Annotated in this window: 53 protein-coding genes and 1 riboswitch (1 of these 54 running past the window's edge); of the genes, 40 read left to right on the top strand and 13 right to left on the bottom strand. The window is 71.1% G+C overall.

The window, feature by feature from the left end:
- The first annotated feature begins 93 nt into the window (after positions 1-93).
- The gene (locus tag IF64_RS0105555) at positions 94-894 is read left to right on the top strand and encodes a serine protease (RefSeq protein ID WP_030530923.1); all 801 of its coding nucleotides are present in this window, start codon (positions 94-96) and stop codon (positions 892-894) included.
- A gap of 87 nt (positions 895-981) precedes the next feature.
- Here the strand turns inward: IF64_RS0105555 and IF64_RS0105550 are convergent, their stop codons facing one another.
- Positions 982-2,244 (bottom strand): glycosyltransferase family 4 protein, encoded by a 1,263-nt coding sequence (locus IF64_RS0105550; protein WP_030530922.1) that lies wholly within the window; start codon positions 2,242-2,244, stop codon positions 982-984.
- A 148-nt stretch (positions 2,245-2,392) separates the two neighbouring features.
- Between IF64_RS0105550 and IF64_RS0105545 the strand changes: the two genes are divergently transcribed.
- On the top strand, positions 2,393-4,171 hold the full coding sequence (locus IF64_RS0105545) for a glycoside hydrolase family 2 protein (protein WP_051757501.1): 1,779 nt from the start codon (positions 2,393-2,395) through the stop codon (positions 4,169-4,171).
- A gap of 40 nt (positions 4,172-4,211) precedes the next feature.
- Here the strand turns inward: IF64_RS0105545 and IF64_RS0105540 are convergent, their stop codons facing one another.
- Together IF64_RS0105540 and IF64_RS27620 are read right to left on the bottom strand one after the other, a co-directional pair.
- On the bottom strand, positions 4,212-4,451 hold the full coding sequence (locus IF64_RS0105540) for a hypothetical protein (RefSeq protein WP_030530920.1): 240 nt from the start codon (positions 4,449-4,451) through the stop codon (positions 4,212-4,214).
- Positions 4,448-5,428: a TrbL/VirB6 family protein gene (locus IF64_RS27620; protein WP_211252533.1), complete on the bottom strand. Its 981-nt coding sequence runs from the start codon at positions 5,426-5,428 to the stop codon at positions 4,448-4,450. The genes IF64_RS0105540 and IF64_RS27620 overlap by 4 nt, the downstream gene beginning before the upstream one ends.
- 175 nt (positions 5,429-5,603) lie before the next feature.
- Between IF64_RS27620 and IF64_RS27010 the strand changes: the two genes are divergently transcribed.
- From IF64_RS27010 to ggt, 3 genes are all read left to right on the top strand, one after another.
- Entirely contained in the window at positions 5,604-6,242 is a 639-nt protein-coding gene (locus tag IF64_RS27010) for a hypothetical protein (RefSeq protein WP_051757500.1), read from the top strand.
- A complete protein-coding gene (locus IF64_RS0105525) occupies positions 6,239-7,132 on the top strand; it encodes an SRPBCC family protein (RefSeq protein ID WP_051757499.1) in 894 nt (297 codons plus the stop codon). Before IF64_RS27010 ends, IF64_RS0105525 begins: the two co-directional genes overlap by 4 nt.
- 176 nt (positions 7,133-7,308) lie before the next feature.
- The gene (gene ggt / locus IF64_RS0105520; protein ID WP_030530916.1) at positions 7,309-9,213 is read left to right on the top strand and encodes a gamma-glutamyltransferase; all 1,905 of its coding nucleotides are present in this window, start codon (positions 7,309-7,311) and stop codon (positions 9,211-9,213) included.
- Between the two features lie 40 nt (positions 9,214-9,253).
- On the opposite strand, the gene IF64_RS0105515 is transcribed toward ggt, so the two are convergent.
- From IF64_RS0105515 to IF64_RS0105500, 4 genes are all read right to left on the bottom strand, one after another.
- Complete coding sequence (locus IF64_RS0105515; RefSeq protein ID WP_030530915.1) at positions 9,254-10,771, bottom strand: 1,4-alpha-glucan branching protein domain-containing protein; 1,518 nt, start codon at positions 10,769-10,771, stop codon at positions 9,254-9,256.
- A complete protein-coding gene (locus tag IF64_RS0105510) occupies positions 10,768-11,535 on the bottom strand; it encodes a class I SAM-dependent methyltransferase (protein ID WP_030530914.1) in 768 nt (255 codons plus the stop codon). The genes IF64_RS0105515 and IF64_RS0105510 overlap by 4 nt, the downstream gene beginning before the upstream one ends.
- 67 nt (positions 11,536-11,602) lie before the next feature.
- Positions 11,603-11,788: a hypothetical protein gene (locus IF64_RS25210; RefSeq protein WP_036875810.1), complete on the bottom strand. Its 186-nt coding sequence runs from the start codon at positions 11,786-11,788 to the stop codon at positions 11,603-11,605.
- A 135-nt stretch (positions 11,789-11,923) separates the two neighbouring features.
- A complete protein-coding gene (locus IF64_RS0105500) occupies positions 11,924-12,763 on the bottom strand; it encodes a DegV family protein (protein WP_030530913.1) in 840 nt (279 codons plus the stop codon).
- Between the two features lie 235 nt (positions 12,764-12,998).
- Here IF64_RS0105500 and IF64_RS0105495 point away from each other — a divergent pair, with 235 nt between their 5' ends.
- The 5 genes from IF64_RS0105495 to IF64_RS0105475 all read left to right on the top strand — a co-directional run bounded on the left by IF64_RS0105495 (position 12,999) and on the right by IF64_RS0105475 (position 17,837).
- Entirely contained in the window at positions 12,999-13,784 is a 786-nt protein-coding gene (locus IF64_RS0105495; protein ID WP_030530912.1) for an electron transfer flavoprotein subunit beta/FixA family protein, read from the top strand.
- A 32-nt stretch (positions 13,785-13,816) separates the two neighbouring features.
- Positions 13,817-14,776, top strand: coding sequence for an electron transfer flavoprotein subunit alpha/FixB family protein (locus IF64_RS0105490; RefSeq protein ID WP_030530911.1), 960 nt, complete (start codon positions 13,817-13,819; stop codon positions 14,774-14,776).
- 186 nt (positions 14,777-14,962) lie between these two features.
- Complete coding sequence (locus IF64_RS0105485; protein ID WP_030530910.1) at positions 14,963-15,733, top strand: GNAT family N-acetyltransferase; 771 nt, start codon at positions 14,963-14,965, stop codon at positions 15,731-15,733.
- Complete coding sequence (locus tag IF64_RS0105480) at positions 15,730-16,653, top strand: lysophospholipid acyltransferase family protein (protein WP_084705675.1); 924 nt, start codon at positions 15,730-15,732, stop codon at positions 16,651-16,653. Before IF64_RS0105485 ends, IF64_RS0105480 begins: the two co-directional genes overlap by 4 nt.
- A 107-nt stretch (positions 16,654-16,760) precedes the next feature.
- The gene (locus IF64_RS0105475) at positions 16,761-17,837 is read left to right on the top strand and encodes a Glu/Leu/Phe/Val dehydrogenase dimerization domain-containing protein (RefSeq protein WP_030530908.1); all 1,077 of its coding nucleotides are present in this window, start codon (positions 16,761-16,763) and stop codon (positions 17,835-17,837) included.
- Between the two features lie 82 nt (positions 17,838-17,919).
- Here the strand turns inward: IF64_RS0105475 and IF64_RS25205 are convergent, their stop codons facing one another.
- On the bottom strand, positions 17,920-19,938 hold the full coding sequence (locus IF64_RS25205; RefSeq protein ID WP_084705701.1) for a VanW family protein: 2,019 nt from the start codon (positions 19,936-19,938) through the stop codon (positions 17,920-17,922).
- 780 nt (positions 19,939-20,718) lie between these two features.
- Between IF64_RS25205 and IF64_RS0105465 the strand changes: the two genes are divergently transcribed.
- Genes IF64_RS0105465 through priA form a run of 4 tightly spaced genes read left to right on the top strand, consistent with a single transcriptional unit; the run spans position 20,719 to position 24,421 of the window.
- The gene (locus IF64_RS0105465; RefSeq protein ID WP_051757498.1) at positions 20,719-21,804 is read left to right on the top strand and encodes a PHP domain-containing protein; all 1,086 of its coding nucleotides are present in this window, start codon (positions 20,719-20,721) and stop codon (positions 21,802-21,804) included.
- Between the two features lie 33 nt (positions 21,805-21,837).
- Positions 21,838-22,995, top strand: coding sequence for an MFS transporter (locus IF64_RS0105460; RefSeq protein WP_051757497.1), 1,158 nt, complete (start codon positions 21,838-21,840; stop codon positions 22,993-22,995).
- Positions 22,996-23,004: 9 nt separating this feature from the next.
- Positions 23,005-23,634: an imidazole glycerol phosphate synthase subunit HisH gene (hisH, locus tag IF64_RS0105455; protein ID WP_036875809.1), complete on the top strand. Its 630-nt coding sequence runs from the start codon at positions 23,005-23,007 to the stop codon at positions 23,632-23,634.
- Positions 23,635-23,683: 49 nt separating this feature from the next.
- Entirely contained in the window at positions 23,684-24,421 is a 738-nt protein-coding gene (gene priA / locus IF64_RS0105450; RefSeq protein ID WP_030530903.1) for a bifunctional 1-(5-phosphoribosyl)-5-((5-phosphoribosylamino)methylideneamino)imidazole-4-carboxamide isomerase/phosphoribosylanthranilate isomerase PriA, read from the top strand.
- Positions 24,422-24,475: 54 nt separating this feature from the next.
- Here priA and IF64_RS0105445 read toward each other — a convergent pair whose 3' ends face one another.
- Complete coding sequence (locus tag IF64_RS0105445) at positions 24,476-24,859, bottom strand: PPOX class F420-dependent oxidoreductase (protein ID WP_030530902.1); 384 nt, start codon at positions 24,857-24,859, stop codon at positions 24,476-24,478.
- Positions 24,856-26,538, bottom strand: coding sequence for a hypothetical protein (locus IF64_RS0105440; protein WP_145600388.1), 1,683 nt, complete (start codon positions 26,536-26,538; stop codon positions 24,856-24,858). Before IF64_RS0105440 ends, IF64_RS0105445 begins: the two co-directional genes overlap by 4 nt.
- 323 nt (positions 26,539-26,861) lie before the next feature.
- Between IF64_RS0105440 and hisF the strand changes: the two genes are divergently transcribed.
- The gene (hisF, locus tag IF64_RS0105435) at positions 26,862-27,635 is read left to right on the top strand and encodes an imidazole glycerol phosphate synthase subunit HisF (RefSeq protein ID WP_030530900.1); all 774 of its coding nucleotides are present in this window, start codon (positions 26,862-26,864) and stop codon (positions 27,633-27,635) included.
- Positions 27,632-28,012: a phosphoribosyl-AMP cyclohydrolase gene (gene hisI, locus IF64_RS0105430; RefSeq protein ID WP_051757496.1), complete on the top strand. Its 381-nt coding sequence runs from the start codon at positions 27,632-27,634 to the stop codon at positions 28,010-28,012. Before hisF ends, hisI begins: the two co-directional genes overlap by 4 nt.
- A gap of 41 nt (positions 28,013-28,053) precedes the next feature.
- Here the strand turns inward: hisI and IF64_RS0105425 are convergent, their stop codons facing one another.
- Entirely contained in the window at positions 28,054-28,599 is a 546-nt protein-coding gene (locus IF64_RS0105425) for a TetR/AcrR family transcriptional regulator (RefSeq protein WP_036875841.1), read from the bottom strand.
- Between the two features lie 340 nt (positions 28,600-28,939).
- Between IF64_RS0105425 and IF64_RS0105420 the strand changes: the two genes are divergently transcribed.
- The 20 genes from IF64_RS0105420 (at position 28,940) to IF64_RS0105325 (ending at position 50,513) form a co-directional block, all read left to right on the top strand.
- Entirely contained in the window at positions 28,940-30,502 is a 1,563-nt protein-coding gene (locus IF64_RS0105420) for an anthranilate synthase component I (protein ID WP_030530897.1), read from the top strand.
- 1 nt (position 30,503) lies between these two features.
- The gene (locus IF64_RS0105415; RefSeq protein WP_246134736.1) at positions 30,504-31,259 is read left to right on the top strand and encodes a Trp biosynthesis-associated membrane protein; all 756 of its coding nucleotides are present in this window, start codon (positions 30,504-30,506) and stop codon (positions 31,257-31,259) included.
- A gap of 183 nt (positions 31,260-31,442) precedes the next feature.
- Positions 31,443-32,252 carry an indole-3-glycerol phosphate synthase TrpC gene (gene trpC, locus IF64_RS0105410; protein ID WP_030530895.1) on the top strand — a complete coding sequence of 270 codons (810 nt, stop codon included), beginning with the start codon at positions 31,443-31,445 and terminating at the stop codon, positions 32,250-32,252.
- A gap of 14 nt (positions 32,253-32,266) precedes the next feature.
- Positions 32,267-33,493 (top strand): tryptophan synthase subunit beta, encoded by a 1,227-nt coding sequence (gene trpB / locus IF64_RS0105405; RefSeq protein WP_030530894.1) that lies wholly within the window; start codon positions 32,267-32,269, stop codon positions 33,491-33,493.
- A complete protein-coding gene (trpA, locus tag IF64_RS0105400) occupies positions 33,490-34,275 on the top strand; it encodes a tryptophan synthase subunit alpha (protein WP_030530893.1) in 786 nt (261 codons plus the stop codon). The genes trpB and trpA overlap by 4 nt, the downstream gene beginning before the upstream one ends.
- 42 nt (positions 34,276-34,317) lie before the next feature.
- On the top strand, positions 34,318-35,520 hold the full coding sequence (lgt, locus tag IF64_RS25200) for a prolipoprotein diacylglyceryl transferase (protein ID WP_051757495.1): 1,203 nt from the start codon (positions 34,318-34,320) through the stop codon (positions 35,518-35,520).
- A gap of 186 nt (positions 35,521-35,706) precedes the next feature.
- Positions 35,707-36,588, top strand: coding sequence for a CoA transferase subunit A (locus IF64_RS0105390; RefSeq protein ID WP_048808101.1), 882 nt, complete (start codon positions 35,707-35,709; stop codon positions 36,586-36,588).
- An 8-nt stretch (positions 36,589-36,596) separates the two neighbouring features.
- Positions 36,597-37,364 (top strand): CoA-transferase subunit beta, encoded by a 768-nt coding sequence (locus tag IF64_RS0105385; RefSeq protein ID WP_030530890.1) that lies wholly within the window; start codon positions 36,597-36,599, stop codon positions 37,362-37,364.
- Positions 37,361-38,536 carry a thiolase family protein gene (locus IF64_RS0105380; RefSeq protein WP_030530889.1) on the top strand — a complete coding sequence of 392 codons (1,176 nt, stop codon included), beginning with the start codon at positions 37,361-37,363 and terminating at the stop codon, positions 38,534-38,536. The genes IF64_RS0105385 and IF64_RS0105380 overlap by 4 nt, the downstream gene beginning before the upstream one ends.
- 80 nt (positions 38,537-38,616) lie before the next feature.
- Complete coding sequence (gene pcaD / locus IF64_RS0105375) at positions 38,617-39,384, top strand: 3-oxoadipate enol-lactonase (RefSeq protein WP_030530888.1); 768 nt, start codon at positions 38,617-38,619, stop codon at positions 39,382-39,384.
- Positions 39,385-39,422: 38 nt separating this feature from the next.
- Positions 39,423-40,364, top strand: coding sequence for an IclR family transcriptional regulator domain-containing protein (locus tag IF64_RS0105370; RefSeq protein WP_084705673.1), 942 nt, complete (start codon positions 39,423-39,425; stop codon positions 40,362-40,364).
- Positions 40,361-40,948 (top strand): nucleotidyltransferase family protein, encoded by a 588-nt coding sequence (locus IF64_RS0105365; RefSeq protein WP_030530886.1) that lies wholly within the window; start codon positions 40,361-40,363, stop codon positions 40,946-40,948. Before IF64_RS0105370 ends, IF64_RS0105365 begins: the two co-directional genes overlap by 4 nt.
- A gap of 114 nt (positions 40,949-41,062) precedes the next feature.
- A complete protein-coding gene (locus tag IF64_RS0105360) occupies positions 41,063-41,911 on the top strand; it encodes an AAA family ATPase (RefSeq protein WP_425468477.1) in 849 nt (282 codons plus the stop codon).
- A 51-nt stretch (positions 41,912-41,962) separates the two neighbouring features.
- Complete coding sequence (locus IF64_RS0105355) at positions 41,963-43,141, top strand: vWA domain-containing protein (protein ID WP_084705672.1); 1,179 nt, start codon at positions 41,963-41,965, stop codon at positions 43,139-43,141.
- Entirely contained in the window at positions 43,134-44,258 is a 1,125-nt protein-coding gene (locus IF64_RS0105350) for an XdhC family protein (RefSeq protein WP_030530883.1), read from the top strand. The genes IF64_RS0105355 and IF64_RS0105350 overlap by 8 nt, the downstream gene beginning before the upstream one ends.
- Positions 44,259-44,604: 346 nt before the next feature.
- Entirely contained in the window at positions 44,605-45,144 is a 540-nt protein-coding gene (locus tag IF64_RS0105345; protein ID WP_030530882.1) for a (2Fe-2S)-binding protein, read from the top strand.
- The gene (locus tag IF64_RS0105340; RefSeq protein WP_030530881.1) at positions 45,141-47,582 is read left to right on the top strand and encodes a xanthine dehydrogenase family protein molybdopterin-binding subunit; all 2,442 of its coding nucleotides are present in this window, start codon (positions 45,141-45,143) and stop codon (positions 47,580-47,582) included. Before IF64_RS0105345 ends, IF64_RS0105340 begins: the two co-directional genes overlap by 4 nt.
- Positions 47,579-48,433: an FAD binding domain-containing protein gene (locus IF64_RS0105335; protein ID WP_030530880.1), complete on the top strand. Its 855-nt coding sequence runs from the start codon at positions 47,579-47,581 to the stop codon at positions 48,431-48,433. Before IF64_RS0105340 ends, IF64_RS0105335 begins: the two co-directional genes overlap by 4 nt.
- Positions 48,434-48,599: 166 nt before the next feature.
- Positions 48,600-49,367: an SRPBCC family protein gene (locus IF64_RS0105330; RefSeq protein ID WP_030530879.1), complete on the top strand. Its 768-nt coding sequence runs from the start codon at positions 48,600-48,602 to the stop codon at positions 49,365-49,367.
- Positions 49,368-49,421: 54 nt separating this feature from the next.
- A complete protein-coding gene (locus IF64_RS0105325; RefSeq protein ID WP_030530878.1) occupies positions 49,422-50,513 on the top strand; it encodes an NAD(P)-binding domain-containing protein in 1,092 nt (363 codons plus the stop codon).
- A gap of 35 nt (positions 50,514-50,548) precedes the next feature.
- Here the strand turns inward: IF64_RS0105325 and IF64_RS0105320 are convergent, their stop codons facing one another.
- Positions 50,549-51,160: a TetR/AcrR family transcriptional regulator gene (locus IF64_RS0105320; RefSeq protein WP_030530877.1), complete on the bottom strand. Its 612-nt coding sequence runs from the start codon at positions 51,158-51,160 to the stop codon at positions 50,549-50,551.
- Positions 51,161-51,345: 185 nt separating this feature from the next.
- On the opposite strand from IF64_RS0105320, the gene IF64_RS0105315 reads away from it, so the two are divergent.
- Positions 51,346-51,906 (top strand): hypothetical protein, encoded by a 561-nt coding sequence (locus IF64_RS0105315; protein WP_030530876.1) that lies wholly within the window; start codon positions 51,346-51,348, stop codon positions 51,904-51,906.
- A gap of 97 nt (positions 51,907-52,003) precedes the next feature.
- Here the strand turns inward: IF64_RS0105315 and IF64_RS0105310 are convergent, their stop codons facing one another.
- Complete coding sequence (locus IF64_RS0105310; protein ID WP_030530875.1) at positions 52,004-52,423, bottom strand: DUF6098 family protein; 420 nt, start codon at positions 52,421-52,423, stop codon at positions 52,004-52,006.
- 298 nt (positions 52,424-52,721) lie between these two features.
- A riboswitch (glycine riboswitch) is annotated at positions 52,722-52,818 on the top strand.
- A 49-nt stretch (positions 52,819-52,867) separates the two neighbouring features.
- Here IF64_RS0105310 and gcvP point away from each other — a divergent pair.
- The 3 genes in view from gcvP to gcvH are tightly spaced (at most 11 nt apart) and all read left to right on the top strand, a layout consistent with a single transcriptional unit that may run on beyond the window.
- A complete protein-coding gene (gcvP, locus tag IF64_RS0105305; RefSeq protein WP_084705671.1) occupies positions 52,868-55,768 on the top strand; it encodes an aminomethyl-transferring glycine dehydrogenase in 2,901 nt (966 codons plus the stop codon).
- 4 nt (positions 55,769-55,772) lie between these two features.
- On the top strand, positions 55,773-56,852 hold the full coding sequence (gene gcvT, locus IF64_RS0105300) for a glycine cleavage system aminomethyltransferase GcvT (protein WP_030530873.1): 1,080 nt from the start codon (positions 55,773-55,775) through the stop codon (positions 56,850-56,852).
- 11 nt (positions 56,853-56,863) lie between these two features.
- Positions 56,864-57,082, top strand: the 5' portion of a protein-coding gene (gene gcvH, locus IF64_RS0105295) for a glycine cleavage system protein GcvH (protein WP_030530872.1). Its footprint extends 156 nt past the window's final position; the window shows 219 of its 375 coding nt (coding positions 1-219); its start codon is at positions 56,864-56,866; its stop codon lies off the right edge, out of view.

The following is a 57,082-nucleotide window of genomic DNA, read 5'->3' as shown; positions in this document are numbered from 1 at the left end:
TTGTCGGTGCCGAAGTTTTGCGTTGCTATGGGCGTGCGGTCAGTGACTTTCCCACCTGACTTTCACCTGACTTCCCAGATGGAGGTACATCCCATGGCTCGAACCGCACGCAAGGTGGCCCGCACCGCGGGTGTGGGTGTGGCTGCCCTCGCGCTCGGCCTCGGCTCGATCTCGATGGCGAACGCGGACGAGACCGGCGGCGTGACGCCGAACGTCGTCGGCGGCTCGCCGGCCGACATCTCCGAGTTCCCGTACGCGGTGGCGCTCACCGACTCGACGGGCTTCCAGTTCTGCGGCGGCTCGCTCATCGCCGAGGACAAGGTCCTCACCGCGGCGCACTGCGCCGACGGCCAGGACCCGTCCGACGTCGTGGCCGTGACCGGCCGCACCGACCTCACCACCGACGAGGGCACCGAGACCCCCGTCAGCGACATCTGGGTGCACCCCGACTACAGCTCGGTGACCTCGGGCGCCGACGTCGCCGTGCTGACCCTGTCGTCGCCGGTGTCGGGTGCCGAGACGATCGACCTGGCCTCGGGCACCGACGCGCCGGTCTACAGCCCGGGAAGCGACGCGACCGTGGCGGGCTGGGGCACCACGTCCGAGGGCGGTTCGGCCTCGGACACCCTGCTGCAGGGCACCGTCCCGGTCTCCTCCGACGAGGACTGCTCGTCGGCCTACGGCGGTGACTACGACGCCACGAGCATGGTCTGCGCAGGCCTGCCCGAGGGCGGCGTCGACGCCTGCCAGGGCGACTCCGGTGGGCCGCTGGTGGTCGACGGCGTGCTCGCCGGCGTCGTGTCGTGGGGCGAGGGCTGCGCGCGGCCCAACACCCCGGGCGTCTACGCCCGCGTCGGCACCTACGCCGACGAGATCTCCCAGCAGCTGAACTGATCGCGGGCAGAACCGGATCGCCTGCTGCGCGGCCGGTCCGTCGTGCAGGGACCGTGGGTGTCCCCGCACGACGGACGGCCCGGAGCCTCAGCTCTGCTCGAGGTCGAAGACGTTGCCCGTGGGGATCTTGGGACGGCTGAACTCCTGCGGTCCGCGCGGCGTGGTGCGGCGGTAGACGTCCGCGGTGCTGTCGGCGATCCGGGCCCAGTCGAAGTCCGCGGCCAATCGGGACTGCGCGGCCAGTGCCCGCCGTTCGGCCGCCTCGGTGTCGGCCAGCACGGTGTCCACGGCCCTGGTGATCGCGGGTACGTCGCCGGGGGCGAACGCCAGTCCCGTCTCGCCGTCGAGCACCACCTCGCCGAGTCCGCCCGCGGTCGAGGCCACGAGCGGCCTGCGTGCCGCCGCGGCCTCGAGCGCGACGATCCCGAAGGGTTCGTACCGGCTGGGGAGAACCACCGCGTCGGCGGCGGCGAGCACTGCGCGCAACGTGCGGTCGGGCAGGTGACCGACGAAGTCGACCTGGTCGTCGAGGTCGAGCTGGTGTGCCTGCGCCACGAGCTCGTCGTGGTGCCTGCCGACGCCCGCGACGACCAGGCGGGTGCCTTCGTGGCGGGCCCGCACCTCGGGCAGGGCGTCCAGCAGGTCCTGGACCCCCTTCTCCCATTCCAGCCTGCCGAAGTACAACAGCAGGGGCCCGCCGTTCGGACTGTGCCTGTCGCGTGCCGTCGTGATCTCCTCGTCGGAGACCTGCCAGCTGCGCTCCTCGATGCCGTTGTGGATCACGCTGATCGCGTCGGCGTCGACGTCGAACAGCTGAGCCACCTCGCTGCGCATGGCCTGGCTGCAGGTGATGAGGGCGTCGGCGCGGTTCGCCAGCCACCATTCCACGGAGTGCACCTGCTGGTTCAGTGGATGCGACAGCCATCCGGAGTGCCGCCCGGCCTCGGTGGCGTGGATGGTGCCGACCAGTGGCACACCCGCGGCGTCGGCGAGCGCGACCCCGGGGTTGGTGACCAGCCAGTCGTGCGCGTGCACGACGTCGGGTCGCCACTCGGCCAGCAGGGCATAGCCCGCGCGGGTCATCGCATGGCCCATCGACAGTGTCCAGGCGACCAGGTCGCGTTCGAAGGTGACGTGCAGCGGGTCCTCGGCCACGCGCACGATGCGCACGCCCTCGACCACGTCGTGGGAGGTCGGGTGGGTCTCGGCGTCGGTGCCCGCGACGTGCCGGCACAGCACGGTCACGTCGTGCCCTGCGGCCACCAGGTGGCGGGCCAGGGCGTGGACATGCCTGGCCAGGCCGCCGACCACGACCGGCGGGTACTCCCACGAGAGCATCAGCACGCGCATGGTTGGAGGTTACTCGCGAGTCGCATTCCGTGGAGCCGGGACCGCCCGCGGGTGAGACGCGAGCGACCCAGCAGCGTTGTTCGAGCGACCCAGCCACGTTGCGCGAGGAGGAGACCGCATCGCGGGCGGTCTGGAACGATCGGCGTCGATGAGTGCCGAACATGTCGCGGAGCCCGAGAACGAACCGTCGGCCGACACCCCGGCGGTCACCCTGACGACGCCGTGGACCGATCGGGTCGACTCCGACGATCCGCTGCCCGAACATCCCCGGCCCCAGCTCACCCGCGGGGACCGCTGGTGCTCGCTCAACGGCCGATGGGAGTTCACGAGCCTCGCCTCGGCCGGTGACGACCCGCCCACCGCCCGCCGTGAGCGGATCGTCGTGCCGTTCCCGCCGGAGTCCGCGCTCTCGGGAATCGGCCGCCGTGTCGAGCTCATGTGGTATCGGCGCACCTTCGACGTGCCCGGCGACTGGCGGGACGGACGCGTCGTGCTGCACTTCGGCGCGGTCGACCAGATCGCCACGGTGTGGGTGAACCACCAGCTCGTCGCCCGGCACGAAGGGGGATACACGCCGTTCGGCGTCGACATCACCGGCGTGCTGCGCGAGACGGGGGAGCAGGAGGTGCTCGTGCGTGCCGAGGACACCGGCAACAGCGGCACCTTCCCGGTCGGCAAACAGGCCAACCACCCCGAGGGGATTCTCTACACCGGCGCATCCGGCATCTGGCAGACGGTGTGGCTCGAGGCGGTCCCCACGTCCGGGGTGCGGCACCTCGACGTGACCTCCGACCTCGCGGGCTTCGACCTGACCGCGGAGCTGTACGCCACGCACCCCACCGGGCTCACCGTCGAGTACACCGTCGCGGACACGACCGTCACCGCGGCTCCGGGCGAACGCGTCCGTGTGGACGTCGCCGAACCGCGCCACTGGAGCCCCGACGATCCGCACCTCTACGACATCGCCGTGCGGGTGCGTGACGGCGACGGCGAGGTCGTGGACGAGGTGCGCAGCTACGGCGGCCTGCGCACGATCGGTCTCGCCCCCGACGCCCACGGCAGGCCGCGGATCACCCTCAACGGGTCCGTGACGTTCCTGCACGGCCCACTGGACCAGGGGTACTGGCCCGACGGGATCTACACCGCGCCCACCGACGAGGCGCTCCGGTTCGACCTCGAGCAGACCAAGGCCTACGGGTTCAACACCGTCCGCAAACACGTCAAGGTCGAACCGGCCCGCTGGTACCACTGGGCCGACCGCATCGGACTGCTCGTCTGGCAGGACATGCCGTCCCTGCCCGTCGTGCTCGACAACCCGCCCGGGCCACAGGCGCCGCCGGTCGCCACGGCGCGCGAACGCTTCGAAACCGAACTGGGGGAGATGGTCGCCGCCCTGCGCTCGGTGACCTCACTCGTCGTCTGGACCCCGTTCAACGAGGGCTGGGGCGAATACGACACCGAACGCATCACCACGGCCCTCATGGCCGCCGACCCGGCCCGCCTCGTCGTCGCCGACAGCGGCGTGAACTGCTGCCACTCCCATCCCGACACCGGAGCGGGCCACATCTACGACGACCACACCTACGTCGGTCCCGGGCGCCCGCTCGCCACCGACCACCGCGCCACCGCCGACGGCGAGTACGGCGGCCTCGGCCTCGTCGTCGACGGGCACACCTGGCCCGGCGATCCCATCGCCTACGAGATGACGGCCGACCACGACGAACTCACCCGCCGCTACGTCGAGGTCAGCGCCGAACTCCGCACCGTCGTCCGTGATCTCGGCCTGTCGGCCGCCGTCTACACCCAGACCACCGACGTCGAGAACGAGGTGAACGGACTGCTCACCTACGACCGCCGCGTGTTCAAAGTGGACATCGCGCGGGCCGTGGAGTGCAATCGCGCGGTGATCGCGGACGGTTCCCGGTGACAGTGGCGCCCCCACGCCGCACGTGGCGCGACAGGGCAGGTCAGGCGTCCCCGGGATCGTGCACGTCGGCGGCCGTGGTGTGGTCGACGTGGATGTCGAGATAACGGGTGTGGGCCCGTACCGGCTTCGGAAGCCCGGTGCGGTGCGTCACCGAGGTGGACGTCGGTTCGTCGGCGTCCCCGGTGATCGAGATACGGGTCTCGGGCTGTTCGAGAAAGGTGATCTCCCGGGCGCGGACGCTGGCGTGCACGGTCACATCGGCCCTCCGGCGGGCGTTCATTCGGTTCTCCTTCTGGGACGTGTCGGCCGGGAACGTGTCGAGGGTGTGCGCTGTGTGCGGCGGCGTCCACGCGCGGGCTCTTCCGGCTCGCGCCGATCCGCCGGGGCGTCCTCCCCGTCGCTGCCGTCGCTGTCGCTGTCGTTGCCGGCGTCGTCGCCGTCTCCGCTGCCGTTGCCGGCATCGCCACCGTCATCGCCACCCTCGTCGACGACGGCGCGTGCGCCCCGGCCCACCTGAGTGGCGGTCTCACCCGCGTCGGAACCGACGTTCTCCACGGCCTCGCCCGCGTCGGAACCGAGTTCCTCGATCCCCGAGCCCGCGCCCTCACCCACGTCGCGAACCGCGCCGCCGGCGCCTTCCCCGACGTCGCGAACGGCACCGCCGGCGCCTTCCCCCACGTCGCGAACCGCGCCGCCCGCGCCTTCGCCCACGTCGCGAACGGCACCCCCGGCTCCGGAACCAACCTCGCGAACCGCGTCCCCGGCGCCCGCTCCGACGTCCTCCACGGCACCGCCCGCGCCTTCACCGATGTGGTGCACCGCGGATCCCGCACCTTGGCCGACTTCCTCGGCCGCCCTGCCCACGCCGCGGGTGAGTTGTTCGAGGATCTGCGGGTTGCGGTCGATGGTCGTCAGAACCCGGTCCAGTATCGCCGCCACGTTGTCCAGGCGGACGGTCAGCTGGGCCTCTGCCTCGACACCGGTGATCCGCAGCGCGACCCGGCCGAGTTCGGCGTCGACGCCGACGTTGAGTTTGAGCAGATCCAGCACCTCGGCCTGCAAGGACACCTTGGCGCGCAGGTTCTCGACCTCGAGGCTGATCTCGTCGACCTTCACCTGCGGGACGTCGAGGTAGACGTCCGGATGTTCCTGGCTCGCCGCGGCAGGAAGGCCCGCACCGGGCACGTGCTCATCGAGGTCGTCGTGCTCGTCGTCGGTCCTGGCTTCGGACACTTCGGGATTCTCGTGCTCGGCCATGTGCGTGTCGTTCCTCGAGTCATCGTTCGCCGTCTCACGAGGTTCGGCGCATGGCGCTCCGACGAAACGCGCCCACACGAAGTGCTTTCCCGGCAAGGATTTTCGGAAGCACGATCGCGATTGGACGCCTGCGGGCAAGGGTAGGTCTGTCTCATCGCTCAGCAGGAGGTTGGCCATGAAGCGAGCACCCCGGACGTTCCTGGCGGTGGCGGCCGGCTACACGCTCGGTCGCGGCCGCCCCATGAAACTCGCGCTCGTGGCCGGTGGTGTACTGCTGGGCCGCCACCTCGCGGGTCAGGGTCAGGAACGAGACGAGCACGCTTCGGACCAGGGCGAGTCGCTCTCGTCGGGAGCCGGCCAGCTCACCGGTGCGTTCCGGGATCGCCTGCTCAGCGCGGCCAGAACGGCGGCAGTCACGGCGGCCAGCGAGGGGATCGATTCGCTGGGCGACAACCTGACCGAGCGTGCCAACAGCATCCGTGGCCGGCGAGCCGACACCTCCGGCTCCGACGACAGCACCAACGAGGGCACCGACAACGGCACCGACGAGGGCACCGACAACAGCGCCGACGAGGTGGGGGAAGACGCCGACGACGCATCCGGCTCCTCGGGCCGCTCCAGGAAGACGAGTTCGTCCAGGGCGAGTTCCTCCAAGGCGGGCGATGCCAAGGCGAACGAGGCCGAGGCGAACGAATCCAAGGCGGGCGATGCCAAGGCGAACGAATCCGAAGCGAACGAATCCAGGGGATCGCGCGCGCGATCCCCACGCAAGCCCAGGGCCCCGCGTAGCCCGGACACGGGCGGTGGGCGATGAGCACCGGGGAGCGCAGGCACGAGGATCGCCCCACTCTGCGGGAGGAGCTGCCGCTCGAGCACCTCACGGAAGCGGCGCAGGACCTGCTCGAGGCGTGGGTCTCGCGTGCCGTTGGTTCGGCGATCGGACGGATCACCGATCTCACCGCCTCGGTGACGAACCCCGAGGGTTCCGGTGCGAGCGCCGGCCTCTCCGGTGTGAAGGACCTGCTCCCGAATCCTCGGAAGGTGCTCGACATCGGTGTCGGCGGCATGAAGAACGGCGTGAAGAACGGCGTGAAGAACAGAGTGGAGGGCGCGGTGCGGCACGCGGTGGGCGGTGGTGGTGGTCAGCGAAAGGGCGGCGGGAAGGTCGTCAACATCGTGGAGGAGTGCGACGTCGGGTTGCCGCTGAGCGTCACCTACGACCAGTGGACCGCGTTCGAGGACTACCCCGGTTTCACCAGGAAGGTCGAGAAGGTCGAGCAGGAGTCGGACGAGAAACTCAGCTGGCGGGCGAAGATCTTCTTCTCCCACCGGGAGTGGGAGTCCACGATCGTCGAACAGGTTCCCGACGAGCGGATCGTGTGGAGATCCAGCGGTGCCAAGGGATACGTCGACGGCGCCGTGACGTTCCACGAGCTCGCGCCCACGTTGACCCGGATCCTGCTGGTCCTCGAGTACTACCCGCAGGGATTCGTCGAGAAGACGGCCAATCTCTGGCGCGCACAGGGCAGGCGCGTCCGCGCGGATTTCAAGCACATCAAGCGGCACATGATGACGCGCACGATCCTCGACCCCGACGCGGTCGAAGGGTGGCGCGGGGAGATCCGAGACGGGGAGGTCGTCCGGGCGGACGGCGAGGAACCCGACGACGGGAACGGGGACGCGGGCCGGGACTCCGACGACTGACACCGGACATGCCGGTTGCTGCCACCGACGGTCGACTCGCCGCCGGGCGTCTCCGTGCTTCTCAGGTGCTCCGAACGGACGTTGCCGTCGAAAGTTCCTTGTGGGCGCTTGGCGGTGACGCGACAATCTGACGCCCGGCGTCCTGCCGAACGGTCGCGAACCGAAGGAGCGCCCACATGCCGTCGATCCGCCCGCCACGTCCGCGCATCATCGCCGCCCTGTCGACCGTCGCCCTCGTCGGTGGAACCCTCGTCGCAGGAGCGGCGTCGGCGCACCCGGCGCACGATCCGGCCACCTACGACCGACCCGCGCACAACCAGACCGCGCAGAACCCCGCGCCTGGCCATGCCTTGCACGACGGTCGGAATCCCGGACAGAAGCAGTGGGTGGCCGAAGGGCGTGGCGGGGCCGTGAGCTCGGTGGACGCCGACGCCACGAAGATCGGCATCGACGTGCTGCGGCGCGGGGGCAATGCCACCGACGCGGCCGTGGCCACCGCGGCCGCACTCGGCGTCACCGAGCCCTACAGCCTCGGGCTCGGGGGAGGCGGCTTCTTCGTGCACTACGACGCCGCCCGCGACACCGTCGAAACCATCGACGGCCGCGAAACCGCACCGCAGGCGATGCCCCACGACGCGTTCATCGACCCGGACACCGGCCAGCCCTACGAGTTCTTCCCCGACATGGTCACCAGCGGCGCAGCCGTCGGCGTCCCCGGAACACCGGCCACCTGGGAGGCCGCGCTCGAGTCGTGGGGGAGCCGATCGCTGGGTGACCTGCTCGAACCCGCCGCCGACCTGGCCGAACGCGGATTCGACGTCGACCGGACGTTCCACGAGATGACGGTGGAGAACCAGGAACGTTTCGCCGCCATCCCGCCGACAGCGGAGCTGTTCCTGCCAGGAGGACAGGCACCGCCCGTCGGATCGACCTTCCGCAACCCCGACCTCGCCGACACCTACCGGCTCATCGCCGATGAGGGCATGGACGCCTTCTACGAGGGCGCGCTCGCCGACGAGATCGCCGACACCGTGCAGAACCCGCCCGTCACCGACGGCACCGACCTGCCCGTGCCGCCCGGCGAGATGACCAGCGACGACATCGCCGACTACGAGGTGCGCACCCCCGAACCGACCCGCCACGACTACCGCGGCTACGAGGTCGTCGGCATGGCCCCGCCCTCCAGCGGAGGACACACCGCGGGCGAAACCCTCAACATCCTCGAACAGTTCGACCTCGCCGCGATGCCGGCACCGGCAGCGCTGCATCACTACCTCGAAGCGTCCGCACTGGCCTACGCCGACCGCGCGGCCTACAGCGGCGACCCGGAGTTCGTCGACGTCCCCACCGGCGAACTCCTCTCCGACGAGTTCGCCGCCGAACGGGCCTGCCGGATCGACCCGGACACCGCCGCCGAGAAGCCGGTGCCGTCCGGCGATGCGGACGGTGACTACGACCCGGCCTGCGACGGGTCGACCGGACCCAGCGCCGACCGGCCCGACACCGAAGGGCCCTCCACGACCCACCTCAGCGTCACCGACCGCTGGGGCAACGTGGTGTCCTACACCCTCACCATCGAACAGACCGGCGGCAGCGGCATCACCGTCCCGGGGCGCGGCTTCCTGCTCAACAACGAACTCACCGACTTCAGTCACGTCTACGACGACACCGACCCCAACCGCATCGAAGGCGGCAAACGCCCCCGCTCGTCGATGACCCCGACGATCGTGTTCGCCGAAGGGAAGCCGTGGCTCGCGGTCGGCTCACCCGGCGGTTCGACGATCATCACGACCGTCACGCAAACCCTGCTGAACCGCATCGACCTCGGCATGGACCTGCCCGACGCCGTCGCCGCACCACGCGCCTATCAGCACAACACCGCCACCGTCACCGCCGAACCCGCCTTCGCCGACGCCTACGGCGACCAGCTGGCACAACGCGGCCACGAACTCGGCGAGACCTCCTCGATCGGGGTCGTGGCCGCGATCGAACTGCTGCCCGACGGCAGAGCCCAGGCCGTCGCCGAACCCGAACGCCACGGAGGAGGATCCGCCGCCGTCGTCCACCCCACGCGCCGGTGAGCGAAGCCCCGGCCGGTGCTGCGGCACGCGCGGCCGGCAGCTACAACGCGCGCGCGTCCAACCGTCCGAACACGCCGGACGCCCGGCGCAACCGCTGCGCCGTCGCGGGCCCGGCCGGGTCGCCGGTGCGGATCGCGGCCGCCAGCGTGTCGAACCGCTCGGTGTGTTCCCGCGCCCGCCTGCGCGCGTAGTCGGCCGCCGAGTCCTTCGTGACCATGAAGGCCCAGTCGCTCGACAACGCCAGCAGGGCCTCCCGCACCGCCTGATCGGCCACCGGATCGCGGTACCCGCGCGGCACCTCCAACGACGACAGTCGCCGCTGCAGCGCCGCGTTCGACTCCACCATGTCGGCGACCTGCTCGCCGTCCCACACTCGCCAGTCCTTGCCCGAGCCCCACGACGACGCGGGCAGCTCCACCGGACCGGACACGTGGCCGGCCTCGGCCGCACCACGCAACGTCGTCACCCGCACGCCGGCCTCCGGCAACGCGCGCAGCACGCCCTCCAGCCACTGTGGACCCTCGTGCCACCAGTGACCGAACAACTCCGTGTCGTAGGCGGCCACGACCAGGGCCTTCCGCCCGTCCCGCTCCCGCAACGACCGCAGGCGCGCCACCACGGTGTCCACGAAATCCTTGACGTGGGCCTGCACCGTGTCCGCGGCCCGCGCCGGTTCGTACGGCGCCTTCTCGTGCGGCGGAACGTCCTTGCCGGTGACCCTTGCCGGCTTGATCCCGACCTCGTGGGCCCACGTGTGGAAATCACGGTAGTGCGCATGGCCCGGATAACCCGCCTTCGGCGACCACACGCGGTACGTCACCTCGAGGTCGCGGCCGAAACAGACCACATCGGACTCACCGACCGTGCGGGCCGCGGCTGTGTCTCCGCGCAACGAGGGCCCGTCGACCAGGAACCGCCGCACCCCCGCGGCGGCATATCCGTGCTCCATGCCCGGGGCGTAACCGCATTCCGGGGCCCAGATCCCCTCCGGCCGCGTGCCGAGCCGCAACTCCGTGTCGGCCAGTCCCTCCGCGAGCGCGAACCGGCGAACCCGCTCGTCGAGCAACGGCTGGAACGGATGCGTCAACGGCCCGCCCAACAGCTCGACCACGTCGCTGTCCACAAGCGACCGCAGAACGGGGGAGAAGCCGTGTCGCCACGACGTCTCCAGATCGTCGAGTGCCCGCGTCGCGGAGCGGTACTCGGCGGCGGCCAGATCGGACAGCAGCGGGTCCCCGCGCCACAACGTCGCCGCGTGTTCGGCGCGCAGCCGCCACGTGCCGAGCCAGTCGTGCATCGCCCGCAGCGCGTACGGATCGTCCAACTGGGCGGCCAGTACCGGTGTGACGCCGAGGGTCAGCACGTCCCGCTTGCCCTCGTCGGCCAGCCGGCGCAGCAGATCCACCACCGGCAGGTACGAGTGCGCCCACGCCTGATACAGCCACTCCTCGCCGACGGGCCAGGTTCCGTGATGCGGCAACCACGGCAGATGGCTGTGCAGTACCAGGCAGAACGTGCCCTCCGAACCGCCGTCCCCGCCGGGGGCACCGGCGCTCACGGGCGCACCGCCACGGCCACCAGGTCGAGGCTCGCGTCGAGATCGCGGTCGTGGACCTCGAAGTCGTCGGCCGAGATCGCCGCCACGTCGGCCAGCAACCCTTCCGGCCACTGGGCCTGCCCCGGCAGGCTGCCCATGACGACAGCCAGCTGGGCGTCGATGATCGACCCGCCGTAGCGCTCGTCGAGAACGCGGAGACCGGGGCCGTGGTGCAGGCCGTCGAGGCGCTCCACGGCGAAACCCGCCTCGCGCAGCATCTCGTCCAGTTCGGACGGTGACAGTTCCCGCGTGTGGTAGGGATTCAGGGGAGTGTCGCTGTCCGGCGTGAACGTCAACCGGTTCGGCGTCGTCACCAGCAGCCTGCCGCCCGGGCGCAGCACGCGGCGACATTCGGCGAGAAAACCGTACTGGTCCCACAGATGTTCGAGCACCTGGAGATTCGCCACCACGTCGACGCTCGCGTCGGCGAGTGGAAGGGAGGCGAGGTTGCCCCGCACCGCCGTGGTCTGCGGGTACTCGCGTGCGACATGCCGCGTGGCCGCCTCGTCGTAGTCGAACGCCACGACGTGCGCCGCGCGGTCGGCGAGCAGCGCGGCGCCGTAGCCCTCGCCGCAGCCGGCCTCCAGGACGAGCGCGTCGGTGCAGTAGGGGTCCAGCACGTGGTAGGCCACCTCGTGACGCCGGTACCAGTAGTTCTCCTCGGGAACTCCCGGCACCGTGCGCTCACCGGTGAGATGCAGGGCCTCGGCGCGACTCGTGTCCACGCCGAGAGGGTAGCCGTCGCCCGACGCCGGGCTACTTGCCGGTAATCGGGGCGGGCGGCGGCCGTGCTCAGTGGCCTGCCGGTGGCTGCGGGCCGCCCGCGGAACCGCCCTTGCCCCTGCTGCGGATCTTCTCGAAGGCCTCCTTGGCCTGCCTGCGGGTCCGCGGGTCCTGGGCAAGGCGCTTGGCCTCGTAGAACGCGCGCCGCCCCGCGGAACTCTTGGCGAACCGGGCCACCTTGTGCAACAGGGACATGAGTGGTCCTCTCGTCGGGAACCGCGCCGGGGACCTCCTCGGCGCCGGGGTCAGGATACCGGGTCGGCGTGCGGACGGGGTGAGCTCGCGGCGGCCGCACCGCACCGGTTCGCGGGCCGGGATGAGTGCAGGGCGTCAGAGCACCGGGGCGACGGTGATGCCCAGTGCGCCGGGGCCGACGTGGGCACCGATCACCGTGCTGCCGTACACGGTCATCAACTCCCGCAGCCCGGGCACCCGCCTGCGCAGTTCGCCCGCGATCCGCTGCTCGCGGTCGCCCGGGTCGGCGGCGGCGACCGCGACGTCGACGGTCGCCTGGCCCGCCCGTTCGACCGCCACGTCGAGGATCTTGTTCAGCGCGCGCTTCGTCCCCGGCACGCGGGCCAGGGGAGCGACCTCGCCGCCCTGGACCGTCAGCAGCGGCCGGATCGACAACGCCGACCCGATCAACGCCGCCGCGGGGCCGATGCGGCCGCTCTTGCGGAGGTAGTCGAGCGTGTCGACGTAGATGAGTTCGCTGCTGCCCCGGATGCGGCTCTCCGCCGCGGCCATGACCCGCTCCACCGGGGCGCCGGCCGCGGCCGCACGCGCCGCGGACACGGCGGCGAACCCGAGGCTCATGTTCGTGGTGCCGCTGTCCAGGACGTACACGGGCACCTTGACCTGCTGGGCGGCTTCGCGCGCCGCGTCGGCGGTCGCCGACAGCTTGCTGGAGATGTGCAGGCACACGATGGCCGTCGCCCCGGCACTGATGGCGTCCTGGAACGTCCAGAAGAACGCGCCGGGGTCCGGTGGCCGGGTGCTCACGTCCTCCTGGGCGCGCAGGCGGCGCAGGAGGTCCGCGCGTTCGTAACGGTTCTCGTCGTCCACGCGGTCGCCCACGACGACCTGCACCGGCACGACGGAGATGTCCCATTGCTTGGCGGTCTTCTCCGGCAGGCTGGCTGTGGAGTCGGTGATGACGGCGACAGGCACGCCGAAGAGGCTAACGCGCCCACCTCTCGATGGCACCCATTAGGGGGACCTCGTTGCGGCATTCGGACAAAAGCCGTGCGCATGGTGTAATGACGGTGCGGGCGGATCAGTTATCTGAACGATCGTCCCACTAAATCGCGATTCCGGGTGAACGTGGTCACCTCAGGGCGCGTACCAGTGGGTTTGCGCATAATCTACCGCCCAGTAACGCCCTGCATTGCGCCTAAGGAGTTCCATGACCAACATTGTTGTACTGGTCAAGCAGGTGCCGGACACGTACTCGGAGCGCAAGCTCAACGAGAGTGACCACACCCTGGACCGTGAGTCCGCCGACGCGGTGATCGACGAGATCAACGAGCGTGCCGTCGAAGAGGCGCTCAAGATCAAGGAGGCCGGCGAAGGCGAGGTGACCGTCCTGTGCGTCGGTCCCGACCGTGCGACCGACGCCATCCGCAAGGCCCTGTCCATGGGTGCCGACAAGGCCATCCACGTCTCCGACGAGGCGCTGCAGGGCTCGGACATGATCGCCACGGCGAAGGTCATCGCCGGCGCCCTCGGCAAGGTCGACGGCTACGACCTGGTGATCGCCGGTAACGAGGCCTCGGACGGCCGCGGCGGTGCGATCCCCGCGATGCTCGCCGAGCTGCTCGGCGTGCCGCAGCTGACGCACGCCCGCGAGCTCACCCTCGACGGCACGACCATCAAGGTCGACCGCGAGACCGAGGACGGCGTGACCCACCTCGAGGCCGCCCTGCCCGCCGTCGTGAGCGTCACCGAGAAGATCAACGAGCCGCGGTACCCGTCCTTCAAGGGCATCATGGCCGCCAAGAAGAAGCCGGTGGAGACCCTCACCGTCGCCGACCTCGGCGTCGACGCCGGCGACCTGGGCCTGTCCGGCGCCGCCTCGACGGTGCTCGAGGCCGCTCCGAAGCCGCCGCGCGCGGCGGGTGAGCGCGTCGAGGACGACGGCGACGGCGGCACGAAGGTCGCCGAGTACCTGGTCGGCCAGAAGCTCATCTGAGACAGACCTCATCCCATTCAAGGAGACGAACCATGGCTGAAGTACTCGTGCTCGTCGACCAGGTCGACGGTGAGGTCAAGAAGTCCACGTTCGAGCTGCTCACCGCCGCTCGCGCGCTGGGTGAACCGTCCGCGGTCGTCGTCGGTGCGCCCGGCACGGCAGGCAAGGTGAAGGACTCGCTGGCCTCCTACGGCGCGGCGAAGGTGTACGTCGCCGAGTCCGACGACGCCACCGGCTACCTCGTGACCCCCAAGGTCGACGCGCTCGCCACCGTGGCCGGGCAGGCCTCGCCCGCCGCCGTGCTGGTGTCGGCCACGGCCGAGGGCAAGGAGATCGCCGGCCGCGTCGCCATCCGCCTCGGCGGTGCCGTGCTCGTCGACGCCGTCGGCGTGAACGGCGACGGCTCGGTCGACCAGTCCATCTTCGGTGGCGCCTTCTCCGTCAAGTCGAAGGCCGCCAAGGGCACGCCGGTCGTGTCGGTGCGCCCGGGTGCCGTCGAGGCCGAGCAGGCCGACGGTGCCGCCGCCGAGGAGACCGTGGACCTGCCCGCGGTGGACGCCGCCAAGGCCGCCAAGGTGACCGGAGTGGAGCCGGTCGTCGGCGGCGACCGGCCGGAGCTGACGGAGGCGTCGATCGTCGTCTCCGGTGGCCGCGGTGTGGGCTCGGCGGACAAGTTCGAGGTCGTCGAGAAGCTGGCCGACTCGCTCGGTGCCGCCGTCGGTGCCTCGCGTGCCGCCGTCGACTCCGGCTACTACCCGGCGCAGTTCCAGGTCGGCCAGACCGGTAAGACGGTGTCGCCGCAGCTGTACGTCGCACTGGGCATCTCCGGTGCGATCCAGCACCGCGCCGGCATGCAGACGTCGAAGACCATCGTCGCCGTCAACAAGGACCCCGAGGCCCCGATCTTCGAGATCGCCGACTTCGGTGTCGTGGGTGACCTGTTCGACGTCGCCCCGCAGCTGACCGACGAGGTCGCCAAGCGCAAGGGCTGAGGACGCCCGTCCTCCCGAACGCTCAACGACGGCCGCCTTCCCGCCAGGGGAGGCGGCCGTCGCCGTGTCCGGATGGTCGCGGTCAGGTGTGTGAGGAACGTGTGAACGGGCTGTTCACCGGGTGTGCAGCCGTCGGCCACGGTCGATGTCGGTCGCGGTTTGCCTGCCGGCGCGAGCATCCCTGTCATGACGCGGTCACAGCTACTGCTCAGCACGGACCGGACCGACGGTGACGCGGCGCGCTACTCGTTGCGGGTCGCCTCCGGGCAGGACGAGGTGCTCGCCGCCCAGCGGCTGCGGCACCGGGTGTTCGCCGAGGAGATGGGCGCCCAGCTCGAACCCGGCGCCGACGGCCTCGACATCGACCACTACGACGAGTACTGCGACCACCTCGTCGTCATCGACGACGTGACCGACGAGATCGTCGGTACCTACCGCATGCTGCCGCCGGACCGGGCACTCCAGGCGGGCGGGCTCTACTCCGACACCGAGTTCCACCTCGACAACCTCGACCCACTGCGAGGTTCGCTCGTCGAGACGGGACGGTCCTGTGTGGACGCCCGCCATCGCACCGGCGCGGTCGTGAGCCTCGTCTGGGCAGGCATCGCCCGTTACATGCTGCTGTCCGGGCACCGCTACCTCGCCGGATGTGCCTCCGTGCCGCTCGCCGACGGCGGGGCGCAGGCCGCGGGCGTGTGGGACATCGTGCGCGGCAAGCACTTCGCGGGCGAGGAGCACCGCGTGAGCCCGCGCCACCCGTGGCCGAGCGACACGGTGGCCCGGCCGTCCCGTCCGGTGCTTCCGCCGCTGCTGCGCGGGTACGTCCGCCTGGGTGCGCGGGTGTGCGGCGCGCCCGCGCACGACCCGGATTTCGGCGTCGCCGACTTCTTCGTCCTGCTCGACCTGCAGCAGGTCGACGCGCGCTACCTCAAGTTCTTCCTCGGGATCGGCTCATGAGCCACGCGTGGATGCCGGTGTCGCCGTGCGGCGAGGGCTGCCTCACGCCGGCCGAGACCACGGTGTCGTGGCCTCGGCGGGTGCTGCGCCTGGCCGGCGCGGCGGTCATCGTCGTCGCGGCGTTGCTGCTCGTGCCCGTCCTCGCGCTGGTACCCGGTCGCGATCGCGTCGTGCGCACGGTGTTCCGCGCACTGCTGCGCGCGCTGGGCGTACGGCTCGTCGTCCACGGTGAACTCGACGGCAGCGGCCGCGGCGCACTCGTCGTCAGCAACCACATCTCCTTCGCCGACATCATGGGGCTCAACGCGGTGCGCCCCATGCGCGCGCTCGCGAAACGCGAGATCGCGAGCTGGCCGGTGCTCGGCACGCTCGTGTCCCGTGCGGGCACCGTCTTCCTCGACCGCGAACGACTGTCCACATTGCCCGCCACCGTGGAACGGCTCGCCGAGGCGCTGCGCTCCGGTTCACTCGTCACCGTCAACCCCGAGGGCACCACGTGGTGCGGCACGGCGTCCGGACGGTTCCGGCCCGCGACGTTCCAGGCGGCCATCGACGCGGGCGTGCCCGTACGCCCGGTGGCCGTGCGCTACCTCTCCGGCGGTCGGGAGACCACCCGGCCCGCCTTCATCGGTCCCGAATCGCTCATCGCCTCGCTGCGGCGTGTCGTGGCACTGCGGGGCCTGGTCCTCGAACTCACGGTGTGCCCGGAGATCGCGCCCGGCCGTGCCACCGACCGGCGGGCACTGGCCGCGCTCGCCGAGGCCGCCGTCTCCTCGGCACTTGGCACCGTCACCGTCGCCGCGCCCGAGCGCACTCGGCAGGTCGCGGACGCCCGGCCTGCGGTCGCCGGGGGAGCCGGGGCGGCCGCCGAGCTCGGGACCGACGTCGCTTCCCCCGAGGTGCGTGCGGGTCTATCTTGACCATGAGCGGCGTGGGCTGCGGTAACCCCGCGGACGTCGCCGTGGCAACCGCCAGCCCGGGCGTGCCCACAGGTGCGCCGGGAGGAACGACAAAGGAGTCACCAACCGTGACCGACGGTGTATTCGGCCGCGAGAGCGGCCACGAACAGGTCGTCTACTGTCATGACCGTGCCACCGGTCTGAAGGCCATCATCGCGGTGTACTCGACCGCGCTGGGACCGGCCCTCGGCGGCACCCGCTTCTACCCCTACTCCGACGAGAACGCCGCGCTGGACGACGTGCTGGCCCTGTCGAAGGGCATGGCCTACAAGAACGCACTCGCCGGCCTCGACCTCGGCGGCGGCAAGGCCGTCATCATCGGCGACCCGGCGACCCACAAGACCGAGGCGTTGCTCCGTGCCTACGGGCGTTTCGTCCAGTCGCTCGGCGGCCGCTACATCACCGCCTGCGACGTCGGGACCTACGTCGCCGACATGGACGTCGTCGCCAGGGAGACCTCCTTCGCCACGGGACGGTCCCGCGAGGAGGGCGGCGCGGGCGACTCCTCCGAGCTCACCGCCTTCGGCGTGTACCAGGGCATGCGGGCGAGCGCCGAGCACACGTGGGGCACCCCGGACCTGAAGGGCAGGCGCGTCGGCGTCGAAGGCGTCGGCAAGGTCGGCAGGCTGCTCGTCGGCCACCTCGCCGAGGCCGGTGCCGAGATCGTGATCACCGACGTGGACGAGCGCGCCGTCGACCGGGTACGTGCCGTGCATCCGTCGGTCGAGGTGGTCGACGACACCGCCACGCTCATCGCGTCCGATGTGGACGTCTTCGCGCCGTGCGCGCTCGGCGGGGTGCTCGACGACGACACGGCCGGCCTGCTGCGGGCGAAGGTGGTGTGCGGTGCGGCCAACAACCAGCTCGCCCACGCCGGGGTCGAGAAACTCCTACAGGACCGCGGAATCCTGTTCGCGCCCGACTACCTGGTGAACGCGGGCGGCACCATCCAGGTCAGCGACGAGCTGCGCGGCTACGACCCGGACCGCGCCCGGCTCAAGGCGACGTCGCTGTACGACACCGCCAAGGCCGTGTTCGCGCTCGCCGACGAGGAGGGTGTGCCGCCGGTGACCGCGGCCGACCGGCTCGCCGAACGCCGCATGTCCGAGGTCGCCAACCTGCGCTCCATCCTCACGGTGCGCTGACCGTCCCATCCGGACGCGGGGCGGGTGAGTTACTCGGTGAACTCGCCCGCCCCGCTCGTTCCGGCCCGTGTCCGGCGGCGTCCTATCTGTCGCGGCCGCCGCAGACGATCTTGGGCTGCGGGTTGTAGCGCACGGTGCGGGTCTCCTCGTTCACCGCGCCGGAGTCGACGTCCCGCAGGACGCGGGTGTCGGTGACGGTGAACCCGGGAGCGCCCTCGCTGGGGGAGCACTCGTCGCCCGCAGGTCCGCGCTTGGTCTCCGGCTTGACGATGTTGGTGCGTTCGCCGGTGCGGGACTGCACGTCGTACTTCTTGGTGCCCCACAGCTTGATCGTGATGCTGCTGGGGGTCCACTCGGTCTGGATCGCCACACCCTTGGGCAGGTCGTTGGTGAAGGCCAGATCGATCACGCTCGCGCCGTCGGCCGTCTGGTACACGGTCGCTTCGCGGCCCTCCGGGTACCGGCTGATGTAGTAGCTGTGCTCCTGGTGGCCCGCGTCGGTCATGCCCGCGAAGTAGGCGGCGTTGTACAGCGTCGTCGCGAACTGCGAGATGCCACCGCCGACCGCCTTGCCCGGCGCGCCGTCCTCGATGATGCCCGCCTCGACGTAACCCTGGGCCGCGGTGCGCGGACCGGTGTGCTGGTTGAGGCTGAACGTGTCGCCCGGCTTGATGATGGCGCCGTTGACCTCCTCGGCGACCCGGCGGATGTTCACCCCGGAGTCGGCGGCGAAGTCACCGGTGGAGAACTCGCCGATGACCTCCTTGATGCCGAGGTTCTCCGCGTCCTCGGTGGTGACCTCGGCGGGCTCCTTCTCGTACTGGGCCTTGATCTCGCGCTCGTCGGTCTTCTTGAGCACGTCCATCAGCGGCTCGAAGGTCTCTTTCCACTTGATCCGCTTGCCGTCCTCGGACGGCTCGACCTTCGGCGCCCCGCCCTCGAACACGATCTCGGCGTCGCGGCCCTTCTTCACCGTGTCGGCCAGGTCGTCCTGGACGCCTGCGGCCATCTTCTTCCGGTCGATCCTGGGCGTGAGCTTGCCGTCCTTCGGCTCGAAGCTCAGCCCGGCGGCGATGTCCTCGGGCTCGAGGGTGCCGTCGGCGCCCTCGCCGCGGACGACGACGGGCGCCGAGACCGCGGGCTCGGCCACGTCCTTGAGCATCGCCTGCACGTCGTCCTTGCTGATCGACACCGGCGTCTTGTCCACCGGCAGCGCCAGCCGCCTGCCGTCGGCCCAGCTGCGGACGATGATGTCCTCGGCCTTCTCGACGTTGAGCTTCTGCCCGTCCTTCGGGTCGACGGGCTTCGGCGTGGCGCCCTCGAACTCGATGCCACCCTCCACCGGTTCGTGGTCGGTGGTCTCCTGCATCGCCACGAGTGCGTTGCCGAGCTGGTTGCGCTCGGTGTCGGTGACGGGGTCGACCTCGCGGTCGGTGAAGAAGGAGCTGATCCGCGTGAACGGGTTGAGCGGCTGGTCGCCCGCCTCGTCGAGGGTCTCGCTCCAGTTCAGCCGCAGCCCGGCCTCGTTCGGGTCGAACTCGCCGTCGACGTCGCCCGCGCGGTACTGCACGGGCTGGGTCATGCGCGGTTCGAGCTCCGAGCGGAGGGTGTCCTCGGCCGCGCTCCGGCTCATGCCGCCGACCTCGACCCCCGCCACGACCGTGCCCCGCGGCACGTCACCCGAGGTGACGAAGATGTCGACCACGTAGGCCACCGCGAGCACGCCGACGACGGCCGCGGCGACGAGCAGCGGCTTGCGTGCCCTGCCGAGCCGCCGTCCGCCGTCGGAGTCGTCCGGGCCGTCCGGGGTGCCGTCGGCGCCGGATCCGTCGCCTGCCGTGCCGTGCGCCCCATGGCCGGAGTGAGAGGTGGGGGCGGCGTAGGCGGTCGCGCCCTGGGCGGGCAGCGCGGCGGTCAGGTAGTGGGGTGCGGGGGAGTCGTCGGTGGGCACCGGCGGGATGTACTGGGTGGTCTCGTTGGCGGAGGGGTCCCCGGGGCCGCTCTGCCCGGGGTCGCTCTGTCCGGCAGCGTTCTCCCCGGCCGGGGCGCTGCCCGCGGCGAGGTACTGGGTCGTCTCGGTGTCGGTCTCGGGCCAGGCGATCTGCTGCGTGGACTCGGCGTCGGACGGCGCCGCCGCCGAGCCTGCGGTTGGCGCGGTGTGCTCGGTTGGCGCAGTTTCCCCGGTGGTCGCAGGTTCCGGAGTGTCCGCGGACCGCGCCGTCGTGGACTCCCCGGATTCCGCGGGTCCGGTCGCAGCGGCCCCGGTGGCCTCGGGGATGTGCTGGGTGGTCTCCGCGGCGTCCTCGGCGGGGGTGCTGTCCCCGGGAGTGTTTCCCGTGTCTCCTGCGCTGTCGCCGGTGCTCGGTGGCACCGCAGGCAGAATGTCGGTCTGTTCGGTGTGGGACTCGGGCCACTCGTCCGGCTGAGATTCCGAAGGCTCCGGCCACCGAGGTTCCTGCGGCAAGACAACCCCTCCGCGCCCTGTGTGTTGCGTTAACGGACCCCGACTACCGGGCCAAGATACGGCCCGCGCACACCACCCGCGTACGCGACCCCCGCAAGCGGGCGCCGGGGCGTTTTCGCAGGCTGTGGGTGTTGGCTGGGCGTTGCTCCCGTCGTAGGGCCGACTGGGCCGGATGGCTGACGCGGACTTCACAGCGCGTGTACGGACCGGCCACGCGCGGCGCCGTTCGCGCGGCGTTCCGGATCGCGTTCGGACCGCTACGCTGGCGTCACCGGATCGTAGTAATTCCAGATTCAAGCATCCTCGACGGCCACATCGGGTGAACCTCGCGCGGGTGTACGTCCTCGGGTATGCGGTCGGGTATGTCGCCGGGTAAATCGTGGACGGGAACGACTCGTCCGAGTGCCGAGGTGAGCGATGGATCCTGTGAACGTGCTCCGGCAGATCGCGCTGCACCTGGAGCGATCGGGGGAGCCGGGGTATCGCGTGCGGGCGTTTCGCAACGCCGCCGCGGTGGTCGCCGACCTTCCCGACGGTGAGCTTGCCCGGCGACTCGAGGAGGGCACGCTGACGCAGCTGTCCGGTATCGGCAAGACGACGGCCTCGGTCATCGCCGACGCCGCGGCGGGCAGGGAGCCCGCCTATCTCACGGACCTGGAGTCGCGCGGCGCTCCCGGCATCCCCGACGGTGGTCCGCTGCGTGCGGCACTGCGCGGCGACTGTCACACGCACTCGGACTGGTCGGACGGAGGCAGTTCGATCGAGGAGATGGCCGAGGCCGCGCGCGCACTCGGACACGAGTACCTCGTGCTCACCGACCACTCGCCGCGGCTGACCGTCGCCCGCGGCCTGTCGGCCGACCGGCTCCGGAGGCAACTGGACGTGGTCGCCGAGCTCAACGAGTGGCTGGCGGGCGAGGAGCCGGCGGGTCAGGACGACGCGGGTGAGGGGGCCGGACCGCTGCGGATCCTCACCGGCATCGAGGTCGACATCCATGACGACGGTTCCCTGGACCAGGATCCGGAGCTGCTGGAACGGCTCGACGTGGTCGTGGCCAGCGTCCATTCGAAGCTGCGGATGCCCGCGGCGGAGATGACGGAGCGGATGCTCACGGCCGTGGCGAATCCGCGGGTCAACATCCTCGGCCACTGCACCGGCCGGCTCGTGACCGGCCGCGGCAGGCCCGAGTCGGCGTTCGACGCGGAGGCCGTGTTCGCCGCGTGCCGCGACCACGACGTCGCGGTCGAGATCAACGCCCGTCCGGAACGGCTCGACCCGCCGCGCCGGCTGTTGCGCAGGGCCCGCGAGATCGGCTGCCGGTTCGCGATCGACACCGACGCCCACGCCCCTGGGCAGTTGGCGTGGCAGCCGTTCGGCTGCGTACGGGCGCAGGAGTGCGAGGTGCCGGTCGAGCGGATCGTCAACACGATGACGGCGGACGAGCTGACCGCGTGGGCCGCGCGCCGCCCGCGCGGTGCGCAGGGTCTCACCGCCGGGTGCTGACACGACCTGTACGCACGTACTAGAACTGTCGGCATGTCTGCCAGCGCGCCGAGGACGGTGCACCGTGACGAGTCGCCGTGGCGCCACGGCCCCTTCCGGCTGTCCCTGGCCGCCACCGCGGTCGCGCTGTGCGGCTACTCGCTGCTCATGCCGGTCGTGCCGCTGTGGGCCGTGAGCAGGGGAGCGGGCACCTTCGCCGCCGGCGCGGCCACGGGCGTGTTCATGGCCAGCACCGTCGTCACGCAGCTCGGCACGGGGCTGCTGGTGCAGCGCTACGGCTACCGCATCGCGATCCTGTTGGGCATCGCGTTCCTGGGTGCGCCGACGCCGCTGCTGATCGTGTGGACCTCGTCGCCGGGCATCCTGACCGTCTCGCTGCTCCGTGGTGTCGGCTTCGGCCTGCTCACCGTGTGCGGGAGCGCGCTGATCGCCGAACTCCTGCCACCGGCGGCCGTGCCCCGTGGATCGGGCATCTACGGACTGGCGACGGGTGTTCCGCAGCTGATCGGACTGCCCGCCGGTCCGTGGCTCGCCGAGCACTGGGGATTCGTCGCGGTGTTCGTACTCGCCACGGCACTGCCGGCCGTGGCCACGGTGCCCGCGCTGCTGCTTCCACCCGCGCATCCGACGACCGGCCCCGAACGCCGCGGAGGTCTGCTGACGGCGGCGAAGGTCACGTGGAAGCCGTGGCTGCCGATGCTCGCCGCGTCGACCGGACTCGGCGCGCTGGCGACCTTCACCCCGATCGTGCTCCTGACCCCGGAGTCGTCGATCGCGCTGCTGCTCATGCCGTTGGCGACGACGGTCTCCCGGTGGGCGGCGGGCCGCATCGGGGCGCGCTCGGCGGGCCGCCTGCTCACGCCTGCGCTCGCGCTCGTGGGCGTGGGCCTCGCCGGCTACGCCTGCTTCGGTGAGGCCGGTCCGGCGTGGCTCGTCGTCGTGTCGATGGTGGTGTTCGGCATCGGATTCGGCGCTGTGCAGAACGAATCGCTGGTCGCCATGTTCCGCCGCACGTCCGCGGGGAGGGCGAGCATCTCGTGGAACGTGGCCTTCGACGCGGGGCAGGGACTCGGGGCCGTCGCCGTGGGCGCGGTCGTGTCCGGAACCACCTACGCCGTGGCGTTCGGCCTGCTCGCGGCGTGGTCGCTGGTGCTGCTGCCGGTGGCGCTCTCGGCGGGCCGCAGGGGTTAACCTGGAAACGTGCCTTCAGTTGTGATTCTGGACTACGGATCCGGCAACCTCCGCAGCGCCGAGCGCGCCGTGCAGCGCGCGGGCGCCGACGTCGAGGTGACCGCCGATCCGCATGCCGCGGTGGAGGCCGACGGACTCGTCGTCCCCGGGGTGGGCGCGTTCGGCGCGTGCGCCGAGGGCCTGCGGTCGGTGCAGGGCGACCGGATCATCGGCAAGCGCCTCGCCGGCGGGAGGCCGGTGCTGGGTATCTGCGTAGGCATGCAGATCCTGTTCGAACGAGGCGTCGAGCACGGCGTCGAATCCGAGGGCACCGGGGAGTGGCCCGGCACGGTCGAGCGACTCCACGCCGACATCCTGCCGCACATGGGCTGGAACACGGTCCGCGCGCCCGAGGGCTCGCGCCTGTTCGCCGGCCTCGACCCGGAGGAGCGCTTCTACTTCGTGCACTCCTACGCGGCGCGCGACTGGAGCATGCGCTCTGAGCTGGACGGTCAGCAGCCGCTCGTGACGTGGGCCCACCACGGTGAGGACTTCGTCGCGGCGGTCGAGAACGGCGCGCTGTGCGCGACGCAGTTCCACCCCGAGAAGTCCGGCGACGCGGGCGCGCAGCTGCTGCGCAACTGGCTCGGCACACTCTGACTCGCCCCTGTAGCCCGTTCGGCGCAGCCGGGTCTTAGAGTTGGCAACCGTGACGCTGACACTCCTTCCCGCTGTTGATGTGGCCGATGGCCAGGCCGTGCGTCTCGTGCAGGGCGAGGCCGGCACCGAGACGTCGTACGGTTCCCCGCTCGAGGCCGCGCTGAACTGGCAGCGCGACGGCGCGGAGTGGGTGCATCTGGTGGACCTCGACGCCGCGTTCGGCAAGGGTTCCAACCGCGAGTTGCTGGCTGACGTGGTGGGCAAGCTCGACGTGGCGGTCGAGCTGTCCGGCGGCATCCGGGACGACGAGTCGCTCGCCGCGGCGCTGGCGACCGGTGCCCGGCGGGTGAACCTGGGCACCGCGGCACTCGAATCGCCGGACTGGTGTGCCAAGGTCGTCTCCGAGTACGGCGACCGCGTCGCGATCGGTCTCGACGTGCGGATCGGCGAGGACGGCTACCGGCTGGCCGCGCGCGGCTGGACGCAGGACGGCGGTGACCTCTGGGAGGTCATGGAGCGGCTCGACAACGACGGGGCGCAGCGCTACGTCGTCACCGACGTCAGCAAGGACGGCACCCTCAAGGGCCCGAACCTCGACCTGCTGCGTGAGGTCACCGCACGCACCGACGCGGCGATCATCGCCTCCGGCGGCGTGTCCACTGTGGATGATCTGCGGGCGCTGGCGACGCTCGAGTGCGACGGCGTCGAGGGTGCGATCGTGGGCAAGGCCCTGTACGCCCGTGCGTTCACGCTGCCCGAGGCGTTGCAGGCGGTCTCCGAGGCCTGACCCGCCTCCTCCGGAGCCGGAGTGCTGCCTACTCGTGCGACCGACCCGTGCGACCTAGCCGGCGGGCGTGACGGCGATGCCGACCGTGCGCCGCTCGCCGCCACGCAGCCGGCTTCCCAGCAGCACCAGGCGGCCGGCGAGGCCGTACTTGCGGCCGATCGCGGCGCGTACGCGACGGCTTCCCTCCTCGTCGAGGATCCGCGCCGTGCCGCGCACCGTCGCGCCGTGGGTCCGCCTGCCGCGCACATCGCACGCGGTGACCTCGACCCGGCCGTCGGCGCGGATCCGCTTGACCTTGCCCGCGTTCCGCTCGCTGAACACCACGAGCTCGCCGCCGGACTCCGCGACCCAGACCGGGGTCGGCACCGGGGTGCCGGACCGGCGGAAGGTCGTCAACAGGACGTACTTCTCGGCGGCGAGTCGCTCCAGCTCGGTCATGGCCGCACAGCGTAGCCCGGCCCCGGGGTCGACCCGACCTGCATCGTGTCGCCACACGCGCGGCGCGGCGCGTCGGGATAGTCGATCAGCTCCGTGGTGATGCGGTCGGCATAGGCCCGCAGACGCTGCAACGCCTCCCGGTTCGGCACCGCGTCCTTCCGCACCCAGTCGCCGTCCGGCCACGGGCTGCCCGGCAGCGCGAAGATCCGGTAGTAGTCGCGTTCCAGTCGCGCGTCGTTGCTGAGACTGCGCCACGGGAGCCGGGTGTGGATGAACGTGGGCTTGGTCTCGGCGAAGACGTAGTCGCGGATCCCGTCGTAGTCGTCGTCGTGGATCATGTGGGCCATGCGGATGTCGGTGAGCCCCGCCATGTCGACGATCCGCAGGCGGCTGGTCATCGACGAGCCGCCCAGGTCGGGCATGAACAGCGACGCCCGTTCGAGTCCGAGAATGTCGGCGTAGGCGTTGAACGTGCGCCCGTAGCGGTCGGCCACGTGACAGGCCGACAGCGTGGGCGCCCGGTGGAAGTCGTAGGCGGCCACGGCGAACGACGAACCGCTCGCGAACAGCGCACCCACGATCGCGACGACGGTGACGGCCCGGCCGCGGGTGCGCAGCCTGCGGAACGCCTCGGCGGTGACGAGCACGGTGAGCAGTGCGCCGAGCGTCCAGATGGGTGTGGCGAACCGGAGGTGGCCCATCCAGTCGTCCTCGAGGACCGTGAACGCGGTGAGTGCCAGGCCCAGCGGGACGAGCAGCGTGAACAGGCCCGCCCGCCACCAGGTGGGCCGCGCCAGCACGATGCCCGTCAACAGCGCCACCAGCAGGATCGCCGGGGCGCCCGCGTAACCGACGATCTGACCCGTCTTCCCGAGGTCGGCGGGGTAGGGAAGACCCTGTGATTTTGCGATCGACGGTGCCGACAACCATTCTCCGAACGTGATCCGCCGCCACGTGAAATACGCACCGACCGGCACGGCGAACGCGGCGACCGATATCAGAATGTGCCGCAGACTGGTGACGACCGCGGCCCTGCCGGAGGAACGGCGAAGCATTCCCAGTACGACGATCGGGTAAACCCCTCCGTAGATCAAACCCTCCGGGCGGGTGAGCGCCGCGAGGGCCGCGAGCACGCCGGCGGTGATCGCCACCCTGCTGCGCAGCACCGAGGAGTCCAGTACGGCTCGGAAGGTCAGGACCGCCAGGCTCGTGATGATGAGCCCGTACAGCGCGTTCTCCAAACCGGACACGACCCAGATCACGAACGACGGGGTCATCGCGAGCAACGCGCCGACCGCGAGCGTGCCCAGCCATGGGCGGGCGAGCACCTTCGCCAGTGCGAGGTGACACGCGGTGAGGATGCCCGCGCACAGCACCAGTGCCAGAACCTTGGGGAACAGCGCGTAATCCGGGATGCCGAAGATCGTGCCGTTGTCGAACAGCCCCACGAGCTTGCCCAGGGCCAGCAGCAACGTCCACGTGACGTTGGAGAAGCCTTCGACCCGCTCGCCGCCGGCCTGCACCACCGGGCCGAGCCCTTCGGCGAAGCTGCGCGCGTACGAGAACGAGATGGCCGCGTCGTCGACGATCCAGTACGTGTAGTACGCGCCGTGGGCACCGATCAGGGCGGTGCCGGCGAGAACCGACGCGATCGCGGGAACCCTCGTCCGCCACGACACGCGCCGCCGGGTCGCGTCCGATTCGGGAGCTTCCGAATTGTCCGCAGAAGTGGCGGTTCCGGGCTTTTCGGCCGGTTGTGTCGTGACCATTGATCCGTATGTCGTCACAATTCTGGGATTCTACGGAGGTGCCGATCGGCCGGCTCGGCGACGTCGGTGCGTCGAGATCTTTTCGGTGTAAGGTTTTTGTTGCCCCTGGTCGGATATCGCGCCGCCGGTCTGTTTCGTCACCACCTCCGGGCCCGGCGCGTGCCGCGCAGCCACCCGGTCCAGGAGACCGTCCTTCGCGTGGCCGCTGCGTCCGGGGATCTAGTCTGGGGAGCATGTCGGTTGCTGTGAGGGTGATTCCGTGTCTGGACGTCGACGCGGGTCGCGTGGTCAAGGGTGTCAACTTCGTCGACCTGCGGGACGCGGGTGATCCGGTCGAACTGGCTCGCGCCTACGACGCCGCGGGTGCCGACGAACTGACGTTCCTCGACGTGACGGCATCCTCCGGCGACCGCGAGACGACCTACGACGTCGTGCGGCGCACGGCGGAGCAGGTCTTCATCCCCCTGACGGTCGGTGGCGGGGTGCGCAGCACCGAGGACGTCGACCGGCTGCTGCGCGCGGGCGCGGACAAGGTCAGCATCAACACCGCGGCGATCGCCCGGCCCGAACTGCTCAGGGAGGCCTCGGAGCGGTTCGGCGCCCAGTGCGTCGTGTTGTCGGTCGACGCCCGCCGTGTGCCGGACGGTGGCGAGCCGACCGCGTCGGGTTTCGAGGTCACCACGCACGGCGGGCGCACGGGGACGGGCATCGACGCCGTCGAGTGGGCCGCCCGCGGTGAGGAACTCGGTGTGGGGGAGATCCTGCTCAACTCCATGGACGCCGACGGGACGAAGGCCGGCTTCGATCTCGAACTGCTGCGGCTGGTGCGCAAGGCGGTGCGGGTGCCGGTGATCGCCAGCGGCGGTGCCGGCGCGATCGAGCACTTCCTGCCCGCGGTGGAGGTCGGTGCCGATGCGGTGCTGGCCGCCAGTGTCTTCCACTTCGGGGAGTTCACGATCGGGGATGTGAAGAAGGCCCTGCGAGCCGGGAACGTGGAGGTCCGATGAGCGAGGATGGCGGAGCCGGAGCAACGGGTGCCGCTGTGCTCGATCCGGAGCTCGCGGGGCGGTTGAAGCGCAACGCCGACGGGCTGCTGTGTGCGGTGGTGGTGGATCACGGCACCTCGGACGTGCTGATGGTGGCGTGGATGAACGACGAGGCGCTGGCCCACACGTTGGCGACCCGGCAGGCGACCTACTTCTCGCGGAGCAGGCAGCAGCTGTGGGTCAAGGGGGCCACGTCGGGCCACACGCAACACGTGCGCGAGGTGCGGCTGGACTGCGATGCCGACACGGTGTTGCTGCGGGTGGACCAGACGGGCCCTGCCTGCCACACGGGAACGCGGACGTGCTTCGACTCGGACGTGTTGCTGCCCGACGGCTGAATTCCTGAGTTCCCGGGTCCCGAGCCGGTGCGCGGCCCGGGTCACGGGGCGTCGATGTCTCCGGTGAGGTAGCGCTGGAGTGTCGGCGCGACGGCGGCGGCGAGCGTGTCGATGTCGGCGGAGTGCACGGGTTCGAGTTCGGCGACGTAGCGGGCCATGCCGAGGCCGATGAGCTGGGTGGCGCACAGCGAGGCGCGCAGGTCGCCGCGGTCGACCTCGAGGGCGCTCGCGACGCCGGCGAAGATCCGATTGACGAGGACGGTCCGCAGTACGCGCATGGCTTCGGGTCGGGTCGTGACGCTGCGGATGAGGGCGGTGAAGCGTTCGCCGCCGACGCCGTCCCAGCGGTCGAGGAAGGTGCGGACGATGCTGTCGCCGACGTGCTCCGCGCCGCGTGCCGTCACGGCGCCGACGACCTCGTCCACGTCGAAGGGCACGTCGAGGACCGCCTTGGCGAACAGCTGTTCCTTGCCGCCGAACCAGTGGTTGACCATGGCGGCGTCGACGCCTGCCCGTGCGGCGATCGCGCGCACGGTGGCACCGTCGTAGCCGTTCTCGCCGAACTCGGCCCTGGCCGCCTCGAGCAGGGCGGTGCGGGTGTCCTCCCCGGCCGGCCTGCGGCCCCGCCGGCCCTGTCGTCGTGGGCCGTCCTCCTGGGGGGCCTGCGCAGCCGGTTCGTCCGAGGCCGGTTCGTGGGCAGTGGCCGGTTCGTGGGCAGTACTGCGTGGCGCGGTGCTCACCCCGTCATCATCGCACCCCGTCATGATCACCCGTCGCCATCACCCGTGCCGTCACCGCCGCCGTCAGCGGCACCGTCACCGGCACCGCCGCCCGGTAAAGATCCCACCGCCGCCCTGTAGAGATCCCACCGCCGCCCCGTAGAGATCCCACCGCCGCCCCGTAACGGCCCGGCGGCACAATGAGGGCATGGTCGCTGCCCATTCCGTCGAGGCCGCACGTGTCGGCCTGGGCGCCGTGACGCCGTCGTCCGAGGAGTTCCGCGCGCTCGCCGAGGACCGTCGCGTCATCCCGGTCGTGCGCCGGGTGCTCGCCGACGCCGACACGCCCGTCGCCCTGTACCGCAAGCTCGCCGAGGACCGCCCCGGCACGTTCCTGCTCGAGTCGGCGGAGAACGGCGGGTCGTGGTCGCGATGGTCGTTCATCGGGGTGCACAGTCCCTCGGCGCTGACGGTGCGCGACGGCAAGGCCGTGTGGACGGGCACGCCGGTGGCGGGCCTGCCGACCGAGGGTGACCCGTTGACGGTCCTGCGGGAGACCCTGCAGATGCTGCACACCGAGCCACTGCCCGGGATGCCGCCGCTAACGGGAGGCATGGTCGGCTACATCGGCTACGACGCGGTGCGCTGGCTCGAACGGCTGCCGGAGATCGCCGAGAAGGACATCGACATCCCGGAGCTGACGATGCTCCTGGCCACCGACCTGGCTGCGTTCGACCACCACGAGGGCACGGTCACGCTCATCGCCAACGCGGTGAACTGGGACGACAGCCCCGAACGGGTCGGTGCCGCCTACGACGACGCCGTGCGCAGGCTCGACGAGATGACGGCGCGGCTGGCCGCGCCCGCACCGGCCACGAACGCCGTGTTCGACCGCCCCGCCCCGGAGTTCGACCGCAGGCGCACGAAGGCGGACTTCCACGCGGCCGTCGAGGCGGCACGCGAGGCCGTGCACGCCGGTGAGGCGTTCCAGATCGTCCCTTCGCAGCGGTTCGAGATGCGCACCGGCGCCGATGCGCTGGACATCTACCGCGTGCTGCGCACGTCCAACCCGAGCCCGTACATGTACCTGCTGCGGTGCGGCGGTTTCGACATCGTCGGGTCGAGCCCCGAGTCGCTCGTGACCGTCCGCGACGGCAAGGCGACGACGCATCCGATCGCGGGCACGCGGTGGCGTGGTGCCGACGCCGAGGAGGACGCCCAGCTCGCGAAGGGGCTGCTCGCGGACGAGAAGGAACGTGCCGAGCACCTGATGCTGGTCGACCTCGGCCGCAACGACCTCGGCAAGGTGTGCAAGCCGGGCTCGGTGCAGGTCGTCGACTTCTTCTCGATCGAGCGCTACAGCCACGTGATGCACATCGTCTCGACGGTGACCGGGGAACTGGCCGACGACAAGACGGCCTTCGACGCCGTCACCGCGTGTTTCCCCGCGGGCACGTTGTCCGGTGCGCCCAAGGTGCGGGCGATGGAACTGATCGAGGAGCTCGAGCCGACGCGGCGCGCACTCTACGGCGGTGTGGTGGGCTACCTGGACTTCGCGGGCGACGCGGACACGGCCATCGCCATCCGCACGGCGCTCGTGAAGGACGGGGTGGCCCACGTGCAGGCCGGTGGTGGCGTCGTCGCGGACTCGGAGGCCGAGTACGAGGACAACGAGGCGCTGAACAAGGCGCGGACCGTGTTGTCGGCGGTCGCGGCGGCCGGAACGATGCGCTCGGCGACCGATGCACTCTCGCTCGACGACGGGGCCTGACGTGTCCGAGTCCGACGTGCCCGCCTCCGACCGCTCCGACGGCTCCGGCCGTGCCGTGCCGGCCACCGAGCCGTCGGTGCCTGCCGGGGCGTCCGGGTCGTCCGGGGCCGGGCAGCGCCCCGAGCGGGGCGGTGCGGAGAGTGCCGGCAGGCGTGCGCTCTGGATCGCCGTCGTCGCACTGCTGCTCGGGGCGGGCGCGCTGTGGGGCGCGTCGGGCCTGGTGTGGATCGAGGTGCCGCGTGGGCTCACGGTCGAGGGCCGGATGGTCGAGGACCTCACCGGCTCCGACCTCGTGCAGTGGCCGGTGCCGATCGCGCTGCTCGCGCTCGCGGCCGTGGCGGCGACGTTGGCCTCCCGCGGCATGGCCCGCAGGATCCTGGGCGGCCTGCTGGTCGTGGCGGGCGTGTGGACGGCCTATCTGGCGCTCGGCGGGGACGTCGGCGAGGTCGAATGGACCGGCTGGGCGCCCGGTTACGAGGGGGCCTCGGGCAGGCCCGAACGCACGGTCTGGGGGCCCGCGGCGGCCGTGGCGGGCGGGGTGCTCGTCGCGTGCGCCGGAGCGCTCCTCGTCGCCAAGGGGCACCGGATGGCCCGCATGGGCGCGAAATACACCGCGCCGGGCACGCGGCGCACCACCCGCGATCCCGACACCGAGCTCTGGGACGCCCTCTCGGAGGGCAGTGACCCGACGGAGAACACCGAACGTGCAGCCGGCCCGGAACGCCGCGGTTCCCGGCCGAACGGCGGGGACGGCTGAGCCGAACGGAGTCTGCCGCCGCGAGCGGGCCGGCGGTGAAATCACTGGTGGGCAACGCATTTCCCGACCCGCGCCCGGTCTGGACGAGCCTGCGGGTTAGCATCGGTTGAGCGGGAAGGGGAAGGTTTTTGTGAGCCACCTTGCGAGTGAATCAACGGTCCCGACACCCGGTGAGGTCATCCGGTGAGCGTTCTCGAGGACATCGTCGCGGGCGTGCGAACCGACCTCGCCGAGCGTGAGTCGGCGCTGCCGTTCGACGAGTTGAAGAAGCGTGCGGCCGACGCGCCCGCTCCGCGGGACGTGATGGGCTCGCTGCAGGAGTCGGGCATCGGCGTCATCGCCGAGGTCAAGCGGAAGAGCCCGTCGAAGGGCGACCTGGCCGCCATCCACGATCCGGCGGCACTGGCCAAGGACTACGAGGACGCGGGCGCGCGGGTCATCAGCGTGCTCACCGAGCAGCGCCGCTTCGGCGGTTCGCTCGAGGACCTCGCGGCCGTGCGGGCGGCCGTGGACATCCCGATCCTGCGCAAGGACTTCATCGTCAGCCCGTACCAGGTGCACGAGGCGCGCCTGCACGGCGCGGACATGGTGCTGCTCATCGTGGCGGCGCTCGAGCAGAACGCGCTCGTCGCGCTGCTCGACCGGGTCGAGTCGCTCGGCATGACGGCACTGGTCGAGGTGCACAACGCCGAGGAGTGCGACCGCGCGCTCGAGGCCGGTGCGTCGGTCATCGGCATCAACGCCCGTGACCTGCACACCCTCGAGGTCGACCGCGACGTGTTCGCGCGGCTGGCGCCCGGCCTGCCGATGGAGACGTTCAAGATCGCCGAGTCGGGTGTGCGCGGCCCCGGTGACCTCATGGCCTACGCCGGTCACGGTGCGGACGCCGTGCTCGTCGGCGAGGGCCTGGTCTCCACGGAGGACCCCAAGGCCGCGCTCGTCCAGCTCGTCACCGCCGGGTCGCACCCGGCCTGCCCGCGGCCCAGCCGCTGAGGAGAACCGACCGAGTGAGTGAGACCCCGACCGACGGCGTGACCGGACACGGACCGGACGCGCGTGGCCACTTCGGCCCCTACGGTGGCCGGTTCCTGCCCGAGGCGCTGATGGGCGCGCTCGACGAGCTGGCCGCCGAGTACGAGAAGGCGCAGCAGGACCCCGAGTTCGTCGCCGAGTTCGACCGCCTGCTCACGGGCTACGCGGGCAGGCCCTCGTTGCTCACCGAGGCCCCGCGGTTCGCCGAGCACGCCGGTGGCGCGCGCATCTTCCTCAAGCGTGAGGACCTGAACCACACCGGTTCCCACAAGATCAACAACGTGCTCGGTCAGGCGCTGCTCACCAAGCGGATGGGCAAGAAGCGCGTGATCGCCGAGACGGGCGCCGGTCAGCACGGCGTCGCCACGGCGACCGCCTGCGCGCTGCTCGATCTCGACTGCGTCGTGTACATGGGCGAGGTGGACACCGAACGGCAGGCGCTCAACGTCGCCCGCATGCGCCTGCTGGGCGCCGAGGTGATCCCCGTCGGCACCGGATCGCGGACGCTGAAGGACGCCATCAACGAGGCGCTGCGCGACTGGGTCACCAACGTCGACACCACGCACTACCTGCTGGGCACGGCCGCGGGCGCCCACCCGTTCCCCGTGATGGTGCGCAACTTCCACAAGGTGATCGGCGAGGAGGCGCGCAGGCAGATCCTCGAACAGGCGGGCAGGCTGCCCGACGCCGTCGCCGCCTGCGTCGGTGGCGGGTCGAACGCCATCGGCATCTTCCACGGCTTCCTCGACGATCCGGACGTGCGCCTGGTCGGACTGGAACCCGGTGGCAAGGGCCTCGAGAGCGGCGAGCACGGTGCCACGCTGTCCCAGGGCACGCCGGGAACGTTGCACGGCGCGCTGTCGTACCTGCTGCAGGACGAGGACGGCCAGACGATCGAGGCGTACTCGATCTCGGCGGGTCTGGACTATCCGGGAGTGGGACCGGAGCACTCGTACCTCAAGGACATCGGCCGCGCCGAGTACCGCGCCGTGACCGACGCCGAGGCGATGGACGCCTTCCAGCTGCTGTCAAAGACCGAGGGCATCATCCCCGCGGTCGAGTCCTCCCACGCCCTCGCGGGCGCACTGCGCCTCGGCCGGGAACTCGGGCCGGACGGCCTCATCGTCGTGAGCCTGTCCGGGCGCGGCGACAAGGACGTCGACACGGCGGCTCGGTACTTCAACCTCGTGGAGGACGTGTGAGCCGCATCGACGACCTGTTCGCACAGACGCGCGCCGAGGGTCGCGGTGCGCTCATCGGCTATCTGCCCGCGGGCTATCCGACGGTCGAGGAGTCGAAGGACCTGCTGGCCGCCACGGTGGACGCGGGTGCGGATCTCGTGGAGGTCGGCTTCCCGTACTCCGACCCCGTGATGGACGGGCCGACGATCCAGGCGGCCGCCGACACCGCGCTGCGCGCCGGATTCCGGCTCAAGCACCTGTTCGAGGTCGTCGAGTCGGTGGCCGAGCGCGGTGGCAAGGCCGTGGTGATGACGTACTGGAACCCGGTGTTCCACTACGGCGTCGACGCGTTCGCCCGTGACCTCGCCGCCGCCGGTGGGCTCGGGCTCATCACCCCCGACCTCACGCCCGACGCGGGCACGGACTGGGGTGAGGCGTCCGAGCGGCACGGTCTCGACCGGATCTACCTGGTCGCACCGTCCTCGTCCGACGAACGGCTCGCGTTGACGGCGAAGGCCGCGACGGGATTCGTCTACGCCACGGCGGTCATGGGCGTCACCGGCGCACGGGAGACCGTCGGCGAGGCCGCGCACGGTCTCGTCCAGCGCACGCGCCAGTACACGGACCTGCCCGTGGGCGTCGGACTCGGCGTGCGCTCCGGTGACCAGGCCGCGGAGGTGGCCGGATTCGCCGACGCGGTCATCGTCGGTTCCGCGCTGGTGACCAAGGCCGGGGAGAGCCGCGCGGCACTCACCGCGCTCACCGAGGAACTCGCCGACGGGGTGCGCCGCCCGCGCACCTGACGCGCCCGAGCCGGGCGAGGTCGGTCACGTTACGGTGACCCTGTGAGTACCGCCTCGTCTGCCTTCCTCGCCACCATTCCCAGTCCCGACCGGGGAGTCTGGGACGTCGGTCCGTTGTCGCTGCGGGCGTACGCGCTCTGCATCATTCTGGGCATCGTCGTCGCCATCTGGCTCGGCGAACGCCGGTGGCAGGCCAGGGGTGGCAGCAAGGGCACGGTCATCGACGTGGCGGTGTGGGCCGCGCCGATGGGTCTCATCGGTGGCCGCATCTACCACGTCATCACCGATCACCAGCTGTACTTCGGCGAGGGCCGCGATCCCGTCCGGGCGCTGTACATCTGGGAGGGTGGCCTCGGCATCTGGGGTGCGATCGCGCTCGGCGCGGTCGGTGCGTGGATCGCCTGCCGCCGCAAGGGTGTCCCCCTGCCCGCGCTGGCCGACGCGGTCGCTCCGGGCATCGTGATCGCCCAGGCGATCGGGCGGCTCGGCAACTACTTCAACCAGGAACTCTACGGCGGTCCCACCGACCTGCCGTGGGGACTGGAGATCTACCGCCGCGTGTCCCAGGACAACCCGGGCATGGAGGACCCGCTGAACGGCGTGGCCCTCAACGACGTCCCGGTCGAGATCGTGCATCCGACGTTCCTCTACGAGCTGTTGTGGAACCTGGGTGTCGCCCTGCTGATCATCTGGCTGGACCGCAGGCTGCGCCTGGGGCACGGTCGCGTGTTCGCGCTGTACGTCGCCGGGTACACGGCGGGCCGGTTCTGGATCGAACTCATGCGCACCGACCCGGCCAACGAGATCCTGGGCCTGCGCGTGAACGTGTGGATGTCGGCGCTGGTGTTCGTCGGTGCGGTGGTCTACTTCGTCCTGGCCCGCGTGAAGGGTCCGCGTGAGGCGCCGGAGACCCTCCGCAGCAACGACGACGAGGGCGACGACGAGGGCGACAACGAGCGAGACGACGAGGGAGAGGCCGAGAGCGACAAGGCCGGCGGGCGCAAGGACACCGAGGCGTCCGCAGACGCCGCGGCGATGCCGACGGCGAACGGTGCGGCGGCCACCGGTGAGGCCGCCACTGACGACACGGCCACACAGGACACGGCCACACACGACGCGAGCGCCGACAGCGCAACGTCGGAGACTACGGCCTCGGACAGCGCGGCCTCGGACAGCGCGGCCGCGGAGGAGACGGCTGCCGATGTGGGACAGGAGCGTTCGGACAAGCCGTCCGGCGGAGCCTGATCCGCAGCGACGGCGACACCCACATCCGCACCGACGGCGGAATCGAACGGCGCCCCCGCCTCGGCCACGCGCACCCGCGCCCGGTCGAGGCGGGGGCGCCGTCGTGTTGACGCCTGCCCCCACCCGTCGTATGTTCATATGCAGAACACACGTGCGCGATACGCACGAATCGAACGAGGTGGCAACGTGGCGGACATCGTGACGCTCGCCGACGGCATCGGTGAGCTGGTGCGCGACGGCGACGTCGTGGCACTCGAAGGTTTCACGCACCTGATCCCGCATGCCGCGGGACACGAGATCATCCGGCAGGGCCGGCGCGATCTCACGTTGGTGCGGATGACCCCGGACATCGTGTACGACCAGCTCATCGGCGCGGGCTGTGCGCGCAAACTGGTGTTCTCGTGGGGCGGCAACCCGGGGGTCGGGTCGCTGCACCGTTTCCGGGACGCCGTGCAGCACGCCTGGCCGGTGCCGCTCGAGATCGAGGAACACAGCCACGCGGGCATGGCGAACCGTTACGTCGCGGGCGCCAGCGGTCTGCCGTTCGCGGTGCTGCGGGGATATCGCGGGACCGATCTCCCCGAGCACACCTCCACGATCAAGTGGATCACCTGCCCGTTCACCGGTGAGGAACTCGCCGCCGTGCCCGCGATCAACCCGGACGTCACGGTGGTGCACGCCCAACGCGCCGACCGGCAGGGCAACGTCCAGATGTGGGGACTGGTCGGCGTGCAGAAGGAGGCCGTGCTCGCGGCCGAGCGCAGCCTGGTCACCGTCGAGGAGGTCGTCGACGAGCTGGAGCCGGTGCCGGGTCAGGTGATCCTGCCCGGCTGGGCGGTCACAGCCGTCGCCGAGGCGCCGCACGGCGCGCATCCCTCGTACGCCCAGGGGTACTACGAACGCGACAACGCCTACTACCGGTACTGGGACTCGATCGGCAGCGACCGTGAGGCGTTCGGGAACTGGGTTCGCGACGAGGTCATGAACAAGGGCGCGCGGAACACCGGCGTGCCGGGCAAGGACGGGGTGGACAAGAAGGCCGGGGTTGACAAGGAGGTGCCGCAGTGACGACGTCCATGACGAGCGCGGCGGGGGAGTGGACCGCCGACGAGATGATGTCCATCGCCGCCGCCAGGGCGCTGCAGAACGGCACGCGCTGCTTCGTCGGCATCGGCCTTCCGTCCACGGCTGCCAACGTGGCGCGCCGGACACACGCGCCCGATCTGGTGCTCATCTACGAGTCCGGCACGCTCGGGTCCAAACCGGACGTGCTGCCCTCGTCGATCGGCGACGGTGTGCTGGCCGAGACGGCCGACGCGGTGATCAGTGTTCCCGAGGTGTTCAACTACTGGCTTCAGCCGGGGCGGATCGACGTCGGTTTCCTCGGTGCCGCGCAGTTGGACCGGTTCGGCAACATCAACACCACCGTCATCGGTGACGACTACGCCGACCCGAAGGTCCGCCTGCCGGGTGCCGGCGGTGCGCCGGAGATCGCCGCGTCGTGCGGCGAGGTGTTCGTGGTCGTGCGGCAGAGCACGCGAAGTTTCGTCGAGCAGGTCGACTTCGTCACCTCCGTGGGGCACGGGTCCGGCAAGGGAGACCGGCAGCGGTGGGGGCTGCCGGGAGCGGGGCCGACCCTCGTGATCACCGACCTGGGCATCCTGCGGCCCGATCCGGACACGGCCGAGCTCGTGCTGACGCAGCTGCACCCCGGCGTCGAGGTCGACGACGTGCGGGCGGCGACCGGCTGGGACCTGAAGGTGGCCCCCGACGTGGGCCGCACCGCGGCGCCGACGCCGGAAGAACTGTCCACATTGCGCACTCTGAAGGAAGCATCCTCGTGACCGACGTCTTCGTGCTCGACGCCGTGCGCACGCCGTTCGGCAAGTACTCCGGTGGGCTGGCGGGCGTGCGGCCCGACGATCTGGCCGCCCACGTCCTGACCGTGCTGCGGGACCGTTCGGACCTCGATCCGGCCGCGGTCGACGAGGTCGTGCTCGGTGCCGCCAACCAGGCCGGTGAGGACAACCGCAACGTCGCTCGCATGGCGACCCTGCTCGCCGACTGGCCGACGTCGGTTCCCGGCTCCACCGTCAACCGTCTCTGCGGGTCCGGTTTGGACGCCGCCATGCAGGCGAGCCGCACCATCGCGACCGGGGACGCCTCCCTCGTGGTGGCCGGCGGCGTCGAATCGATGAGCAGGGCGCCGTGGGTGTTGCCGAAGACGGAGAAGCCCTTCCCCGCGGGGAACCAGACACTGCATTCGACCACTCTCGGCTGGCGCCTGGTGAACCCGAGGATGCCGGAGCAGTGGACGATCTCGTTGGGCGAGTCGACCGAACGGCTCGCCGAGAAGTACGGGATCACCCGGCAGGCGCAGGACGAGTTCGCCGCCGCGAGTCACACGAAGGCGGCCAGGGCCTGGGACGAGGGTTTCTACGACACGCACGTGGTGCCCGTTCCCGGTAGCGAACTCGCCCGCGACGAGGGGATCCGCGGAGACTCCACAGTGGACAATCTCGCGCGGTTGAAGCCGGCGTTCCGGCAGGAGGGCACGATCACGGCGGGCAACGCCTCGCCGCTCAACGACGGAGCCTCCGCCGTGCTCCTCGGCGACCGCGCGGGCGCCGACCGCATCGGGGCCACCCCGTTGGCGCGGATCGCGGGCCGCGGCGCAGCAGGCGTCGATCCCGACGTGTTCGGCATCGGCCCGGTGCAGGCGGCCGAGATCGCGCTGCGCCGCGCCGGGATCGGATGGTCGGACCTGGCCGCGGTCGAACTGAACGAGGCGTTCGCGGCGCAGTCCCTCGCGTGCCTGGCCGACTGGCCCGAGCTCGACCCCGCGATCGTCAACGTCAACGGAGGGGCGATCGCCATCGGGCATCCGCTCGGCGCCTCGGGCGGGCGCATTCTCGGTGCGCTCGCCCACGAGTTGACCCGCCGCGGTGGCGGGTACGGTCTGGCCGCGATCTGTATCGGCGTCGGCCAGGGCCTGGCGGTCGTGCTCGAGGCCTGAGCCCGGCGTCGACACGAGCGGCCGGCCACCCGGAGCCGGCCACGTGGGACGAACACGCGAGACGCGGACGAGGAGAACGCATGCGGGTGCACAACGTCGTGGAGGGACCGCGTGACGGCGAGGTCGTCGTGCTGTCCGGCTCGATCGGCTCCAATCTCACGATGTGGGACGCGCAGGTCCCGGCGCTCGTCGACGCCGGTTACCGGGTGGTGCGCTACGACCACCGCGGACACGGGCGCACCCCGGTGCCGGAGGGGGAGACGACACTCGCCGACCTCGGCGGTGACGTCGTCGAACTGCTCGACGAGCTCGGTGTCGATCGCGCGCACTTCGTCGGCTTGTCGCTCGGTGGCATGACGGGGATGTGGCTCGGCATCCACGCCCCGGAACGCCTGCGCAGCCTCGTGCTGTGCTGCACCTCGCCGAAGATGGGCACGCCCGAGTCGTGGGCCGAGCGCGCGCGGACCGCGCGGGAGCAGGGCATGACGGCGATCGCCGACGCCAGCATCGAGCGGTGGTTCACCGCGGACTGGCTGGCCGCGCACCCCCAGCAGCGGCGCGAGTACCACCACATGACGGCCGCGACACCGGCCGCGGGCTACGCCGCCTGCTGCAACGCGATCGGCGGCATGGACGTGCTCGACGGGCTGCCCAAGATCACGGTACCGACGCTCGTCATCGCGGGTGCGGACGATCCGGCCACTCCGCCCGAGGGGCACGGCCGCGTGATCGCCGACGCCGTGCCGGGTGCCCTCCTCGAGGTCGTCGACGGCGCGGCGCATCTCGGCAACGTCGAACAACCCGAACGCTTCAGCGAGCTGATCACGGCGCACCTGCGCGAGGCCTGAGCCTCGATGCGGCCTGCGGCCAGTAGGTTGAGTGTCCTATGAGCACCCCTGACGACACCGCAGCCACGCCAGGCGCCGAGACCGCCGAGCGCGCCGACAGTCCCGGCAGTGTCGACACCGCCGACACCGCCGACGCCGTCGACACCGAGCAGGCGGGCGACACCGAGCAGGCGGGCGACACCGAGCAGGCGGGCGACGCTGCGCCGCGAGCCACGCACCACGTGCAGTCGCTCGAGCGGGGCCTCGCCGTCATCAGGACGTTCGGGGCAGGCACGCCGCAGCGCACGCTGAGCGAGGTCGCCAAGGAGACCGGTCTGACCAGGGCCGCGGCACGGCGGTTCCTGCTCACCCTGGCCGACCTCGGCTACGTGCGCACCGACGGCAAACAGTTCTCGCTGACCGCCAAGGTGCTGGAACTCGGGTACGCGTTCCTGTCGGGCCTGTCGCTTCCGCAGCTGGCCCAGCCGCACCTGGAGCACCTGTCGGCGCAGGTGCGCGAGTCCAGTTCGATGTCCGTGCTCGAGGGCACCGACATCGTCTACGTCGCGCGGGCGGCGGTCTCGCGCATCATGACGGTCACGATCAGCGTCGGCACCCGGTTTCCCGCCCATGCCACGTCGATGGGCCACGTGCTGCTGGCGGGACTGTCCGACGACGAGTTCGGCGAGTACCTCGCCCGCGCGTCCTTCGACCGGTTCACCGACCGCACCATCGACTCGGCCGCCGCGTTGCGGGCCGAAGTCGCGGCGGTGCGCGAGCAGGGCTACGCGCTCGTGGATCAGGAACTCGAGGCGGGCCTGCGGTCGATCGCCGTCCCGGTCCGGGGCGCCGACGGCGACGTGGTGGCGGCGGTGAACCTGGCGACGCACGCCTCGCGGACCACGCCCGAGTCGATGCAGGGCGAACTTCTGCCCGCGTTGCGGGACGCGGCGCGGCGCATCGAGGCCGATCTGACCGCCGTCGCCCCGCCCCGCGCATGATCGCGGGTCTGGTGCTGGCCGCGGGCGAGGGCAGACGGTTCGGCATGCCGAAGGCGCTCGCGGCCCACCGCGGCGAACCGTTGGTCGCGCGTGCCGCGCGGGTGCTGACCGAGGGTGGCTGCGGCCCGGTGCTCGTAGTGCTGGGCGCGCGGGCGCACGACGCGGCTCCGCTGGTGCCGGCAGGGGCCGAGGTGGTCGTGGCCGACGACTGGGCCGAGGGCATGGGTGCGTCCCTGCGCGCGGGACTGCGCGCGCTCGGCGAGCGTGAACCGGCTCCGGAGGCGGCACTCGTGCAGCTGGTCGACCTGCCCGACGTGGGCCCCGAGGTCGTCAGCCGGATCCGCACACACGCCCAGGACGACTCCGGGAACGTGGATGCCGCCGTCGTGCGCGCCGCGTACGACGGAGCACCGGGACACCCCGTGCTGTTCGGACGCCGCTGGTGGGCCGAGATCGCCGCACAGGCGGAGGGCGACAAGGGGGCGCGGGACTGGCTACGCGGGCGCGCCGACGTCCGGCTCGTCGAATGCGGAGACGTCGGCGGCGGCCGCGATGCGGACACACCCGACCTGCTTGACCCGTAAGAAGGTTTCCGTCCCGGCCGAGCGCATGCCTAGGGTGAGGGAGTGACGTCCGAATCCGCCGCCACCGGCACCGCCGCCGGAGCAGCCCACACCGCCGTTTCCTCGCCCGCCAAGTTGTCGGCTCTGCTCGAGGACATCGGGTACCTCGCCGACGACGGCGTCGCCACCGCCGCGTTCCTCGCACTGCGCATGGGCAAGCCGTTGTTCTGCGAGGGGGAACCGGGCACGGGCAAGACCTCGTTGGCCGTCGCACTGTCCGAGAGCCTGGGGTTGCCGTTGGTGCGGCTGCAGTGCCACGAGGGCATCGACGCCGCGCAGGCGTTGTACGAGTGGGACTTCCCGCGCCAGCTGCTGCACCTGCGCGCGTTGGAGGCCGCCGAGGGCGGCAGGCTGAACGTCGAGGACGCGGAGCAGTCGCTGTACACCGAGCGGTTCCTGTTGGCGCGTCCGCTGTTGACGGCGCTGCGTTCGGCCCCGTGCGTGCTGCTGGTCGACGAGATCGACCGCGCCGACGACGAGTTCGAGGCGTTCCTGCTGCAGTTGCTCGACGAGAACACCGTGACGATCCCCGAGTACGGCGAGGTGCGGGCCGAACAGCCCCCGCTGGTCGTGCTCACGTCCAACCGCACGCGTGAGGTGCACGACGCGCTGAAGCGACGCTGCCTGTACCACTGGCTCGAGCACCCCGACCTGTCCCGCGAGATCGCGATCCTGCGGGCACGCGTGCCCGGCATCGGCCAACGCCTCGCCGAGCAGATCGCCGAGGCACTCCAACGGCTGCGGACCATGGAACTGCTGAAGCCGCCCGGGGTCGCCGAGGCGATCGACTGGGCCAACGCACTCCGCGCGCTCGGCCGCGACGAACTCGACGCGGCCTCAGCCGCCACCACGCTGGGTGCGGTGCTCAAGTTCAGCGAGGACACCGACCGAGTCCGCGCCCGCCTCGACGCGGTCCTCGGCTGATCACCGGCTCGCACCCTCGGCGTTTTGGCCTGCGCGGGGCATGATGGACCCATGTCCGACAACACCGGCGACACCACCGGCGGGGGCGACAGCGCGGTCGACGGCACGGCAGGGGGCGGGAACACCGTCGTCGCCGATCCGCTTCCCGGGCTGGTCGGGTTCACGGCCGCACTGCGGGAGGCGGGCCTGCCGTGCGACCGGCACCGGGTGGGTGCCTACTTCGACGCGGTGGAACGGATCGACGTCGGCGAGGCCACCCAGCTGTACTGGGCCGGCCGCCTGACGTTGTGCGCCGATCCCGACGATCTGCCGCGGTACGACGAGGCGTTCGCGAGCTGGTTCGGCGGCGAGTCCGCGGCGGACGCGGGTCTGCCGGTGCGACGGGAACAGCGCGCCCGGATCGCACCGCTCACGGGCGAGGGCGACGGGGAGTCGGGCGAGGAGGCCGGCGAACAGCTCAGCGTCGCGGCCAGCGACGTGGAGCTGTTACGGGACCGCGACCTCGGTGAACTGACCGACTCCGAACGTCGGCACCTGCGCGAGTTGTTCCAGACGCTGCGGCCGGTGTTCCCCCGGCGCCGGTCGTCGCGGCTCCGGCCCGCGCACCGCGGCGCACTCGACCCGCGCCGCACGTTCCGCGCGATGATCGCGGGTGGCGGCGAACCGGCCCGCCTCGCCTACGCGCGCAAGCGCACGCGGCCGCGCAGGGTCGTGCTGCTGGTCGACGTGTCCGGGTCGATGAAGCCCTACGCCGACTCGTTGTTGCGCTTCGCCCACGTCGTCGTGCGCGCGCAGCCCGCCGACACCGAGGTGTTCACGCTCGGCACCCGGCTCACGCGCGTCTCGCGGGCGCTGCGCCAACGCGATCCGGAACGGGCGATGCTCGCCGCGGGCGGGGCCGTCGCCGACTTCGCGGGCGGAACCCGGCTCGGCGAGACCGTCCGGGTGTTCCTCGACCGCTGGGGACAGCGAGGGCTCGCCAGGAGGGCCGTCGTCGTGGTGTTCTCGGACGGATGGGAACGCGGCGACACCGCGTTGTTGGGAGAACAGATGGCACGGCTGCGCAGGCTGGCGCACACGGTGTTGTGGGTGAACCCGCACGCGGGCCGTGAGGGCTACGAACCGGTGCAGTCGGGCATCGCCGTCGCGTTGCCCCACGTGGACCGGCTGCTGGCCGGACACAGCCTGGCCACGTTGGAACGACTGTTGCGGGAGGTCCGAGATGCATGACGTGCTGGACGAGGTCTTCCGGCGGTGGGAGGCGGGGGAGACGGTGGGCGTCGGCACGGTCGTCGCCACGTTCTCGTCGGCGCCGCGCGCTCCCGGGGCCGCGATGTTGGTCGGCGCCGAGGGCGACGCGGTCGGCAGCGTGTCGGGCGGGTGCGTCGAGGGCGCCGTCTACGAGTTGGCCCAGCAGGTCGTCGCCGACGGGGTGCCGGTGCTGCAGCGGTACGGCGTCAGCGACGACGACGCCTTCGCCGTGGGCCTGACGTGCGGCGGCATCATCGACATCTTCGTCGAACGCGTCGACCGCGAGACGATGCCCGACCTGCCCGCGCTCGTCGCGTCGGTGCGGGAGGGCAGGCCGGTCGCTCTCGTCACGACGATCGAGCATCCCGACGAGACCATGCTGGGCAGGCGCATGCTCGTGTGGCCGGACGACGTCCGGGGCGGGCTCGGTTCCGACCGCGTCGACGACGCCGTGCTCGACGACGCACGCGGCATGCTCGCAGGCGGGCGCACCGGCACCCTCCACTACGGACCGGACGGCCAGCGCCGCGGTGAGGGCATGTCGGTGTTCGTCAACACCTTCGAACCGCCGCCCCGCATGCTCGTGTTCGGCGCCATCGACTTCGCCGCCGCGATGGCGCGGATGGGGGCCTACCTCGGCTACGAGGTGACCGTGTGCGACGCGCGCCCGGTGTTCGCGACGAAGACACGATTCCCCGAGGCCGACGAGGTGGTCGTCGACTGGCCGCACCGGTATCTGCAGGCCGAGGCCGACGCGGGGCGGATCGACGGGCGCACCGTCGTCGCGGTCCTGACGCACGACCCGAAGTTCGACGTGCCGGTGCTGGAGGTGGCGCTGCGACTGGACGTCGGGTACGTCGGCGCGATGGGGTCGCGGCGCACGCATGACGACCGGTTGGCCCGCCTGCGTGAGGCCGGGCTCAGCGAGGCCGAACTGAAACGACTGGCCTCGCCCATCGGTCTCGATCTCGGCGCCCGCACCCCGGAGGAGACGGCCGTGTCCATCGCCGCCGAGATCATCGCCTTGAAATGGGGCGGCGGCGGACGGCGGCTCGCCGACGTCGACGGCCGCATCCACGCCGAGCAGCAGCGCTGAGGGCGGTGCCGCCGGCAGCTGCCGGGGCGGTGACGGGACGGGGCGGGGCGGTGACGGGACGGGGTGGCGTCCTCGGCGTGCCGGTGGCCGGGCGGTGCCAACGGTCCATTGGCACCACCCACCACGCAACCGATCGGGCGAATATTTCCGCACCCGCGGAGTCCGTGCCCAGGTGGCGATCCGCGGATGCGGAACGGCTCGTGGTGGACGCCAAGATCGGGGTTGTCGAGGAAGGGCTCACGTAGCAGGCTCGAGTTTGTGAAGCCGATCACCGCCCGCGGTGATCGGCCCAGGCCGTTCCACGCGGCCCGTCCACCCGGCGGACCGAGCCACCACAGGAGGCCCCATGCGCATCACCGTCACCGTCGACGGGACCGACTACACGGATGACGTCGAACCCCGGACTCTGCTCGTGCATCATCTGCGGGAGAAGCTCGGCAAGACCGGAACCGTGGTCGGCTGCGACACGAGTAACTGCGGCGCCTGCACCGTCCATCTCGACGGGCAGAGCGTGAAGTCCTGTTCGGTCCTGGCCGTCCAGGCGGACGGCTGTGAGGTCACCACCGTGGAGGGGCTCGCCCGCGACGGGCAGCTCCACCCGGTGCAGCAGGCCTTCCGCGACAACCACGCACTCCAGTGCGGTTTCTGCACTCCCGGCATGATCATGCAGTCGATCGATCTGCTGGCCGACAACCCGAATCCGGACGAGGAAGCCGTCCGCGAAGGCCTCGAAGGCAACCTCTGCCGGTGCACCGGCTATCAGAACATCGTCCGCGCCGTACGCGATGCGGCCGGCCACATGCGGCCCGGTGCGGGACCGGAGGCCGAACAGGTCGGCGAAGGTCAGCCCGCGGCGACGGGCACGGGCGTGGGAGGTGACGCATGACCACCGCGGCCGAACCGGAAGTCGGGCGCGCCCGCGTCCGCAAGGAGGACGAACGGCTGATCACCGGACGGACGCGGTGGACCGACAACATCGCGTTGCCCGGGCTCATGCACATGGCGTTCCTGCGCAGTCCGACGGCGCACGCGCGGATCGTCAGCATCGACACCTCGGCGGCGAAGGAGATGCCGGGTATCGTCGCCGTGTTCACCGGTGACGACCTCGACCCGTCGGGCGAGATCGGAATGCCCAACGCGTGGCCGATCACGCCGGACCAGAAGACGCCCCGCAGGCCGATGCTCGCCCAGGGCACGGTGAACTTCGCGGGCGAGGCCGTCGCGGCGGTGGTCGCGCGCAGCGCAGCCGAGGCCGAGGACGCCCTCGCCGAGATCGACGTCGAGTACGACGACCTTCCGGTCGTGCTCGGGCTCGACAACGCCGTGGCCGAAGGGGCACCGCTGGTGCACGAGGACCTCGGCACGAACAAGAGCGCCCTGTGGGTGTTCGACTCGAACGAGGCCGGCTCCGGCGGCGACGTGCAGAAGGCCATCGACGAGGCCGAGGTGGTCGTGACGCGCCGCTTCCGCCAGCAGCGCCTCGTGCCCGCCTTCATGGAGCCGCGGTCGGTGGTCGTCGATCCCACGGCGCCGCAACTGACGATGTGGTCGGCCACGCAGGTGCCCCACATCCTCAAGACGATGGTCGCGATGACGCTGGGTCTGCCCGAGCACCAGGTACGGGTCATCGCCCCGGACGTCGGCGGCGGTTTCGGCGGCAAACTCGCCGTGACCCCCGAGGAGTGCGCCGCGGTGGTCGTGGCGCAGAAGCTCGGCCGTCCGATCAAGTGGACGGAGTCGCGTTCGGAGACGATGGTCGCCGCCCACCACGGCCGCGACCAGATGCAGGACATCACGATCTCGGCCACCCGCGACGGCACCGTGACGGGGCTGAAGGTCGACCTGCTCGCCGACATGGGTGCCTACCTGGGCATCGTGGGCGGCGGGGTGCCGGTGCTGGGTGCGTTCATGTTCAACGCGATCTACAAGATCCCGGCCTACCGGTTCTCCTGCACGACCGTGTTCACCAACACCACGCTCACCGACGCCTACCGCGGTGCCGGCAGGCCCGAGGCGACGTTCGCCATCGAGCGCATCATGGACGAGCTGGCGGCCGAGCTCGGCATGGACCCGATGGAGCTGCGCGAGAAGAACTGGATCAAGCACGAGGAGTTCCCGTACACGACCGTCTCCACGTTGACCTACGACTCGGGCAACTACGAGGCGGCGACCGCGAAGGCCATGCAGCTGTTCGACTACGACGGGCTGCGTAGGGAACAACAGCAGCGGCGGGAACGCGGTGACAAGGTCCAACTCGGTATCGGCATCTCCACCTTCACCGAGATGTGCGGGCTCGCACCGTCGCGGGTGCTCGGTTCGCTCGACTACGGAGCGGGTGGCTGGGAGCACGCGGCGATCCGCATGTTGCCCACCGGCAAGGTGGAGGTCGTCACGGGCGCCTCGCCGCACGGTCAGGGCCACGAGACGGCGTGGAGCCAGATCGTGGCCGACCAGCTCGGCGTGGCCTTCGACGACGTCGAGATCCTGCACGGCGACACGCAGTCCTCACACAAGGGCCTGGACACGTACGGCTCGCGGTCGCTGGCCGTCGGCGGCATCGCCGTGGTGAAGGCGGCCGAGAAGGTCGTCTCCAAGGCCCGCAAGGTCGCCGCGCACCTGCTGGAGGCCTCCGAGGACGACCTCGAGTTCGCCGACGGCAAGTTCAGCGTGCGCGGTACCGACACCTCGACGTCCATCCAGGACATCGCGTTGGCGGTCTTCGCGGCACACGACCTGCCCGACGGGGTGGAGCCCACGTTGGACTCCGAGGCCGTGTTCGACCCGGAGAACTTCTCGTTCCCGCACGGCACGCACCTGTGCGCGGCGGAGGTCGACACCGAGACCGGCCGGGTGCGCCTGCGCTCGTACGTGTGTGTCGACGACATCGGCAAGGTGATCAACCCGCTGATCGTCGAGGGCCAGATGCACGGCGGACTGGCACAGGGCATCGCCCAGGCGCTGTACGAGGAGGCCGTGTACGACGAGTTCGGCACGCTCACCTCCGGAACCTTCGCCGACTACCTGCTGCCGTCGGCGATGGACCTGCCCTCGTTCACCACCGACCGCACCGAGACCGCCGCGACGTCGAACCCGCTCGGCGTCAAGGGCGTCGGTGAGGCCGGCACCATCGCCTCCACCCCGGCGGTGGTCAACGCGGTGGTCGATGCCGTCCGGCACCACGGAGTCGACGACATCGAGATGCCGCTCAGCCCCATGCGTGTGTGGCGGGCCGTGCACATGGGCGAGACCGATGCAGGCGGCCCCGGAGCCGAGGCCGGTGGCGGACTCGGCTCGATCGACCCGGCACAAGGAGGTGCGCAGTGATCCCCGCTCCGTTCGACTACGTAGCACCGTCCACTGTGGATGAGGCGGTGCGTGCGCTCGCCGATGCGGGCGAGGACGCCAAGGTGCTCGCGGGCGGGCAGAGCCTGCTGCCCGTGCTGCGCATGCGCCTGGCCGCACCGACCACGGTCGTGGACCTCGGCAAGGTCAGTGAGCTCAAGGGCGTGCGCGACGACGGCGATGCCGTGGTGATCGGTGCGATGACCACGCATTACGACGTACAGCGCGATCCGCTCGTGCACGATCACGCCCTGCTCCTCGCCAGGGCCACCGACACCGTCGCCGATCCGCAGGTGCGGCACCGCGGCACGTTCGGCGGTTCGCTCGCCCACGCCGACCCGGCGGGTGACCTGCTCGCGCCGGCGCTGGCGCTGGGCGCCGAGATGGTGATCCAGGGGACCGGGGGCAGGCGGACGGTGTCGTCGGCGGAGTTCTTCCAGGACTTCTTCACGACGTCGCTGGCCCCCGACGAGATCCTCGTCGAGGTGCGCGTGCCCAAGCACACCGGCTGGACGGCGCACTACGAGAAGTTCAACCGGGTCGCCCAGGCGTGGTCGATGGTCGCGGTCGCGGCCACCGTACGCGCCGAGGGCGGCACCATCGCCGAGGCGAGGATCGGGCTCACCAACATGGCCTCGATCCCCGTCCGTGCGCGGGCGGTGGAGGAAGCCCTGGTGGGCCGCTCGGCCGATGCGGAGACCATCCGCGAGGCGGCCTCGCACGCCGCGGAGGGCACCAGCCCCACGGTCGACGGCAACGCCGACGTGGAGTATCGCCAGCACCTCGCCCGTGTGCTCACGGGACGCGCCGTCGAGGCGGCGATGGCAGGCTGAATCACCGGCCGGTGGAGGGCACCGCGGGTCCTGGTCCCCGTGGTGCCCTCCACCGGTACCGGCCCCGCTGACACCGGTCGGCGGACCCGCACAACACGCGCAGGCGCCGTGACGGCGTTCTGCGGCGCGAGCATCGAGCGCAGGCATCGAGGAAGGAGGTCGGCCCGTGCGGCTGGACCACGAATTCACCGTCCCGGCACCCATCGACGAGGTGTGGAAGGCGATCATCGATCCGGAACGCGTGGCGCCGTGCATGCCCGGCGCGACACTCACCGCCGTCGAAGGCGACACGTTCAAGGGAACGGTGAAGGTCAAGCTGGGCCCGGTCTCGCTGCTCTACAAGGGCAGTGGCGAGTTCCTCGAGAAGGACGAGTCGTCCAGGAAGATCACGATCAAGGCCTCCGGCAAGGATTCGCGAGGTGCGGGTACGGCCTCGGCCAACGTCACCGTGACCCTCACGGCTGACGGGAACACCACCCACGGAGCCGTGGCCACCGACCTGAACGTCACGGGCAAGCCCGCCCAGTTCGGGCGGGGCATGATCTCGGAGGTCGGCGGCAAGATCCTCGACAGCTTCGCGGAGAACCTGTCGGCGGAACTCGCGTCCGACCCGGCGCAGGCCGGTGCCGACTCCGCCCAGGACACGGGGGCCGGGACGGATGTGAAGCCGGGAAAAGACACGACGCCGGGCACGGGTGACGGCAGCGGCATCGCCGCGGGTGCGGCCGCCGCGGCGCCGCCGCCCCAGCCCGAGAAGCCCCAGCTCGAGTCGGTCAAGCCCGCGGGCTCACGCGGTGAGGCGGAGGCCATCGACCTGTTCGACTACGCGGGTGCGTCGGTCGCCAAGCGTCTCGCGCCCGTGATCGCCGGCGTGGTCGCGCTCTTCGGGGTCCTCGCCGTGATTCGCCTGATTCGGGGGAAGAAGGGCTCGTGACCCGGTAGCGGCCCGCGCCGGAATGGGCCGCCACGCCACGTGGTTGTACCGGACATGCGGGCTGATCACGCGGTGGAGGTGGCCGTCCTCGGCGCCGGACAGGCCGGGCTGTCGGCCGCGTACTTCCTGCGCCGCGCCGGCTTGGACGGTCGCTCCGGTTTCGTGGTGCTCGATCACGCGAAACGGCCGGGCGGTGCCTGGCAGTACCGGTGGCCGTCCCTGCGGTTCGACAAGGTCCACGGCCTGCACGAGCTGCCGGGGCTGGCGCTCGGCACACCGGACCCGCATCGGCCCGCGTCCGAGGTCGTCACCGAGTACTTCGACCGCTACGAGCGCACGTTCGACCTCCCGGTGCGCAGGCCGCTCGACGTCCGCGCCGTGCGGTACGCCGACGACGAACGCGGCGCGTTCGTCGTCGAGACGCCCGCCGAGACGTGGCTGGCCAACGGGATCGTCAACGCCACCGGGACGTGGGACCGCCCCTTCTGGCCGCACTACCCGGGCCAGGGCGACTTCCGGGGCAGGCAGTTGCACACGGCCGACTTCTCGGGAGCCGACGAGTTCCGCGGCAAGCATGTCGTCGTGGTCGGCGGCGGCAGTTCCGCGGTGCAGCAGCTGCTCGAGATCGCCCCGGTCGCCGCGGGGACGACGTGGGTCACGCGGACGCCGCCGGTGTTCCGGGACGCCGAGTTCACACCCGAGTACGGCCGCGAGGTCGTCGCGCAGGTCGACGCACGCGTCCGGCAGGGCAAACCGCCGCGCAGCGTGGTCAGTGTGACGGGCCTGATGCTCACGCCGCAGGTCAGGGCCGCGCGAGAGGCGGGCATTCTCGACCGCAGGCCGATGTTCGAGCGCATCACGCCGCGCGGCGTCGTCTGGCCGGACGGGAGGGAGCAGGCCGCCGACGTGATCCTGTGGGCCACCGGCTTCCGCGCCGCGCTCGATCACCTCGCTCCGCTGGGACTCCGGGAGCCGGGAGGCGGGGTGCGCATGGACGGCACGCGTGTGGTCGCCGAGCCGCGGGTGCACCTCGTCGGCTACGGGCCGTCGGCCAGCACCGTCGGTGCCAGCCGAGCCGGGCGGTCCGCGGTGCGTGCACTGCTCGCCGAACTGGGACGCACCGAGCTGGGACGCCCGCGTCGCTGACCGGCTGAGTCGCGCCTCGGCACGCTCGGCCGGGCTCACCTCGGAGCGTCGCTCGGGTGATCGTCGCTCGGGGTGAGCAGAGCGCGGGCCGCCGCCGTGGCGGTGGTGACGGCCCGGGCGGGCGGCGTGTCACCCCGGGAGAGGTGGCGGTGCACCGTCGCGTAGGGCAGGTCGACCAGCACGAGCAGCAGTTCGTCGGTCGAACGGCGCGTGGCCGCGCGCAGGGTTCGGCACGCCGCCTGCAGTGCGCGCCGTAGTTCGCGCTCGGAGCGCTCGCCGGCCGCGCGGTCCGGCTCGGGCCACGTGCCGGTGTCGAACGCCCGCTTGCCCGCGTGCAGCACGTGCGCCTCCGCCGGGTGCTCCCGGCACCAGCGCACGACGTGCGCCGCCGCGGCCACCGCGCCCTCCACGGGCGGCGTGCGGCGGAGCTGTTCGAGGTAGCCGGCCTGGAACCGGTCGACGGTCCGGGTCCACAGCGCGGCCAGTAGCGCCGGCCGGTCGGCGAAGCGGTGGTACAGCGAGCCGCTCGGTGCGCCCGCCGCACGCGCGACGGCCGACATCGTCACCGCCCGCGTGCCACCGTCGGCGAAGAGCCGGGCCGCGGCATCGAGGAAATCGTCGCGGGTGTGCCGTTCGGGTCTGCCCATGTTGTGGAGACTATGCTCTAATACTGTTTTAGGGACAGCTCTCTACAACAGCTCTCTACAACGGGTATCTACAGCGGCTATCGACAACGGCTCTCTATAACGACTCACGAAAGCTCACGAAAAAGCTCACTACTGCGACCTTCGACAACCGACGTCCGCCGACGGTGGACGGGGCAGGGGTTCGGATGCTCCACAACCTTCACGCGCGGGTGCTGCCGGTCGCCGAGGCGGAGGTCGGCACACTGCTGCAGGGGCTCAGCGGAACGCGGGACCACCTGTGGCCGCGCGATGCCTGGCCACCGATGGCGTTCGATCGGCCCCTGGAGGTCGGTGCGAGCGGGGGTCATGGTCCGGTTCGCTACCGGGTGGAGGCCGTGACGCCGGGGCGTTGTGTGCGCTTCCGATTCACGCGGCCCCGCGGCTTCGACGGGTTCCACGAGTTCAGCACCGTGCCCTTGCGCCACGCCGACACCGCGTCCGGCTCAGGGCCCGGGGTACCGGCGGGGGATCGGCCGATGACGGAGCTGCGCCATCTGCTGGTGATCCGCCCGCGCGGCGCTGCCCGGCTCACCGTGCGGCTGTTCTGGATGCCGCTGCACGACGCGCTCCTGGAGGATTGCCTCGACCGGGCGGAGCGGCAACTGACGGGCGGCGTGGCCCGCCCGGCGCGGTGGTCGCCGTACGTGCGGATGCTGCGCCGGGTCGCGGCGGCACTCGCACCGAAGGTCGGAGCACGCGTGCGGTGACGGCCGGAGCAATGATGGGCAGAGGAGTGCCGGGCAGAGCAGTGCCGGACAGAGCAGTGCCGGACAGAGCAGTGCCGGGCAGAGCAGTGCCGGAGGTCTACTGCGCTTTGTCCTGGTGGGTGGCGACGCCGGCTTCGAGGCGGCTGCGGTAGTGGTCGCGGGCCTCGTCGAGCAGTGCGAGGTCCATCCACGCGACCGGTTCGACGTCGACGAGCAGTGGCTCGTTGTCCGGGCCGACGTCCACGACGCGTCCGGACAGCAGCCAGGGCCACGCGCCCTCGTCGAGTTCGCGCAGGTACTGGCAGATCCGCCTGGCCACCCAGTCCTCGAGGGGCAGTGTCCACCAGCCGGGAGCCTCGAGCGGGTTGATGGACACGCCGGGCATGAGCAGTCCGCTCTCGTGGTCGGTACTGGGGTGAGCGGCGTCGGAGTCCGGGCCGGGGGAGTAGCGCAGGTACGGCGCGACACCCCTGCCGACGAGATCGGTGACGTCCCGCAGGGTGCGTACGGTAGGCATCTGGGCACTCACCGGTGCGGGCTTCCCGCGCGGCGCACGAGGCAAACGGGCGCCCGATCGAGGGAGTCGGACACCGACAGTAGCCGCCCGTGCTCCGCCGGGTCGACATCCCCGCGGTCTACATCACTGCGAGGGCGCGGAGGGTGGACTCGGTCAAACGCGACCAGTACGTTAACCGTCTGATAACCGAATATCGAGGCTGCTCGAGCCGTGAGCGGGAGAGACCTCGTGCGCCGGTAGCGCGAGGCACCGAAGGAGCAAAGACCCCACAATCTCTCAGGTACCGTTACCGCCATGGTGAGGCCACTCTGGAAAGTGGGCTCGATGAGCCTCACCCAAGGTGAAAGCCGTGCACGCACGGTGAAACTCTCAGGTGTCATGACAGAGGGGGAGTTCCCAGCGTGGCGGGTATCCCCGTCATGCGCTTGAAAGGAGCTCCTTTCGATGACCGTTCCGGCACAGTCTTCGACGTCATCGCCGTCGTCGTTGTCCTCGCCGCCATCGTCGCCTTCGTCGCCGTCGTCGTTCGCGCCCCGGCACATCGGCCCCGCCGAGTCGGAGCAGGCGAAGATGTTGGCCGAGTGCGGCTACGGCAGCCTCGATGCGCTTGTGGCGGCCGCCGTGCCCCCCGCGATTCGCGTGTCGGGCGAGTTGAGCCTGCCCGAGGCCGCCTCCGAGGAGGAGGCCATTCGCGAGCTGCGGGCGCTCGCGTCCAAGAACCGCCCGATGACCCAGATGATCGGTCTCGGCTACCACGACACCGTCACGCCCGCCGTGATCCGGCGCAACGTGCTGGAGAACCCGGCCTGGTACACCGCGTACACGCCGTACCAGCCGGAGATCTCGCAGGGCAGGCTGGAAGCGCTGCTGAACTTCCAGACGATGGTGTCCGACCTGACCGGCCTGGCCACCGCCAACGCCTCGATGCTCGACGAGCCGACGGCCGTCGCCGAGGCGATGATGTTGATGCGCCGCGCGTCCAAGGCGAAGACGTCCACGCTGGTGGTCGACGACGAGTGCCTTCCGCAGACGGTGAGCGTCCTGCGTACGCGTGCCGAGGCGGTCGGGATCGACGTCGACGTCCGCGATCTGTCGCAGGGGCTGCCCGAGGAGTTCTTCGGTGTCGTCGTGCAGTACCCGGGTGCCTCCGGTGTTCTGCGCGAACCGGGGTTCTACGCGCGCATCGGCGAGGCCGCCCACGAGGCGAAGGCTCTCTACTGCGTCGCGGGTGACCTGCTCGCGCTGACCACGGTGCAGGCGCCGGGCGAGTTCGGCGCCGATCTGGCGGCGGGCAGCAGTCAGCGTTTCGGCGTGCCGATGGGCTACGGCGGCCCGCACGCCGGCTATCTCGCCGTCCGTGAAGGGCTCGAGCGGTCGCTGCCGGGCAGGCTCGTCGGTGTCTCGGTCGACGCGGCCGGGGCACCTGCGTACCGGCTCGCGTTGCAGACCCGGGAGCAGCACATCCGGCGGGAGAAGGCCACGAGCAACATCTGCACCGCGCAGGTGCTGCTGGCGGTCATGGCCTCGATGTACGCGGTCTATCACGGCCCCGACGGGCTGAAGCGCATCGCCGACCGGGTGCACGGGCACGCCACCGCCGTGGCCGATGCGTTGCGCCGCGGTGGTGTCGAGGTCGTCCACGAGCACTTCTTCGACACGGTGCTCGCGCGTGTTCCCGGGCGGGCGGACGCGGTCGTGGCCGCGGCCCGCGAGGCCGGGATCAACCTGGGCGCCGATGGTCCGGACCTCGTGCGCATCGCGTGCGACGAGGCGACGTCGCCGCGGATCGTCGAGGCGGTGCTCGCCGCGTTCGGTCTCGACGGCACGTCCGGTGAGGCGGGCCGCGCGATCCCTGCGGGGCTCGAGCGCACCACGGAGTACCTGACCCACGAGGTCTTCCACAGCCACCGCTCCGAGACGGCGATGCTGCGCTACCTGCGCAGGCTGTCCGATCTGGACTACGCGCTCGACCGTGGGATGATCCCGCTCGGCTCGTGCACGATGAAGCTCAACGCCACGACCGAGATGGAAGCGGTCACCTGGCCGGAGTTCGCGAACATCCACCCGTTCGCGCCCGCCGAGGACGCCGCCGGGTACCGCGAACTCACCGACCAGCTCAGCACGTGGCTGGCCGAGGTCACCGGCTATCACTCGGTGTCGCTGCAGCCGAACGCGGGAAGTCAGGGCGAACTCGCCGGACTGCTGGCGATCCGTGCCTACCATCGCGCCAACGGCGAGCCCGAACGCGACGTCTGCCTCATCCCGTCCTCGGCGCACGGCACCAACGCGGCCTCGGCCGTACTGGCCGGCATGCGCGTGGTCGTGGTGGCCTGCACCGACGACGGTGACATCGACCTCGCCGACCTGCGTGCCAAGGCCGACCAGCACCGCGACACGCTCGCGGCGATCATGGTCACCTACCCGTCGACGCACGGCGTGTACGAGACCGGGATCTCCGAGCTCGCCGAGATCGTGCACGAGGCCGGTGGTCAGGTCTATGTGGACGGTGCGAACCTCAACGCGTTGCTGGGACTGGCCAAGCCGGGCGAGTTCGGTGGCGACGTCTCGCACCTGAACCTGCACAAGACGTTCTGCATCCCGCACGGCGGCGGCGGTCCGGGGGTCGGGCCCGTCGCGGTGCGCGAGCACCTCGCGCCGTACCTGCCGAACCACCCGCAGTTCCCAGGCGCCGGACCGGACACGGGTGTCGGGCCGATCTCCGGTGCGCCCTACGGTTCGGCCTCGATCCTGCCGATCTCGTGGGCATACGTGCGCATGATGGGGTCGGCGGGGCTGACCGAGGCCACGCAGGTCGCGGTGCTCGCGGCGAACTACGTCGCCGCGCGGCTGAGCCCGCACTACCCGGTGCTCTACACCGGACAGAACGGTCTCGTCGCGCACGAGTGCATCATCGATCTGCGCCAGCTGACCAAGCAGACCGGCGTGACGGTCGACGACGTCGCGAAGCGGCTCATCGACTACGGGTTCCACGCACCGACGATGTCATTCCCCGTGGCGGGCACGTTCATGGTCGAGCCGACCGAGAGCGAGGACCTCGCCGAGCTGGATCGCTTCTGCGAGGCCATGATCTCGATCCGCAGGGAGATCGCGGAGGTCGCCTCCGGCACGTGGGAGGTCGAGCGCAGCCCGCTGCGGGGTGCGCCGCACACCGCCGAGCAGCTCGCGGGCGACTGGGACCTGCCCTACGACCGGATGCTCGCGGTGTACCCGGGCCGTACCCGCGCGAAGGGCAAGTACTTCTCGCCGGTGCGCCGCATCGAAGGCGCCTACGGGGACCGCAACCTGGTGTGCTCCTGCCCGCCCGTCACCGATTTCGAAAGCTGAGACGATGAAGACTCCGCTACATGACGTCCACAGTGGACTAGGAGCCTCGTTCACCGACTTCGCCGGCTGGGACATGCCGGTCCGGTACTCGAGCGACCTGGCCGAGCACCGCGCCGTGCGCGAGGCGGCCGGGCTGTTCGACCTCTCGCACATGGGGGAGATCGAACTGAGCGGGCCGCAGGCCGCCGACGCGCTCGACTACGCGCTGACCGGCAAGCTGTCGGCCGTGTCGGTGGGCAGGGCCCGCTACACGATGATGTGCAACGAACGCGGCGGTGTGGTCGACGACCTCGTCGTCTACCGGCTCGCCGACGAGCGCTACCTGGTGGTGGCCAACGCGGGCAACGCCGCCGAGGTGTCGGCCGAGCTGGTGCGCCGCGCCGAGGGCTTCGACACCACGGTGACCGACCGTTCCGCCGAGACCGCGCTCATCGCGGTGCAGGGCCCGACCTCGGCGTCCGTCGTCGGCGCCGTCAGCGATGCCGATCTGTCCGCGCTCAAGTACTACGCGAGCGTGCCCACGACCGTCGGTGGCCGGGAGGTGCTGCTCGCCCGCACCGGCTACACCGGTGAGGACGGGTTCGAACTGTTCGTCGACGCCGCCGACGCGGCCGACGTGTGGGGTGTGCTGACCGAGGCCGGCGCGTCGCACGGGATCGTGCCGTGCGGTCTCGCGTGCCGCGACACACTGCGCCTCGAGGCGGGTATGCCGTTGTACGGCAACGAGCTCAGCGCCGACCGTTCACCCTTCGCGGCGAACCTCGGACGGGTGGTCCGGTTCGACAAGGAGGGTGACTTCGTGGGCCGCGACGCGCTGGAGAAGCAGCCCGAGCCCGAGCGGGTCCTGGTCGGACTGACCGGTGCGGGACGACGCGCTCCGCGGCACGGCTACCGTGTCCTCCAGGGCGACGACGAGGTCGGGGAGATCACCAGCGGTGCGCTGTCGCCGACGCTCGGCCACCCGATCGCCATGGCCTACGTGCCCGCCTCGTGCTCCGAACCCGGCACCACACTGTCCGCCGACATCCGCGGTCGCCTCGAACCCGTCGAGGTGGTCGCCCTGCCGTTCTACCAGCGTCGCTGAAAGGCCCCGAGATGACGATTCCCCAAGACCTGCGCTACACCAAGGAACACGAGTGGATCTCCGTCGACGGTGACGTCGCCACCGTGGGCATCACCGCGTTCGCGGCCGAGGCCCTCGGCGACGTCGTCTTCGTCGAACTCCCGGAGGCCGGTTCGGAGGTGAGTGCGGGGACGCCGTGCGGAGAGATCGAGTCGACCAAGTCGGTCTCGGAGATCTACGCACCGGTCGAT

The organism is Prauserella rugosa, from assembly GCF_000719975.1.
GTDB classification, from domain to species: Bacteria; Actinomycetota; Actinomycetes; order Mycobacteriales; family Pseudonocardiaceae; genus Prauserella; species Prauserella rugosa.
Note: the sequence above shows the minus strand (reverse complement) of the source record. Positions and strands in the feature narration are given on the sequence as shown.

Excerpts from the sequence above, each read along its gene's own strand:
- pcaD (WP_030530888.1), top strand. The coding sequence starts at position 38,617 with ATGCGGGTGCACAACGTCGTGGAGGGACCGCGTGACGGCGAGGTCGTC.
- IF64_RS0105485 (WP_030530910.1), top strand. The coding sequence starts at position 14,963 with ATGACGCGGTCACAGCTACTGCTCAGCACGGACCGGACCGACGGTGAC.
- IF64_RS0105325 (WP_030530878.1), top strand. The coding sequence starts at position 49,422 with ATGCGGGCTGATCACGCGGTGGAGGTGGCCGTCCTCGGCGCCGGACAG.
- gcvP (WP_084705671.1), top strand. The coding sequence starts at position 52,868 with ATGACCGTTCCGGCACAGTCTTCGACGTCATCGCCGTCGTCGTTGTCC.
- IF64_RS0105465 (WP_051757498.1), top strand. The coding sequence starts at position 20,719 with ATGGATCCTGTGAACGTGCTCCGGCAGATCGCGCTGCACCTGGAGCGA.
- IF64_RS27010 (WP_051757500.1), top strand. The coding sequence starts at position 5,604 with ATGAAGCGAGCACCCCGGACGTTCCTGGCGGTGGCGGCCGGCTACACG.
- IF64_RS0105340 (WP_030530881.1), top strand. The coding sequence starts at position 45,141 with ATGACCACCGCGGCCGAACCGGAAGTCGGGCGCGCCCGCGTCCGCAAG.
- IF64_RS0105460 (WP_051757497.1), top strand. The coding sequence starts at position 21,838 with ATGTCTGCCAGCGCGCCGAGGACGGTGCACCGTGACGAGTCGCCGTGG.
- IF64_RS0105355 (WP_084705672.1), top strand. The coding sequence starts at position 41,963 with ATGTCCGACAACACCGGCGACACCACCGGCGGGGGCGACAGCGCGGTC.
- IF64_RS0105525 (WP_051757499.1), top strand. The coding sequence starts at position 6,239 with ATGAGCACCGGGGAGCGCAGGCACGAGGATCGCCCCACTCTGCGGGAG.
- IF64_RS0105490 (WP_030530911.1), top strand. The coding sequence starts at position 13,817 with ATGGCTGAAGTACTCGTGCTCGTCGACCAGGTCGACGGTGAGGTCAAG.
- IF64_RS0105350 (WP_030530883.1), top strand. The coding sequence starts at position 43,134 with ATGCATGACGTGCTGGACGAGGTCTTCCGGCGGTGGGAGGCGGGGGAG.
- IF64_RS0105365 (WP_030530886.1), top strand. The coding sequence starts at position 40,361 with ATGATCGCGGGTCTGGTGCTGGCCGCGGGCGAGGGCAGACGGTTCGGC.
- IF64_RS27620 (WP_211252533.1), bottom strand. The coding sequence starts at position 5,428 with ATGGCCGAGCACGAGAATCCCGAAGTGTCCGAAGCCAGGACCGACGAC.
- IF64_RS25210 (WP_036875810.1), bottom strand. The coding sequence starts at position 11,788 with ATGTCCCTGTTGCACAAGGTGGCCCGGTTCGCCAAGAGTTCCGCGGGG.
- IF64_RS0105420 (WP_030530897.1), top strand. The coding sequence starts at position 28,940 with ATGGTCGCTGCCCATTCCGTCGAGGCCGCACGTGTCGGCCTGGGCGCC.
- hisI (WP_051757496.1), top strand. The coding sequence starts at position 27,632 with ATGAGCGAGGATGGCGGAGCCGGAGCAACGGGTGCCGCTGTGCTCGAT.
- IF64_RS0105320 (WP_030530877.1), bottom strand. The coding sequence starts at position 51,160 with ATGGGCAGACCCGAACGGCACACCCGCGACGATTTCCTCGATGCCGCG.
- IF64_RS0105370 (WP_084705673.1), top strand. The coding sequence starts at position 39,423 with ATGAGCACCCCTGACGACACCGCAGCCACGCCAGGCGCCGAGACCGCC.
- IF64_RS0105345 (WP_030530882.1), top strand. The coding sequence starts at position 44,605 with ATGCGCATCACCGTCACCGTCGACGGGACCGACTACACGGATGACGTC.
- ggt (WP_030530916.1), top strand. The coding sequence starts at position 7,309 with ATGCCGTCGATCCGCCCGCCACGTCCGCGCATCATCGCCGCCCTGTCG.
- IF64_RS0105550 (WP_030530922.1), bottom strand. The coding sequence starts at position 2,244 with ATGCGCGTGCTGATGCTCTCGTGGGAGTACCCGCCGGTCGTGGTCGGC.
- IF64_RS0105495 (WP_030530912.1), top strand. The coding sequence starts at position 12,999 with ATGACCAACATTGTTGTACTGGTCAAGCAGGTGCCGGACACGTACTCG.
- IF64_RS0105445 (WP_030530902.1), bottom strand. The coding sequence starts at position 24,859 with ATGACCGAGCTGGAGCGACTCGCCGCCGAGAAGTACGTCCTGTTGACG.
- IF64_RS0105555 (WP_030530923.1), top strand. The coding sequence starts at position 94 with ATGGCTCGAACCGCACGCAAGGTGGCCCGCACCGCGGGTGTGGGTGTG.
- IF64_RS0105545 (WP_051757501.1), top strand. The coding sequence starts at position 2,393 with ATGAGTGCCGAACATGTCGCGGAGCCCGAGAACGAACCGTCGGCCGAC.
- IF64_RS0105310 (WP_030530875.1), bottom strand. The coding sequence starts at position 52,423 with ATGCCTACCGTACGCACCCTGCGGGACGTCACCGATCTCGTCGGCAGG.
- hisF (WP_030530900.1), top strand. The coding sequence starts at position 26,862 with ATGTCGGTTGCTGTGAGGGTGATTCCGTGTCTGGACGTCGACGCGGGT.
- gcvT (WP_030530873.1), top strand. The coding sequence starts at position 55,773 with ATGAAGACTCCGCTACATGACGTCCACAGTGGACTAGGAGCCTCGTTC.
- IF64_RS0105385 (WP_030530890.1), top strand. The coding sequence starts at position 36,597 with ATGACGAGCGCGGCGGGGGAGTGGACCGCCGACGAGATGATGTCCATC.
- IF64_RS0105540 (WP_030530920.1), bottom strand. The coding sequence starts at position 4,451 with ATGAACGCCCGCCGGAGGGCCGATGTGACCGTGCACGCCAGCGTCCGC.
- IF64_RS0105480 (WP_084705675.1), top strand. The coding sequence starts at position 15,730 with ATGAGCCACGCGTGGATGCCGGTGTCGCCGTGCGGCGAGGGCTGCCTC.
- IF64_RS0105315 (WP_030530876.1), top strand. The coding sequence starts at position 51,346 with ATGCTCCACAACCTTCACGCGCGGGTGCTGCCGGTCGCCGAGGCGGAG.